We start from the raw sequence: 56,015 nt of genomic DNA on the forward strand, positions 1-56,015 counted from the left end.
CGACTACCGCACACTGCTGGAGTTCTTCTTCCAAATCCACGATCCGACAACGAAAGACCGCCAGGGCAACGACAGGGGCCCCAGCTACCGGTCGGCGATCTTCTACACCGACGACGAGCAGAAGCGCGTCGCGCTGGACACCATCGCCGACGTCGAGGCCTCCGGCCTATGGCCCGGCAAGGTCGTGACGGAGGTCAGCCCGGCGGGGGACTTCTGGGAAGCCGAGCCCGAGCACCAGGACTACCTGCAGCGCTACCCCGGTGGGTACACCTGTCACTACATTCGCCCGGGCTGGAAGTTGCCGCGCCGCGCCACCGCGGACCAAGCCAACCGCTGAACGCTCAGCGCCTGCGCACCACGATCCGTCCGCCGTCCTTCGGGGTGTAGGCGACACCGCGGCAGTGCCACCGCTCTCCCGGCGCCGAGGTGGTCTCGATCGTGAAGTGGCGCAACACCGTTCGTAGCACCACGTCCATCTCCATGTTGGCGAACGCGGCGCCCACGCACCGCCTGGCCCCACCGCCGAAGGGAATCCACGCGAACGAAGATGGCTTGGTCCCGATGTAGCGCTGCGGATCGAAGCGCTCCGGGTCGGGGAAGACGCTCGGGTTCTCGTGTATCTGCGCGATGCTGACGATCATCGAATACCCACGGGGAATGGTCCATTCGCCGAGTTGGTAAGTCGGTGGGTAGACGCGGCGAGCGGCGAAGTCGATCACGGTTCTGGCCCGCTGGACTTCCAGAATCGTCGCCTGGCGTAGCTCGCTGCCGCCGTTGTCGGCCTCCTCGACCAGGGCCGCCAGCAGATCCGGGTGGCGGGTGATCCGCTCGAACGCCCAGCCGAGCGTGGCCGCGGTGGTCTCGTGGCCCGCCGCCAGCAGGGTGAGCAGCTCGTCGCCAATGTCCTTGCGCGACATGAGCGAACCATCGTCGTAGGTGCTGCGCAGCATCAGCGCGAGGACGTCCGTGCGCTCTTCGAAGTTCGGATCCGCACGCTCGGCCGCGATCAGCTTGTCGATGACGATGTCGTATTGGCGCCGCCATTGGGCCAGTCGGCCCCACGGGCTGAACCGGCCATAGGTCCGCGCGGGCTTCGGCAGCGCGGCCAAGCGCGATCCCAGGGTGACCCACGGCGGGATGATCCGGCGCAGCTCGTCCAGTTCGGCCCCGTCGGCCCCGAACACCGCGCGCAGGATGGCGTTGAGCGTGATGCGCATCGTCGACGGCATCGTCGCGAAGGGCTCGCCCTCCGGCCAACCGGCGCTCTCGCGCAGCGTCTCCTCTTCGATGATCGCCTCGTAGTTCTTCATGCTCCTGCCGTGAAACGGCGGCGCCAGCAGCCGGCGCCTACGGCGGTGATCGTCGCGGTCGAGTGCGAATACCGAACCGCTCCCGAACATCCGGCTCAAGTTGGGCTGGATATTGCCGAGCTCGTCGGGGCTGGTGGTGAAGATTTGCTTGGCCAGGTCCGGCTCACCGACCACCACGACGCGGCCGAACATCGGGAGGTTGATCGCGAAGACGTTGCCGTAGCGGCGCGCCAGGAGTTTGATCATCCCCCGCCGCGACGTCGCGAAGAAAAGACCGCAGAGCGGCTTCGGGATCCGGGCCGCCGGAGGCAACCTGACTGCTTGGGAAACCGGTGGGGCGGTGACTAATTCGCTCAATGCGTGCTCCCAACATCTGCCCCGAGGCGGGGTGGTACCGCGGTGTACCGCAGATCTTTCCCTGTACGGTACTCTGGAGTACCAAACCTGACAAGGTGCCGTATTCACCGAAAGGGGTCGGCCGTGACATCAGCGGCTGTCGATGCCGTACGCGGCGATGCACCCGCCGAGCCGGACCCGTTTCGGATGCGCCTGCTCGACGGCCTCGCCACCTCGATCGGCGAGCGCGGCTACCGCACCACCACGGTCGCCGACATCGTTCGCCACGCGCGCACGTCCAAGCGCACGTTCTACGACCACTTCGCGGGCAAGGAACAATGCTTCCTCGAGCTGGTGCTTGCCACCATCGAAAAACTTGCCGAAAGCATCGCCGCGGCGGTCGATCCCGAGGCGGACTGGCATCAGCAGATCCGTCAGGCCGTCGAGGCCTACGTCGGATTCATCGAGTCCCGTCCGGCGATCACGTTGAGCTGGATTCGCGAACTCCCGTCGTTGGGTGCCGTTGCCCGGCCCGTCCAGCGGCGCGTGCTGCAGTTGCTGTCGGACCTGCTGATCGACCTCAGCGCCAGCCCCGGCTTCCGGCGGGCCGGCCTGCGGCCGCTGACCCCGCCGCTGGCCGTGATCCTGCTCGGTGGTCTACGCGAACTGACCGCGCTGGCCGTCGAGGACGGACGAGCGGTCCGTGAGATCGTCGAACCGGCCGTCGATGCGTCCATAGCCCTGCTCGGCCCGCGGCACTAGGCTCGGGCGATGCGCCTATCCACCCGAAACCAGCTCAAAGGGACCATCACCGAGGTCGAACTCGGCAGCGTAATGGCGATCGTGAAGGTCAAGCTCGACGGCGGAGAACAGGTCGTCACGTCCTCGGTCACCAAGGATGCCGCGACCGACCTCGGCCTCGCGGTGGGGCAGCCGGCGACCGTGTTCATCAAGTCCACCGAAGTCACTATCGGCGTCGAGTAAACCCCGAAAAGCGCTGCCGCGGTTTACGTTTCGAGGCGAAGGAACGCGCGTATCCGGTCGAGTACCAGCTCGGGTCGCTGCTCGACGATCCAGTGCCCGGCATCGTCGACCAGCTCGACCTCGAAATCGCTTATGCGCTCGGCATATCCGTCGGTCAGATCGGCGGTGATCACCGGGTCTTTGGTGCCCGTCAGCCATCGAACGGGAACGTTCACCCGCGCGTCGTCGTACTCGCCGCGCATCCAGCGCAGCATCTCCTTGGTCTGGAACGAGCGGTACCAGCGCGAGCCCGCCTCGGCGTGCCCGGGCTGTCGCATGCACTCGATGTACATGCGGATGTTGTCGTCGGGCAGCGTGAAGCCACCGCCAACCCAAGAGCCCAGCAGCCGGACGAAGCGGGAGTCGGGGTTGCTGATGATCCGCGGACCGATGACCGGCAGCGAAATGGGGATCTGATACCAGAGCCGCCAGATGTTGCGGACGGTCGACGGGCCGCGCTTCACCCAGGGCGCCAAGGTGTTCACCCCGAAAAAGCCGGTCACCTTCTCCGGATGGCGCAGCATCATGATGAACGCGACCGGCCCGCCCCAGTCGTGGGCGACGAGCTTCACCGTGGCGACGCCCAACCGGTCCAGGACGCCCGCCAGGTCGTCGGCCATCTCGCTCTTGAGGTAACTGGTGCGCGGCGCTGAACTCCAGCCCGCGCCGCGCAGATCGGGACACAGCACCCGGTAGCCGTCGGCGGCCAGCGGCCCGATCATCTCGTGCCACTCCCACCAGTTCTCCGGGAAGCCGTGGACGAGCATGACCGCCGGCCCGTCCGCGGGACCGGCATCGGCGACGTGGATGGTGACGCCGTCGCCCAGATCCACGTACCTGTGTTCCAAAGCGATAGCGCCGTCGACAGCGGGCATGGTGACCATGCTCAGAAGGTAGCGGACGCCCTATGCCAGAAAGCGCTCGACGTACGGTGCGAAGCGTGCCCGCAGATCGTCCTGGGTCAGCCCGAACATCTCGCACGACGTCTCGACGTTGCCCAGCCGGCCGCGCTGGTGGCCCGACAGGTAGCCCCCGATCGCCGCGCGCGCCTCTTCGGTGAACGGTTCACCGGCCAGCGCGTAGACGCGCTCGGCGACGCCGAGTTCGTCGGCCATGAAGTCGTCGAAACGGATGTCGATCGAGCGATCCGGACCGATGGTGTCGCGGTCGCGGATGAGCGCGCCGAGCATGTCCTCCAAACGGTCGATCCAGAAACTCGCGATCCGCTGCACCGGCACCGGGGAGCGGTGCATGCGCGCGGAGTAGGTGATCATCGCGATCATCGACAATGCGACCGGCACCGGGTCGCGATGGGTGAACACGACGATGCTGTCGGGGAAGACGCGGTTCAGCACCGGCACCTGCTCGAGATGCTGGGGCGACTTCAGCAGCCACCGCCGGCCGCCGCGCAGGAACTGCATCGCCTTGAGTTGGCGCGCGAGGTACTCGTAGTGCGGCGTCTGGTCGTGGGCCTGGTAGTAGTCGCGCCAGCGCGGCACGTCGCCGAGCGTCTCGAAGAGCATCGTCGAGAAGTCGTTGGCCAGGAGCTGGATCTCCTCGTGGACGTGGTCGGTGGTCATCTCGTGCATGAGCGCGAAATGCGGCATCACGGTGTTGAGCACGCTGATCGCGACGTCCATCCGCGCCCGCCGAGGATCCGGGTCCAGACCCGCCTCCTGCGGCAGCGGGAACGGTTCGACGCTTTCCCAATACGGCATCGTTCGGAAGGTCGGCGGCGCCGCCAGCAGATTGTGCAAGTGGGTCGTGCCGGTGCGTGGCAGACCGGCGATCACCACCGGCGCCCGCAGCTCGATGTCGTCGATCTCGGGATGCCGTCCCACGAGGTCGGTCAGCAGCAGCCGGTTCTTGAGCAATTGCAGGAGCTGCCCGTAGAAGTTGACGACCCCGGCGCCGTGCAGGCCGTCGATGTCCCGCAGCGCGCCGAGGTAGACGTCGAGCCGTTCTCTGTAGTCGTCTGGGCCGAAATCGTCCAGGCCGGTGTCGGCGCTGGCCTGCGCATGGAGCGCGTCGGCGTTCAGCGGGCAGTGCGGGGCCATCGCGGCCATCATGTCGAGGATCTGCTGCGCCTCGGTGCTGAACCGGGGCTGGGCCAGGTCGTCGAGGCGGACGTGCATCGCGGCTTCGGTCACGGCGACTTATGTTACTCTGAGTTTCGTAATGGTAGTAGACCTCGGTCGCCCCCGTGACCCACGTATCGACGCTGCGGTGCTGCGCGCAACGATTGAACTCCTCGCCGAGACCGGCTATCCCGGCCTGTTGGTGTCCGCGATCGCCGAGCGCGCCGGTACCAGCAAGCCCGCGATCTACCGGCGTTGGCCCAGCAAGGCGCATCTGGTGCACGAGGCGGTGTTCCCGATCGGGGCCGCCACCGAGATCCCGGATACCGGTTCGCTGCCCGAGGACCTGCGCGAAATGGTGCGCCGTTCGATGGCCGTCCTCACCACACCGGCCGCCCGGGCGGCCCTGCCGGGGCTGGTCGGCGAGATGGCGGCGGATCCGACCCTGCATTCGGCACTCTTGGAGCGGTTCGCCGGCATCATCGGCGGTGGTCTCGCGGAGCGGCTCGAGGCCGCCGCGGCCGCCGGCGAGGTCCGCTCCGACGTGACGGCGGCCGAACTGGCTGAGGCCATCGCCGGCATCACGCTACTGGGCTTGCTCACCCGCGGCGCCGAACTCGATGACGCCTGGGTCGAACGCACAACCACGTTGCTGCTGAAAGGAATACGTGCATGACCGAACACGAGTCGACCCTCGCGTGGCGCGAGCTGGTGACGACCATCGGCGAGCTCGACCGCTCCTTCCTGGAGGGCGACCGTGCGGTCACCGACGACCGGCACGTCGCCGACGGCTACCGCATGCTCGCCACCACGTTGGGCGTGGCGTTCGATACGTACCTGTTCCCCGAGCCCGGTCGCCCGCAGTTCGTCGCTGTCAACACCCCGTTCCGCCGCGATCGTCGGTGGGGCGGCGACAACACCGACGCCTACTACTTCCTATGTCCGGTCGATCCGAACCGTCGTTACCGCATCAGCGGCAACAAGGGTGACAGCGTGTACTTTTCGGTGACGGCGTACAACGAACCGTCGCCCGGGGCATGGTCGGACCGGGTCGTGGCGATCGTCCGCGACACCGACCTCGACGTCGACGCGCAGGGCAACTTCAGCTTCGAATTCCCCGCGACACCGGACGCGGCCGTGCTGATGACCCGCGACTACCAAGCCGACCCGCTGACGGGGCGCCCGGTTGCCTGGCAGATCGAGGCTCTCGACGAGGCGGAGCCGATACGACACGGCGATGCCGAAACCGCCGCCCGGCTGCGGGCGACGGCGGCCTGGTTGCGCACGATGTTTGCCATCGTGCCGCTGGCCGTCGGCACACGGATCGACGACGAGCACGGACTCGGACACGAGACCGCGCACGCCGCAAACGAATTCGCCGATCCGTATCAGGTGCCTGACGCCAACTTCGGCTGGTCTGCGCGCGACGCCTGCTACTCCTACGGCAGCTTCGTGCTCGACGACGACGAAGCCCTGGTCATCACGCACCAACCTCCGTCGTGCAGGTTCTGGAACCTGGTGGTGTGGAATCAGTTCATGGCGACGGTCGGCGCGTCGGATGCCCGCTGCTCCATCAACGGCCACAGCGCAGCGCTCAACAGCGACGGTTCGGTGACCATCGTCTTGTCCCACAGGATCACGGCCCACCCGAATTCACTGACCGCGCTGGGCTATCCGCGTGGCAACCTCGCCTTCCGGTGGTTCCTCGCCGACGGTGTGCCGGCGAGGCCCGAAGTGAAACTGGTGAAGGCGTCGGACGCCCCCACCGCCGTCACCTAACCCGCCGAGCGCCGCCACCTAACCCGCCGAGCGTGAAACTGTGGCGAGATTTCTGCGAAAAAGCCTCCACCAGTTCACGTTCGGCGAAGATCAAGCGGCCCCACGAACGACATCGACAGGGTCGCCGGCGGTGTCTCTCCGAGACCCCGGGATGCTCAGCTTGACGATCTTGCGGACGACGGTGCCGAACTGACGCAGCAGCGGGCCCTTGTTGTACGGGATGCCATAGCGTTCGCAGATCTCCTGCACTTCCGGCGCGATGTCGGCGTACCGGCGGGCGGGCATGTCCGGGAACAGGTGGTGCTCGATCTGGTGCGACAGGTTGCCGGACAGCAGGTGAAAGAGCTTGCCCCCGGTCAGGTTCGCCGAACCGAGCACCTGGCGGAAGTACCACTGGCCACGTGACTCGTCCTTCGTCTCCTCGATCGTGAATTCCTGTGTGCCGTCTGGGAAGTGGCCGCAGAAGATGATCATGTACGACCACACGTTGCGCATCAGGTTCGCCGTCAGATTGCCGGTGAAGACGAACGGGGCGAACGGCCCGGCCAGCAGCGGGAAGGCGACGTAGTCCTTGAGCGACTGCCGCTTCGTCTTTTTCCAGATAGCCCTTAACGTGTCGCGCTTGTCGCGCAGGCTGATCTCACCGGAGCGGATGCGCTCGGTTTCCAGCTCGTGCAGCGCGACGCCGTACTGAAACAGCACCATCAGCAGGAATGCGTAGACCGGGTTGCCCAGGAAGTACGGTTTCCACCGCTGGTCTTCGCTCATGCGCAGGATGCCGTAGCCGATGTCGCGGTCCATCCCGACGATGTTGGTGTGGGTGTGGTGCATGTAGTTGTGCGAGTGCCGCCACTGGTCGGCCGGGCATGAGGTGTCCCACTCGAACGTGCGGCCGCAGATCGTCGGGTCACGCATCCAGTCGTACTGGCCGTGCATGATGTTGTGCCCGATCTCCATGTTGTCCAAAATTTTCGCGACGCCCAGCATCGCGGTGCCCACCAGCCAGGCCGGCGGCAGAAACAACAGGGCGCGTCCACCGACCTCCAGCGCACGCTGGGCCTTGATGACGCGGCGGATGTAGTCGGCATCCTTCTCGCCGAGGTCTGCCATCACGCGTTCCTTGATGGCGTCGAGTTCGCGGCCGAACGCGTCGGCCTGTTCTGTGGTCAGGGTGATCTTGGTCCTTGTCATGACTTTTCCTCCTAGAGGGATAGGTCGACGTCGCCGACGGGGACGGACACGCAGATCTGGACGTCCTCGTCGGGGCAGGTCGAGACCGCGCCGGTGACCAGGTTGCGCACCGTGCCGGCCGTCTTGCGCCGGGTACAGGTGTGGCAGATTCCCATGCGGCAGCCGTTCTCGGGCGTCAGGCCCGCTGATTCGGCCTGTTCCAGCAGCGAGCGGCCGTCGTCGACGACATCAATGCCGCTGTCCGCGAACGTGACTCGGCCACCCGATGGGTTCGCCGACGGCTCGAAGGCCGGCGGCACGAAGCTTTCGGTGTACACGTTGTCGCAGTGCTCGCGGACCGCCTCAACCAATGCCGTTGGCCCGCAGACGAATACCGCATCCGGCGACGGCATCGCGGCGTCCAGGTGTTCGCGCCCGAACCGGCCGGTCAAATCGCCGTCGTCGGCCCGGGTGTAACCGTGCAGCACCCGCACGCCGGGCAGGCCGTTATGGGCGGCAAGTTCTTCGTGATAGCACGCCTCGGCGGCGCTGCGCGCGTAGTGGATAAACGCGATCTCCGCTCCGGGGGTGTGCGGATGACGCTCGGCGATCAGCGTCCGCAGCATCGCCATGACGGGCGTGATGCCGCTTCCGCCGGAAACGAACAGGATGCGCCGCGGTCGCTGCGCCGGCAACACGAAGTCCCCGCCGACGCCTGCCAGGCCGACCACCATGCCGCGCCGGGCGCGCTCGTACAGGTAGGTCGAGACCAGCCCACCGTCGTGGTGACCGATCGTCAGCTCCAGATACGAGCTGCCTTCGGCGTTGGCAGGCGAGTAGCAGCGGGTGTGCCGGCGGCCGTCGATGTCGACGGTGACGTTGACGTACTGACCCGCCGTGACGGTATGGGCTGACGCGAAGGCCTCGTTCGGGGCGAGGGTGAGGGTGACGCTGCGCGGAGTGGTCCTGCGGACGTCGACGACTTTGGCGCGGCCGTCTCCCGACGTCCAGGTCGGCGCCACCAGCTCGGTGTAGCGGTCGACGCCGTGGGGACCCGTGAGCAGGTCGACCAGGTCGGAACCCAGGACTCGCTTCTGGAAAGCTTTGACAAAGCGCCGACCGGAGGTCTGAGCGGTTTGAGTGAACATATGTACACTGTGCGCCCGCCCGCCCCAGCTAGTCAAGGGTTTCTACCCGTATGTGGTAGGGTTCACAATAGTGAACAGTCGTACTCCTGGCTCACGGTCGCGTAAGTCCGGCCGCGAGAGCGCACGCGAAAGCCCCTCGCGCGGCGAGCGGAAGGAGGCCACCAGGCGTGCCATCATCGCCGCGGCCCTCAAGCTCCTGCAGGACCGCAGCTTTTCCAGCCTGAGCCTGCGTGAGGTGACTCGGGAGGTCGGGATCGTGCCCGCCGCGTTCTATCGCCATTTCGAGTCGATGGAGGCGCTCGGGCTGGTGCTGATCGACGAGTCGTTTCGCACCCTGCGGGACACGCTGCGCGGGGCGCGGGCGGGCAAGCTCGACCCGACCCGTGTGATCGAGTCGTCGGTCGAGATCGTCGTCGCCAGCATCACCGAACGCCGCGAGCACTGGCGGTTCATCTACCGGGAGCGCTCGGGCGGGGTCACCGTGCTGCGCTACGCGATCCGCACCGAGTTGCGCCTGATCACCTCGGAGCTGGCCACCGACCTGGCGCGATTTCCCGGCCTGCACGAGTGGAGCACCGAGGATCTCAACGTGCTTGCGACGCTGTTCGTCAACGCGATGATCGTCATCGCCGAGGCCATCGAGGACGCCCAGAGCAGCGAGGCGCTGGAAGACGTGCGCCGGCTTGCGGTCAAACAACTGCGGTTGATCACCATCGGCATCGCCGGCTGGCGAAGCAGCCCGTGAACCGCTACCGCGGCGCCCGCCACATCGCCCACATCGTCGGGCCGCCGTCGGGAAGCACGATCTCACGGGTCACCGTGAAGCCGAAACGTTCGTAATACGGCACGTTTTCGCGTTTCGTCGATTCGAGATAAGCCGGTGCGTGTTCGGCGTCAACGCGGTCCAGGCGGGACCGCATCAGGACCTGACCGAAGCCCTGGCCGCGTACCGACGGATCGCTACCGATCACGGCCAGATACCAGTGCGGCTCTTCGGGGTGGACGCGTTTCATCAGTTCCTGCACCGCGCGCCCGCGCATCGACCGAAGACCGAACACGCGGATGAACGTCGGTTTCATCGCCCACTGCCCCCACCGCGTTTCCTGCCAGTGATTCGGCGGATCCCACAGCGCCGCCGCGCCCACGCCCGGCCCGTCGCAGGCCACCTCCACGCCGCCGAGGGCCAGATGGTGGTGCCGGGTCATCGCCGTGAACATGCGACGCAGTTGCGCGATCCGGGCCTTCTCGTCGGGGAGGAGCCAGATCATCACCGGATCGTCGTAGAACGCGCGGGCCAACGTGCGCGCCAGCGCGCCGAGATCGTCTTTACGCGCCGGGCGCGCCCGTGGACTCACACAAGTCAGGCTAGCGAGTGTCGCCGGCGGCGCGACGGGTATTCCGGCCCGATGACTGGGATCTCACGGCGGACGTTCGGCCGGATAGCCGCGGGTGCGGGCATGCTGGGATTGTCGGGCGCTTGCGGCAAACGCGGGGCGGACCGCTCCGGGCCCACCGCGCCGGTGCCGGCGGGCAAGGGCGTGGGATTCGTGCTCTCGCACGAGCAATTCCGCACCGATCGGCTGGTGGCACAAGCCCGAGCGGCCGAAGACGCGGGTTTCCGATACGTATGGGCCAGCGACCACATCCAGCCCTGGCAGGACAGCGAGGGCCATTCGATGTTCCCGTGGCTGACGCTGGCGTTGGTCGGTGCCAACACCAGCCGCGTTTCCTTCGGCACCGGCGTGACCTGCCCCACCTACCGCTATCACCCGGCGACGGTGGCGCAGGCGTTCGCCTCGCTGGCGATCCTCAACCCGGGACGGGTGTTCTTGGGCGTGGGCACCGGCGAACGGCTCAACGAGCAGGCCACCACCAACGTGTTCGGCAAATACGCCGAGCGCCACGACCGGTTGGTCGAGGCCATCGGATTGATCCGCCAGCTGTGGAGCGGCTCACGAATTTCGTTCGCCGGCCGCTATTTTCAGACGAACTCGTTGAAGCTCTACGACCTTCCCGAAACGCCGCCACCGATTTTCGTGGCGGCCGGCGGGCCCAAAAGCGCGACGCTGGCCGGCCAGTACGGCGACGGATGGATCACGCAGGCCCACGACGTGACCAACCCGAAGCTTGTCGCCGCATTCGCGGCCGGCGCGAAGGCCGCGGGCCGCGATCCCGCCGGCCTGGGTAAGCGCGCCGAAATGTTCGCCGTTGTCGGCGACAGCACGGCCGCCGCGCGCGCCGCCGCCCTGTGGCGGTTCACCGCCGGGGCCGTCGACCAGCCCAATCCCGTCGAGATCCAGCGCGCCGCCGAATCGAACCCGATCGACAAGGTGCTCGCCAACTGGACGGTCGGCACCGACCCCGACACACATATCAAGGCGGTGCAAGCGGTGCTCGACGCCGGTGCCGTCCCGTTTCTGCACTTCCCGCAGGACGACCCCGTCGGCGCGATCGAGTTCTATGGCACCAACGTGTTACCCAAGCTGCACTAGTGGTAAGCGGCGCCGGGTCGAGGTAGCTGCGCGGGCGCATCTACGATGGCTTGATCGACGAGGCCGGCGCGGAGCTGCGCTGGAGAACGGTTGGCCACGGTGTGGGACTTCGAAACAGACCCCGAATACCAGGCGAAGCTGGACTGGGTCGAGAAATTCATGGTCGACGAGCTGGAACCGCTCGATCTCGTCGCCCTTGATCCTTACGACAAACAGAACGCCGAAATGATGGCCATCCTGCGGCCGTTACAGCAGCAGGTGAAGGAGCAAGGCCTGTGGGCCGCGCATCTGGGACCCGAGCTCGGCGGTCAGGGCTTCGGCCAGGTCAAGCTGGCCCTGCTCAACGAAATCCTCGGGCGCTCCCGTTGGGCACCTTCAGTGTTCGGCTGCCAGGCACCCGACTCGGGCAACGCCGAGATCCTCGCGCTGTTCGGCACCGACGAGCAGAAGGCGCGCTATTTGCAGCCACTGCTCGATGGCGAGATCTCCTCCTGCTACTCGATGACCGAGCCGCAGGGCGGCTCCGATCCCGGGATGTTCGTGACGAGCGCAACCCGCGACGGTGACGACTGGGTGATCAACGGCGAGAAGTGGTTCTCCTCCAACGCCAAGCATGCGTCGTTCTTCATCGTCATGGCCGTCACCAAACCCGACGCCCGCACCTACGACAAGATGTCGCTGTTCATCGTTCCGGGCGAGACCCCGGGCATCGAGATCATCCGCAACGTCGGGGTCGGAGGCGAGTCGAAGCACGGTTCGCATGGCTACGTCCGTTACAACGACGTCCGGGTACCGGCCGATCATGTGCTGGGTGGCGAGGGCTCGGCCTTCATGATCGCGCAGACCCGCCTCGGCGGCGGCCGCATCCACCATGCGATGCGTACAATCGCATTGGCACGCAAGGCTTTTGACATGATGTGCGAGCGCGCGGTGTCGCGCAAGACCAGGAATGGCCATCTGTCCGACTTCCAGATGACGCAGGAGAAGATCGCCGACAGCTGGATTCAGATCGAGCAGTTCCGGCTGCTGGTGCTACGCACCGCGTGGTTGATCGACAAGCATCACGACTACCAGAAGGTGCGCCGCGACATCGCCGCGGTGAAGGTCGCCATGCCCCAGGTGCTCCACGATGTCGCGCAGCGCGCGTTGCACCTGCACGGCGCGCTCGGCGTCTCCGACGAGATGCCGTTCGTCAAGATGCTGGTGGCCGCCGAGTCCCTGGGCATCGCCGACGGTGCCACCGAATTGCACAAGATGACGGTAGCCCGCCGCACGCTGCGCGAATATCAGCCCGTGACAACGCTTTTCCCGTCGCAGCACATCCCCACCCGGCGCGCGGAGGCCCAGGCCCGGCTGGCCGAGCGCCTGGAACACTCGATCGCGGAGTTCTGACGGCGCGCGCGGCGAGATTGCCGTGAGGGTCGTGATTCGTGCGCCGACCACAGCCATGGCTGCAATCTCGGCGACGGCGCAGCTGCGTCAGGAGATGTAGCGGACGATACTTTCGGCCACGCACGCCGGCTTGGGCGATCCATCGATCTCGACGGTGGTCGACACGATCGCCTGCACAGCACCGTTGCCGAGGTCGTCGACGCTGACCAACGAGCTCTGCGCCCGCACTCGGGAGCCGACCGGTACCGGCGCGGGGAAGCGAACCTTGTTGAGGCCGTAGTTGATCGCGAGCTTGATGCCCTTGACCGTGTACATCTGGTGCTGCAGGCGCGGCAACAGCGACAAGGTCATGAAACCGTGGGCGATGGTGCCGCCGAACGGGCCGGCGGCCGCTTTCTCCGGGTCGACGTGGATCCATTGGTGATCTCCGGTCGCGTCGGCGAACAGATTGACGTCTTTCTGGGTGATGGTCACCCAGTCGCTCTGCCCGATCGTTTCGCCCGCCGCGGCGGCGAGGTCGGCGACTGACTCGAAGGTGCGCATTCGGTGTTCTCCTCTGCTCGCGGGTAAGCATAGAACTCGTGAGGCTCCTACTGATCGCCGATACCCATGTCCCGCGACGGGCTCGCGACCTGCCCGCGCGGGTGTGGGATGAGGTCGCCGACTCGGATGTGGTCGTGCACGCCGGCGACTGGGTGGTGCCCGAGCTGCTCGACGAGCTGGAAGCCAGGGCCGCCCGGCTGGTGGCATGTTGGGGCAACAACGACGGGCCCGCGTTGCGCGCGCGGTTGCCCGAACGGGCCGACGCGATGCTGGAGGGCTTGCACCTCACGGTGGTTCATGAGGCGGGCGCCGCGGCGGGACGGGAGGCGCGCATGTCGCGGCTCTATCCCGACAGCGATGTGCTGGTGTTCGGGCACAGTCACATCCCGTGGGATTCGACGACACACACGGGGTTGCGGCTGCTCAATCCCGGTTCCCCCACCGATCGGCGACGGCAACCGTTCTGCACTTACATGACCGCGAGCCTCGAGAATGGCGTGCTCACCGGCGTCGATCTCCATCGCCTCGAAAAGTAGCGGACGTCTAACTCCCGCACAGCTCGCACACATATTTAGCTCGGAAACAGAGCTATTATGGACGATATGCAGACGCGCACCGACTTGGTCACCGAGGTGTTCGGCGTGGTCGGACGACTCCGCCGGCAGCTCCGCCGATCGGCCGGTCGCGGCCTGGATTCCGGGCGGCTCACCGAGTCGCAGTCCGAGCTGTTGTGGCTCGTCGGGCGCCGACCGGGGATCTCGGTGCGCCGCGCCGCCGCGGAGCTAGGGCTGGTACCCAACACCGCCTCAACCCTGGTCTCCAAGCTGGTGGCGAACGGGTGGCTGATCCGGACGGTGGACGAGACCGACCGGCGCGCCTGCCAGCTACGGCTCGCCGGGCCCACCCAGCAGGTCATCGACGCATCACGCGCCGCGCGGCGAGCGCTGATGGCCGAGGTGCTCGGCGAGCTGGACGACGACCAAATCGAATCCCTGACAAAGGGATTGGAGGTACTGGACACGATGACCCGACTATTGCGGGAGCGAAGCTCATGAGCCTGCCGATGGCTATCGACTGCCGGCACCTGACCTACCGCTATGGCCAGTTCACCGCGGTCGACGACCTGACATTGCAAGTGCGCCCCGGCGAGACGATGGGCCTGCTGGGGCCCAACGGCGCGGGAAAGACCACCCTGGTGCGAATGTTCACCACGCTGACCCCCATCCAGCAGGGTGAATTACGCGTCTTCGGACTGGACTCCCGCCGCCAGACCACCGATATCCGAAGCAATATCGGCTATGTGCCACAACAACTTTCGATCGAGCCGGCCTTGACGGGTCGCCAGAACGTGGAGTGGTTCGCCCGGTTGTACGGCGTTTCCCGCGCCGATCGCGCCGAGCGCGTCGAGCAGGCACTGGCCGCCATGGAGTTGCTCGACGTGGCCGACCGGCTAGCGGGGACCTACTCCGGCGGCATGGTGCGCCGGCTGGAAGTGGCCCAGGCGCTGGTGAACCGCCCGTCGCTGCTGGTGCTCGATGAGCCGACGGTCGGGCTGGACCCCATCGCCCGTGACGGCGTGTGGACGCAAGTGCAGAACATGCAGGCGCGGTTCGGCATGACCGTATTGCTCACCACCCATTACATGGAAGAGGCCGACGCGTTGTGCGATCGCGTCGCGCTGATGCATCGCGGCGTGTTGCGCGCGGTGGGTACACCCGCCGACTTGAAGGCCCAGGTGTCCAAGGTGTCGCCCGGTGCGACGCTCGAGGATGTGTTCCGGCACTACGCCGCCTCCGATCTCACGCAGGCGCCGTCCGATTTCCGCGAAATCCGGTCCAGCAGAAGGGTTGCCAGCCGTGCCAGTTGACCATGCCTATACGGCCCCGGCGGTCGTAATTCGCGCGCCGCGCGGATGGCAACGAGTGTGCGCGACAGCGGGCCGCATCGGGGCATTCGCCATCGTGGAAATGCAGAAGCTGCAGCACGACCGGACGGAACTTCTCACCCGCATGATCCAACCGGCGCTGTGGCTGCTGATCTTCGGTACCACGTTCAGCAAGTTGCACGTCATCAACACCGGGTCGGTGTCCTATCTGGCCTTCCTGGCGCCCGGCATCATCGCTCAGTCGGCGCTGTTCATCTCGATCTTCTACGGCATCCAGATCATCTGGGACCGCGACGCCGGCGTGCTCGCCAAACTCATGGTGACACCGTCGCCCGCGTCGGCGCTCATCACCGGAAAGGCCTTCGCGGCCGGGGTGCGATCGGTCGCACAGGTTGTCGGCGTACTTGCGCTGGCGTATGTGATGGGTATCGGGCTGACCATGAATCCGCTGCGGGTGCTGGCGGCGATGGCGACCGTCATGCTCGGTGCCGCGTTCTTCGCCTGCCTGTCGATGACGCTGGCCGGGCTGGTTCGCAGTCGCGATCGGCTGATGGGCATCGGGCAGGCCATCACGATGCCGCTGTTCTTCGCCTCCAATGCGTTGTACCCGGTCGACGTGATGCCCGGGTGGTTGCGCGCGCTGAGCGTGGTCAACCCGTTGAGCTACGAGGTCGACGCCCTGCGGGCCTTTTTGATCGGCACACCACTGCACCCGTTGGACATCGTCGTGTTGGCGGTGGCTGCGGTCATCGGAATTGCGACGGCCTCGACACTGTCGCGGCGCCTCGTCGCCTAGCGGAATGCGATAGCGCAGTTGCCATCTCATGTGAAGGCGGCGGGGTTCTTCCGATAGCCAATTGTGATCGGACCGTGACGATTTCGGGCCGACGCCCAATCGTTGCCTAACCGCGACTTCAAACTCCGGCCGTGACAGCCGATTTGCGCGCTGTCCCTGTGTTTCACTCCCCGAGAACGGATTCGACCGCTGCTCGCGGCAGATGAAGGATGGGTAGGAGCTATGAAGTTCGTTGAGAAGTTGCGTGGCGCAGCGGCAACCATGCCGCGCCGGATGGCTGTTGCGGCCATCGGGGCCGCCCTGTTGAGCGGTCTGGTCGGTGCCGTCGGCGGCTCGGCGATCGCGGGGGCATTCTCCAAGCCGGGTCTTCCAGTGGAATATCTGCAGGTGCCGTCGCCGTCGATGGGCCGCAACATCAAGGTTCAGTTCCAGGGCGGCGGGCCGCACGCGGTCTACCTGCTCGACGGGTTGCGGGCCCAGGACGACTACAACGGCTGGGACATCAACACGCCGGCCTTCGAGGAGTTCTACCAGTCCGGACTGTCGGTGATCATGCCCGTCGGTGGCCAGTCGAGCTTCTACAGCAACTGGTACCAGCCGTCGCAGGGCAACGGTCAGAACTACACCTACAAGTGGGAGACGTTCCTGACCCAGGAGATGCCCACCTGGCTGCAGGCGAACAAGCAGGTTTCGCCGTTCGGCAACGCGGTGGTGGGTCTGTCGATGTCGGGCGGCTCTTCGCTGATCCTGGCCGCGTACTACCCGCAGCAGTTCCCGTACGCCGCGTCGCTGTCGGGCTTCGTCAACCCGTCCGAGGGCTGGTGGCCGACGCTGATCGGGTTGGCGATGACCGACTCGGGCGGTTACAACGCCAACAGCATGTGGGGTCCGTCCTCCGACCCGGCGTGGAAGCGCAACGACCCGATGGTCCAGATTCCGCGGCTGGTCGCCAACAACACCCGGATCTGGATGTACTGCGGCAACGGCACACCCAGCGACCTCGGCGGCGACAACATGCCGGCGAAGTTCCTGGAAGGCCTGACACTGCGCACCAACGAAACCTTCCAGAACAACTACGTGGCCGCGGGTGGACGCAACGGCGTGTTCAACTTCCCGGCCAACGGGACGCACTCGTGGCCCTACTGGAACGCCCAGTTGGTTGCGATGAAGCCCGACATCATTCAGGTGCTCAACAGCGGCAACAACTCCGCCTAAGAGCCGCCTGACCCCCTAGTCAGCATCGGCAGCAGCGCCCCGGTCAGCGCTGCTGCCGATGCTTTTTCACTGCCCCGACTCGTCCAGCAGAGCCCGGCGATCCTGGTGGAAGTAGGTGTATCCGGTGGTCAACGCGCACACGACCGAGGCGACCACCAGCATCAAGGTGCCGTTGACGATCAGGCTGATAGCACCGCCCACCGTCGCGCCGGCGACGAAGCTGGCGAACAGCAGGAAGTAGCCGAGCCAGTCCGATGCGCTTCCGCCGGCGATGTGGCGTTCGATGCCCTGGCCCATCTTGACCAGCGTGCCGGTCACATAACTCAGGGGAACCGACACCTCGCCATCCTTGACGAACGACGTGTTCAAAGCCCCAATGCCGAAGACCACCAGCATGATTGGCGCGAAATCGAGAGGATTGTCTTTCCACCCCTCATTGATGACGTCGACCACCGTGGCGGCCACCAGACTGCAGGTCGTCAGCACGGTCGGGCCGTGCGGATGCGCCACCCAGAAATGCCGCCTGCACACCGACGCGACCACCACGCCCGCCACGAAGCACAGCATCAGCACCGCGGCGGTGATCGACAAGACCACGTCGTGGCGGAAGTACCCCAGCACGGCGCGTTGGGCGTTCCCAGTCATGAACGTCACGAAATAGCCGGCGGAATGGGTAAAGGCCGTCGCCCCCAGCACGCCGGCCAGCCCGGCCAGCACCCACGACAACCGCGCCTCACTGTCGAAAATCTCACTCGCCACACGGACATGCTTGCAGACCGCGGGCGGCGGGGCGGACGCTACGCAGCCGTGAGCCGCGCGATGGACCGCAGCGGGATCGGCAGCCAGCCGGGTCGATGCCGCGCCTCATAGCCGGCCTCGTAGACCGCCTTGTCGAGTTCGTAGGCGGCCAGCAGCAAGGCCGAATCCCGCGGGTCGATGCCCGACGCGGCGGCGTAGCCGTCGCAGAACGCGGTGCGGTTGCGCTCGACCCATTCGCGGGCTCGGGCGGCCAGTTGCTTGTCCGTGTTTTTAGGGCCCTGGTCCACGAGCGGGCCGTAGGCCGCGTACTCGAACGAGCGCAAGACCCCGGCGACGTCGCGCAGTGGGGAATCGGGTGCCCGCCGCTCGTCCAGCGGCTGACCGGGCTCACCCTCGAAGTCGATCAGCAGCCAGCTCTCCGGGGTACGCAGCACCTGTCCCAGATGCAGGTCGCCGTGTATCCGCTGCACGGTGATCGCCTCGTCGGCGAGCTTGCCGAATCGCTCTTCGATCGTCGGGGCGTACTCCCGCAGTTCCGGGACGAGCGCCACAGTCGATGACAGCCGCGCCAAGACGTTGTCCAGCGGGAAATTCACCTGCGCCGTCCCAAGACACTCCGCCAGGGTGGCGTGCACGGACGCGACGGCTTCGCCGAGCCGGTTGGACTCGCCGGCGAAATCGCCGCCGACTTCATAGGCATACAGATCGGCCTCCGCGAACAGGTCGCGCACGCTGGCGGTGGCCATCGCCCACCCCTCGGCCGCATTGGACGCGAACTCGGTGACCATGCCCAGTGGGCACGTCTGGTCACCGAACACATCCGGCGCGTCGATCTCGTAGGTGCCCAGCAGCCGGGCCACGTGCGGGTTGCCGGCCCGGCCCAGTACCCGGTTCAGTTCGATGTCGGGGTTGATGCCGCCGCTGACCCGACGGAAAACCTTGAAGATCGCGTCCCGGTCGAAGATCACGCTGGTGTTGCTCTGCTCGGCATCCGAGACGTGGGGCATCGCCTGCAGCGGGAGTTCGACGTCGGGTTCCTTGACGAACCTGAGCTCGGCGCCCGACGAGGCGCGCGCGGCCGACGAGTCGACCAGCGACAGCAGAAATTGCGGCGCGTCGGCGTCGTAGAGGGCGTCGATTCCGGTGCGGTCGTCGGCGGCGCCGATCGTGGCGACCGTGCTGTATTCGGACAGCGGCGCAAAGTCCCACCCCACGATCACCTGGTAACGCTCCGAGGAACCGTCGGCGTAGCGGGCGTCGACCAGCACCAGATCGAGGTCCTCCCGCAGCGGGACAACCAACCCGGCCTCGGCGGAGACCAGCTCGCGGTTGCGGCCGGCGTACCAACGCTGCTGTGGCAGCCACTCAGACCAAGGCAGCTTGGCTGGCAGACTCATGCGTTCTCCTCGGAAGGGGACAGCTGGAACCAGTAGAAACCGTGTCCCGGCAGTGTGAGCAGATAGGGCAAGTGGCCGATGCGCGGGAACTCCACCTGCCCGGTCAGTTCGATGGGCGTGTGGCCGCTCCAGTGCTGCAGGCTCAGCTCGATGGGCTGCGGAAACCGCGACAGGTTGTTGACGCACAGCACGGTGTCGCCGTCGTCTCCCGCTTGGCGCACGAACGCCAGGACCGACGGGTTCGACCCGCCCAGTTCCTCGAATGTGCCGATCGCGAAGGCGGCGTGGCGGCGGCGGACAGCCAGCATCGTGCGGGTGAAGTTGAGCAGCGAGGTCGACGTGTCGCGTTGGGCCTCCACGTTGACGGCCTGATAGCCATAGACCGAGTCCTGGCTCGGCGGCAGGTAGAGCCGACCGGGGTTGGCGGTGGAGAAGCCCGCGTTGCGGTCCGGTGTCCACTGCATCGGGGTGCGCACCCCGTCGCGATCCCCCAGCCAGATCACGTCGCCCATGCCGATCTCGTCGCCGTAGTAGAGGACGGGCGAGCCGGGTAGCGAGAGCAGCAACGCGGTGAACAGCTCGATCTGGTTGCGGTCGTTGTCCAGCAGGGGGGCGAGCCGGCGACGAATTCCGACGTTCGCCTTCATGCGCGGATCCTTGGCGTACTCGGAGTACATGTAGTCGCGTTCTTCGTCGGTCACCATTTCGAGCGTCAGCTCGTCGTGGTTGCGCAGGAAAATCCCCCACTGGGCCAGGTCCGGGATCTCTGGCGTCTGCGCCAGGATCTCCGAGATCGGAAAACGGGATTCGCGGCGGACGGCCATGAAGATGCGCGGCATCAGCGGGAAATGAAATGCCATGTGGCATTCGTCGCCGCCGGTGCTGGGGTCGCCGAAATACTCCACGACATCGGCCGGCCATTGGTTGGCCTCGGCCAGCAGCACCCGGCCGGGAAACTCGTCGTCGACGACCTTGCGGACGCGCTTGAGGAACGCGTGCGTCTCGGGCAGGTTCTCGCAATTGGTGCCCTCGCGCTCGAACAGATAGGGCACGGCGTCCAGCCGAAACCCGTCGATACCGAGGTCGAGCCAGAAGCGGATGACGTCGATCATCGCTTCCTGCACGGCGGGGTTGTCGTAGTTGAGGTCTGGCTGGTGGGAGAAGAACCGGTGCCAGTAGAACTGGCGGCGGACCGGGTCGAACGTCCAGTTCGACTCTTCGGTGTCGACGAAGATGATCCGGGCGTCCGTGTACTTCTCGCTGGTGTCGCTCCAGACGTAGTAGTCGCCGTACGGCCCGTCGGGATCGCGGCGCGACTCCTGAAACCAGGGGTGCGACTCCGAGGTGTGGTTCATCACCAGGTCGGTGATGACGCGGATGCCGCGTTGGTGGGCGGCGTCGAGCAGCGCGACGAAATCGTCGACGGTGCCGAACTCGGGTAGCACCTTGTAGAAGTCGCGGATGTCATAGCCGCCGTCGCGCAGTGGCGAGTCGTAGAACGGCGGCAGCCAGATGCAGTCGATGCCGAGCCATTGCAGATAGTCCAGGCGGTCGATCAGCCCACGAAGATCGCCGCAGCCGTCGGCGCTGGCGTCGAAGAACGCCCGGACCAACACCTCGTAGAACACCGCATGTTTGAACCAGGTCGGATCGGCGGGCAGTACGGCGGCGTCGCCGAAATCGTCGGCGCTCGGGTGCTCGACGACGCCCCCTTCCACGTGACTGCCCCCGGCGGGATGGTGTTCGACAGCGTCTCTTGCGTCGTTCATCAATTCCACGATGCCACGTGTACCCGAGGCCGGAGTTTTGGAATCACGCGGGGAAACTTCCCTGGCGGCAAGCGAATTAGCGTGCCGCCGGGCGGTATCCGCGCGGGAGTCAGGCCGGAGGTCCCTCCGCCAGCGTCACGTTCGCGGTGCGGTCACCGCCGTTTCCACGCAGGTGCACCACGATCGTGTCCCCCGGGTGATGGGGAACGAGCACTTCCGTCATCGCGGTGGCACCGGTGATCGGGGTGCCGTCGACACCGGTGATGACGTCGCCCGGTGCGATCCCGGCTGCCGCCGCGGGCCCACCGTTGACCACGCGTTCGACCCGTGCGCCGTTGCCACCGTTGTCCATCACGCCCAAGCCGAGGAATGCCGTCGGGCCGACGTGCACCGTGTTCGAGCCGGCGCCCGATCGGATCTGCCCGGCTACCGCCATCGCGGTACCGATCGGAATGGCGAAGCCCTGTCCCTTGGACATCTTGTAGCTGTCGGTGGCCGCGGTGTTCATGCCGATCACCTGACCGCTGTTGTTGACCATCGGACCGCCGGAGTCGCCCGGCCGGATCGGGGCGTCGGCCTGGATCAGGCCTCCCAGCGTCTCGTCGGCGCCGGTCAACGTGTCGGTCGCCGAGACCGTCTGGTTGAGCGCGATCACCTTGCCGCTCACCGCGCTGGGCGTCCCGCCCTGGCCGCCGGCGTTGCCGAGCGCCACGACAGGATCTCCGACGGCGACCCCGCCACCGATCGCGGCGCTGGGCAGCCCACCCCCGCCGCGCAGCTGCAGGACCGCGACATCGGCGCTTCGGCTATAGCCGACCACGTCGACGCCGTAGGTTTGGCCGTTGCCCACCGCGAACGCGCTGATGTCGGTGGCGCCCGAGATCACGTGGTTGTTGGTCAGCACGACACCGCCCGGATCGATGACGATGCCGGTTCCGGCGCCGACCGCGTTGTTGTAGCCGAACTTCGTGCTGATGTCGACCACCTGCGGCCCGACCTGGCCGACTATCGCCGAGGGGTCGAGCGGTATCAGGGGCCGGTCGGCGTACCGGTCGAGCGCGATGGACGGCCCGGACGGGGCGGCGGTCGCCGGCACCGTCGTCAGGCCCAGGCTCAGTCCGGCCACAGCCAGCACGCTGACCAGCCCTGTCCACCAGACTGGGCGGCGGTGCCCTTTGCTCATCCCCGTACCTCCTGCGTCGCGGTAAGAACCAGAATCGGCCCAGGCTCCGGGTCTGGGCGGCACTAATTACTCCGTACAACCGTAGTGCAGGTTGCTATGCAGAGCATTGGCAACTCCGGGATCTTCGCCGATCTCCGAGCGCGTTCAGCCTGGTCGTGCCGGAGAAATGGGATGCGCGAGATGGCGGCTGACATCGCCGATCATGTCGATCATGGTCAGGTCGCGGAAGGAGAACCGCCAACGCCCGTCGACGCGTTCGAAGCGGTCGTGGTAGCGGCCGGCGACGATCGTCTGCAGCGGGGACTCGTCGGTCTGTTGCAGCACCGTGTAGTAGCTGCGGCAACTCGCGGTACCGGCCTCCTCGTCGACCTCGATGATCGGATTGGTGGTCACGTGCTTGGTTCGGGGCGTCCCATCGGCGTACAGGACGATCAGTGACTTCCAGATCCTCAGCAGCTGGGCCGCATCGACGGTCTCCTCGGCTGCGACCCGGATGCGGGCGTGCCCGAACAGCTCGGCCGCCCCGGCCAGGTCGCCACTGTCGATGCATTCGGCGTACCGATACAGGAGGTTGGTGATCTGGGTCTCCGCCCGCATGCGGCTAACCTAGCCCAGCTCCTGAGCTGACTTCTAAGCTGACGTCGTGGGCGAATTCGACCCTTTGGTCAGATTCACACAGTCCCCGGTAGCCCGGCTGGCCACGGTCGCGCCCGACGGCAGACCTCACCTGGTGCCGGTGGTGTTCGCCCTCGACGATGACCCCGCTGGCGACCATGGCGTCGTCTATACGGCGGTCGACGCGAAACCTAAAACGACGCAACGGCTGCGCCGATTGGCCAACATCGAAAGCAATCCACAGGTCAGCCTGCTCGTCGACCACTACGCCGACGACTGGACGCGGCTGTGGTGGGTCCGCGCCGACGGTGTGGCCGCGATTCATTCCGACGGCCCGGTGATGCGCACGGGGTATCGGCTGCTGCGCGCGAAATACCCTCAGTACCAATCCGTTCCGCTGAACGGTGTGGTCATTGCGGTCACCGTGCGCCGCTGGGCAAGCTGGCACGCCTGAGCGGGCGGCGTCGGCACGACCTGCCGGTCCTGCGCGATTCGCGCCGCCAACCCGATTGTGACCGGCAGGTGGCCTTGTGTTGGGCGGCAGTTGGGGGAAAAGTTGCTTACGCGATAGCGACCCTGTGCCGAGCGAAGCGAGCCAGCGGAACTGGAGGAACGTCATGGCGGAGAAGGCGAACGCTTCCCAGGGGGCGGGAGCCGCTCCCACCGCGAACAGTCCACGCGATGTGCGCAACGTGGTGCTGGTGGGGCCGTCGGGCGGCGGCAAGACCACGCTGGTCGAGGCTCTGCTGGTGGCCTCCGGGGTGTTGACCCGAGCGGGCTCGGTGGTGGACGGCACGACGGTGTGCGACTACGACGACGCGGAGATCCGCCAGCAGCGGTCGGTGGGCGTCGCGGTGGCGTCGCTGTCGCACGACGGCATCAAGGTCAACCTGGTGGACACACCCGGGTATGCCGATTTCGTGGGTGAGCTGCGGGCCGGGCTGCGGGCCGCGGATTGCGCACTTTTCGTGATCGCGGCGAACGAGGGCGTCGACGAGCCGACCAAGTCCCTCTGGCAGGAGTGCGACCAGGTCGGCATGCCCCGCGCGGTGGTGATCACCAAGCTCGACCACGCCCGGGCGAACTACCAGGAGGCACTGGCCGCGGCGCAAAATGCGTTCGGGGACAAGGTGTTACCGCTCTACCTGCCGACCGGACTGCCCAGCTGCAGCGGTCTGATCGGGTTGTTGTCGCAGACGTATTACAAGTACGAGAACGGCAAGCGGACCACGCAATCGCCGGACGAAGCGGACGCCGACCGGATCGAGGAGGCACGCGGCACCCTGATCGAGGGAATCATCGAGGAATCCGAGGACGAGTCCCTGATGGAGCGCTATCTCGGCGGCGAGACGATCGACGAGTCGGTCCTGATCGAGGACCTGGAGCGGGCGGTTGCCCGCGGTTCGTTCTTCCCGGTCATCCCGGTCTGCAGCGGCACCGGCGTCGGCACCCTGGAATTGCTGGAGATCGCCACCCGCGGATTCCCGTCTCCGATGGAACACCCGCTACCGGAGGTCTTTACGCCGCAGGGCGCCCCGCACGCCCAGCTGGCCTGCGACGCCGATGCGCCCCTGCTGGCCGAGGTGGTGAAGACGACGTCGGACCCCTACGTCGGCCGGGTCAGCCTGGTCCGGGTGTTCTCCGGGACCATCAGGCCCGACGCGACGGTTCACGTGTCGGGCCATTTTGCGTCGTTCTTCGGCGGCGCCAACGGGAACGGGCATTCGCACCCCGACCATGACGAGGACGAACGCATCGGTGTTCTGTCCTTCCCGCTCGGCAAGCAGCAGCGCAACGCGCCCGCGGTCGTGGCGGGCGACATCTGCGCGATCGGCAAGCTGAGCCGCGCCGAAACCGGCGACACGCTCTCGGACAAATCCGAACCCCTGGTGCTGAGGCCCTGGACCATGCCCGAGCCGCTGCTGCCGGTCGCGATCCAGGCGCACGCCAAAACCGACGAGGACAAACTGTCGGTGGGGCTGGGACGGTTGGCCGCCGAAGATCCGGCGCTGCGCATCGAACAGAACCAGGAAACACACCAGATCGTGCTCTGGTGCATGGGTGAAGCGCACGCCGGCGTTGTCCTCGACGCGCTGTCCAACCGATACGGCGTGACGGTGGATACCGTGGAACTCCGGGTGCCGCTGCGAGAAACCTTCAGCGGCAAGGCAAAAGGCCACGGCCGTCACATCAAGCAATCCGGCGGACACGGCCAGTACGCGGTGTGCGACATCGAGGTGGAGCCGCTGCCGGAAGGCTCCGGGTTCGAGTTCGTCGACAAGGTGGTCGGCGGCGCGGTGCCGCGCAACTTCATCCCGAGCGTGGAGAAGGGCGTCCGCGCGCAGATGGAAAAGGGTGTGCACGCGGGTTATCCGGTGGTCGACATCCGCGTCACGCTGTTCGACGGCAAGGCCCACAGCGTGGATTCCTCGGACTTCGCGTTCCAGGCGGCGGGTGCGCTGGCGCTGCGGGAGGCGGCCGCCGCGACGAAGGTGACCCTGCTCGAACCGATCGACGAGATCTCGGTGCTGGTGCCCGACGACTTCGTCGGTGCGGTGCTGGGTGACCTGTCGAGTCGTCGCGGCCGCGTGCTGGGTACCGAGACCGCCGGCCACGAACGCACCGTGGTGCGGGCCGAGGTACCCCAGGTCGAGTTGACGCGGTACGCGATCGACCTGCGCTCACTGGCCCACGGGGCCGCGTCGTTCACACGGTCGTTCGCCCGCTACGAGCCCATGCCCGAGTCGGCGGCCGCCAGGGTGAAGACGTCGGCCTGATCTTCATGTCGACGATCAACGGCCTTCCCGCGCACATCCTGTTCAACCATTTCGTCGTCGTGCTGGCTCCGCTGGCGGCGATCCTGGCGATCCTCTGCGCGCTGTGGCCCGCCGCGCGGGGCCGGCTGATCTGGCTGGTTCTTGTGCTGGCCGTGGTGACCCTCGTCCTGACGCCCATCACGACCAACTCGGGTGCGTGGTTGCGCGACAAGCTCGGTCCGTCTCCCGCGATCAAGAACCATCAGGAACTCGGCGAAACGCTCGTCTACCTGGTAGGGGCGCTGGTGGCCACCGTAATCGTGCTGGCCGCTGTGCACATCCGCCAGGCGCGCGGCCGCGCCGTGAACCTCGGCGTGCGCACCGTCGTGGGACTGCTGGTAATCGGTGCCGCGGTGGCAACGCTGGTGCAGGGCTACCGGGTCGGCGAATCGGGTGCGCGGGCCGCCTGGGGAACCGTCGCGGCGGCTCACGCCTTCGGGCCGAACTGTTCGGCTACCGCCCGGCGGTCGAGCGAGCCCTTCGCGGTATGCGGCAGTTCGCTCGCCTCCTGAAATTCCACGGGAATCTCGAAGGGCGCCAACCGATCCCGGCAGAAGTCGGCTAACCCCTGCGGCGTCGGCGAAGCCGACTCCCGGGGCACGATCACCGCGGCCACCTTCTCCCCGTACAACTTGTCCGGAACGCCGAACACAGCCACCTCCATGACCTCGGGATGACTCGCCAGCACGCCCTCGACGCGCTCCGGGGAGATCTTCTCACCGCCCCGGTTGATGAGTTCCTTGATCCGGCCGCGAATGATCAAATCGCCTGCCGCCGAAACCGATCCGAGATCGCCGGTACGCAGCCATCCGTCGGTGAAGTTGGCGGCGGTGATGGCCGGGTCGCCGAGGTAGCCGCGCACCACCGTGGGACCGCGCAGCCACACCTCCCCCACGGCCTCGCGATCGCCGGACCCGTTGATCCGGATCTCGGGCCCGGTCGACCTACCGACGAGACCCGTTGTCGCCGCCGGGTTTTCGATGTCGTCGATGCCCGTGGTGGCCACCTGGTGGGTGGCCTCGGTCATGCCGAAAGCGCACACCACGGGCGCCGAGAACTCCGCTTGCAGCGCCTGCGCCGTTTCCGGGGTGAGCGGGGCGCTGCAGCTGCGGATGAAGCGCAACGCGGCGCGCCGACTTCCCGACCGATCGGTCGCGGCGCGCTCCAAGAGGATCTGGTGAATCGTCGGGACCGCCGTGTACCACGTGGCCTGGACGGCGTCGATGTCGTCCCAGAACGTATGGGCCGAGAACCGCCCGCGGGCAGGCAGCAGCACCGTGCCCCCCGATGCCAGGGTCGACAGCAGGGCGGCCAGCAGCCCGTGGCCGTGGTAGAGCGGCATCACCGCGACGGTCGCGTCCTGCGGGCCGAGCCGGTAGCCGGCGATGATGGCCCGCACCGACGCGGCGATGTTGCCGCGGGTCCAGGGGACCATCTTCGGCGCGCCGGTGGTGCCGCCCGTGAACATGATCATCGCGTCGTCGTCCCGGAGCCCCTCGGGCTTGGGCACGTCGCGGTTCGGCGATGCGGCGGCGTCGAGGGTCACGGCAACGGTGTCGTCGTGTGTGGTCACCGCGATCGGCCACCACCGCAACTCAGGGTCGTCCATGTCGCCCTGACCGTCGGGGTCGTCGACGAGGACGACAGCGGCGCCTGCGGCCGCGCATCGGGCGCGCTGCTCAGCGACGGGCAACGCCGGGTCCAGCGGGACGGCGACCAGGTCCGCCCGCGAGGCGGCCAACAAGCCGACAACGAATTCGGTGTTGCTGGCAGCGCGCAGCGCGATCCGGTCGCCTCGCGTGATGCCGGCGTCCTGCAGCCGCGTGGCCAGGTCATCGACCAGTCGTGTCAGGTCGCGGTAGCTGATCGGTATCCGGTCGGCGGTGACGACCAGCGCGGGAGCCTCGGGCCGCCGGGACGCGGCGACCTCGACCAGGTCGGCGATGCGCGGGCTCGCGGATTCATCGGACATATTGGCACCATGCCCATTCGGCACCCGTTCGTCCAATACCGATCCGCTGACAATCGATAATCGGGAGCTATCGAATGGGCCGGCAAGGTCGATAAGCGGCGTGAATCGCTGCATAGCGGCTTGGTCTTGGACACCGGAAGGGCTTCCGGACCACAGTGGTGACAACGCATTCGCGAGGCAGAGGAGCCGCCAGCATGAGTACCGTTTCGGGATCTCCCGGCGCAGGGCCGCAGTCGACGAGCTTGACCGACGGCTTCCACCTTGTGGTGGACGCGCTCAAGGCCAACGACATCGACACCATCTATGGAATAGTCGGCATCCCGATCACCGACCTCGCCCGCACCGCCCAGGCGTCGGGCATCCGCTACATCGGCTTTCGGCAGGAGGCCTCGGCGGGCAACGCGGCCGCCGCCGCCGGGTTTCTCACCCGGCGCCCCGGTGTCTGCCTCACGACGTCGGGGCCCGGCTTCCTCAACGGCCTGCCTGCGCTGGCCAATGCCACGACGAATTGTTTTCCCATGATCCAGATCTCGGGGTCGAGCAATCGCGCGGCGGTGGATTTGCAGCGCGGTGACTACCAGGACCTCGACCAACTCAATGCCGCAAGGCCTTTCGCGAAGGCGGCGTACCGAATCGGCCGTATCGAGGACATTGGCCGCGGCGTCGCGCGCGCGATGCGAACCGCGATCTCCGGCCGCCCGGGCGGGGTCTACCTCGACATTCCCGGCGAGATTCTGGGCCAGGCCATGGACAGTTCCGCCGCGGCGGACACGATCTGGCGCGTCGTCGACCCCGCGCCGCGCCAGCTGCCGGCGCCGGAGGCGGTCGATCGTGCCCTCGACGTGCTCGCGCGGGCGCAGCGACCGCTGATCGTCCTCGGTAAGGGCGCGGCGTATGCGCAGGCGGACAGCGTCATTCGGGAATTCGTGGAAGCCACCGGAATCCCGTTCCTGCCGATGTCGATGGCCAAGGGACTGCTGCCGGACTCCCACCCGCAGTCCGCCGCGGCCGCGCGCTCGCTGGCAATCGCGCGCGCGGACGCGGTCTTGCTGGTCGGGGCGCGGCTCAACTGGCTTCTCGGCCACGGAGACTCGCCGCAATGGTCCGCCGATGCCGCGTTCATCCAAGTCGACATCGCGGCATCGGAGTTCGACAGCAACCAGCCGATCGCGGCTCCGCTGGCCGGCGACATCGGGTCGGTGATGGCGGCGCTGCGGGACGGCCTGGGCGCCCATCGGGTCGCCGTGCCCCCGGAATGGACCGGCGAGCTAGCCGATCGCAAAGAGCGCAACGACGAGAAGATGCGCGAGCGACTGGCCGAAGACCCGCACCCGATGCGGTTCTACAACGCGCTCGGCGCGATTCGCTCTGTGCTGCAGGAAAACCCGGACGTCTATGTGGTCAACGAGGGAGCCAACGCGCTCGACCTGGCCCGCAACGTGATCGACATGCAGCTGCCGCGACACCGGCTCGACACCGGAACGTGGGGCGTGATGGGTATCGGCATGGGCTACGCCATCGCAGCCGCGGTCGAAACCGGCAAGCCCGTCGTTGCGATCGAGGGCGACAGCGCCTTTGGCTTCTCCGGGATGGAAGTCGAGACTATCTGCCGGTATCGCCTGCCGGTGACGGTCGTCATCCTCAACAACGGCGGCGTGTACCGCGGCGACGAAGCGCCGAAGGGAAATGACCCGGCGCCGACCGTGCTGCATGCCGGCGCCCGCCACGAGTTGATCGCAGAAGCGTTCGGCGGCAAGGGATACCACGTCACCACGCCGCGGGAGCTGCGGTCGGCGCTGACCGAGGCGCTCGCCTCGAATGGCCCCGCGATCATCGACTGCGGACTCGACCCGGCAGCGGGGGTGGAGAGCGGTCATCTCGCGAGCCTCAATCCGACCAGCGCGGCGGTCAGCGCCGGCGCGTGATTCCGAGCAGCTGCGTGTCGAAAAACTCGTCGAGCGCCAGTTGTTGCGCGGACGCGACGAGCGCGCGGGCGACGGGTGATCCCGGCCCGGTGGAGTTGGTGGCCAAGGCGATCTCGGCCTTCAGCACCGGATCGACCATTTCGACCGCGCGGATCTCCGCCGCCAGCGGCGACGTCCACAACCACGTGTGCGGGACGATGCACGCCCAATTGCCACTGGCGACTTGAGCGAATAACGATGCGACGGAGTCGGTCTCGACTTGCGGCGTGACCGTGAGGCCGTGGCCGGCGAAGGCTTCGTCGATGATCTGGCGGTCCCGCATGTCCGGGGTGAGCAAGGCAAGCGGCAGCTGGGCGGCGTCCGGCCACGTCAGTGTCGATGCGCCGGAGGGCAACATCTCCGCCGACGACAGCAGCACGTAGCGCTCCTGGTAGAGCGGCACCAGGTCAACGTCGTGAGCGTCTTCGGGCGCGGCATGCACGATGGCGGCGTCCAGCTCGAATTCGCGCAGCCGCCGGTACAGCTCCGCGGCGGCCAGCCGGGAATTGATCTGCACCTTCGCCAACGGATGCGCCGAACAGAACGCCGAGAGCACCAGCGACGCCGTCGTCGAGGCGGTGGGAACCGTACCCAGCCGAAGCGTGCCGGTGATACCGGACCGCACGGCATCCACCTCGGCTTTGAAGGCATCGTGCTCGGCGAGAATCCGCTTGGCCCACACGACCAATCGCTCACCTTCGGGCGTGAGGCCCTCGAAGCTGTGCCCGCGGTTGATCAGGGTCACGTTCAGTTCGCGTTCCAGCTTGGCGATCGCGGCGGACAGCGCGGGTTGCGACACATAGCATTTCTCTGCGGCCCGGGCGAAGTGGCGTTCCTGGGCGACCGCAACAAAGTACTCCAGCTGACGGAAGAGCACGGGCACCTCCTCGGCCTTCCCCGCACCGCTATCGCTGAGGCTAACGCCTCGCTCAAAAGGCAGCCAACGGCGATCTCGGCCAGATTTCGCACCCTTGCCGCCGATGGCATGGCATAGATCGACGTTCGGTCGCAGGTCAGGACGTTGCGTCCAGCGAAAGCCAGTGTGCTGACCCCTCTTTCGTGGGCATGTCTCGGGGTGCGGGCGCGCCGCCGTGCGTGGCCTCGGAGGGGTGCACCCGATCGTTTGCCGGAGGTCCGCAGCCCGGTGATCGGATCGAACTCAACGGGTAATCGGGTCGTTATCGCCACGTATCTGGCGGCGATGTGTATGTTTGCTAAAACCCGTAAAGGGTAGACAGTCAGTACAATAACGTTGTGTTGATCGCACCATCTCGAAGGGCGGACGCCATGCGTCGTATGGTTCGTTATCTATTCGTTATGGTAGCGATCGCCGGCATGGGCCTGCTGGGCAGCGCCGCCCGCGGCGTGGCCGCCGTCCCGCTGCCCCAACCGATTCCCACAGTCGCGACCGTTTTGCCGGCCGATGGCGCCGTGGTGGGCGTGGCGCACCCGGTAGTGGTGACGTTCACTGCGCCCGTCACCGATCGCGTTGGCGCTGAGCGGACCATCCACGTCAGCTCGCCGAGCAACGTGCCGGGACACTTCGAGTGGGTCGACAACAATGTCGTGCAGTGGGTTCCGAACCGCTATTGGCCCGCCCACAGCCACGTCTCGGTGGGTGTGCAGGCCCTGACGACCGGTTTTGACACCGGTGACGCGCTACTCGGTGTTGCCAGCGTGTCCGAGCACACGTTCACCGTCAGCCGAAACGGCGAGGTGCTTCGCACGATGCCGGCATCCATGGGGAAGCCCAGCCGCCCGACACCGATCGGCAATTTCACCGCGCTGTCCAAGGAGCGCACCGTGCGGATGGACTCGCGGACCATCGGTATCCCGCTGAGTTCGCCCGAGGGATACAACATCATCGCGTCGTACGCGGTCCGCATCACGAACAGCGGCGTCTACGTGCACTCGGCCCCCTGGTCGGTTGACTCGCAAGGCCATGCGAACGTCAGTCACGGATGCATCAACCTGAGCCCGGACAACGCCGCGTGGTACTTCAACCAGGTGAACGTCGGCGATCCCGTCCAGGTCATCGCCTAGCTGCCCCAACATCGCTGCGGGTGAAGACATTCCGCGCGACCGCGGCGTCTAGCCACCTACCTCAGCTGGGCGGCAACCCGCTCTTGATCGCCGCGTCTTGCTTGCGGCCGATGTCTGTCGCCATGCCCGGATCGATGGGATCGTTGGGCGCACTGTCGAATTCCAGGTTGACCAGCGCCTTGCCCTCGCTGAACAACAGCACCGTCACCGCCTGGGAGTTGTCCGGCGATGTCCCGGAGATCATTGCCCCGTTGGATCCCACGTCGACCGGCTGCCACGTGCCGCTGACTTTGCCGGCGTAGTTCGCCTTGGTGTTCTCGATGCCGGCCGCCGCGGTCTGGGGATCGGCGACGATCAAGATGGTGTCCCCGATTCGGCGGCTGTTGTCGGCGTTGGCGAACAACTGCGCAACCCCGGGCGCATTGTTGGGGTTCAGCACGGGTGGTTGGGGTGTGGTGAGGTCCGGGCCGATGTCGCTCGGCTTGATCAGCAGCCCACTGTAATCCGTGGTCTGTCCGGGCGACGGGCCGGTCACGGCGGTCGACGCGGTGGACGACGCGCTGGCGCTCGACGTGGCCGAGGACGACGTCGCCGGGGTCTTGTTGTTGCCGCAGCCTGCGATCGCGGCGCCTACCGCAAGGGCGGCGACGCTCAAGCCGGCGACGGTTGTCCGAGCAAGCTCCATGGACATTCCTTCCCTGCCAATCCGCTGACGGCACAACACCAGCGCATACGAACATACGCGCAAATTTCTCCGGCGGGCACGCAGAATCCGCGGCCTATGCTGGCGTGGGCAAGCGTTTGGGCGAAGGAGAACGAGATGACGGCTGCGACGGCGCGCGCCGTACGGTTCGACCGTTACGGGGGCCGTGACGAGTTGTATGTGGCGGACATCGACATGCCGGAGCCGGGGCCGGGCGAGGTGGTGGTGGAAGTTCGCGCGGCCGGCATCAACCCCGGCGAGGCCGGTATCCGGGTCGGGGCGATGCACGACATGTTCCCCGCCACGTTTCCGTCCGGCGAGGGCAGCGACCTCGCCGGCGTCGTGACCGCTGTAGCGCCGGGAGTCACCGAGTTCGAGGTCGGCGACGAGGTGCTGGGTTTCAGTTTCCGGCGATCCAGCCACGCCACCCACACCGCGGTTCCCGTCAATCAACTTATCCGCAAACCTCCCGAATTGAGTTGGGAGGTCGCGGGTTCGCTCTACGTCGTGGGTGTGACGGCGTATGCCGCCGTCCGGGCCGTCGCGCCCCAACCGGGCGAGACTGTGGCCGTATCGGCGGCGGCGGGCGGGGTCGGCAGCCTTGTCGTGCAACTGCTGGTCCTGCGCCAGGCGCGGGTGTTGGGCATCGCGGGGCCCGGCAACGCCGACTGGCTGCGCGCGCACGGCGTCGTCCCGGTCGCCTACGGGGAAGGCCTGGCCGACCGGCTGCGAGAGGCCGCCCCGAACGGAATCGATGCGTTCATCGACTTGTTCGGTCCGGACTACGTCCAGCTCGCAGTCGATCTCGGCGTGGCGCCCGAGCGGATCGATACCATCATCTCGTTTCAGAAGGCGGGCGAAGTCGGCGCCAAGACCGAGGGCAGCCAGGAGGCGTCGACCCCGGAAGTGCTCGCCGAAATCGCCCACCTGGTCGCCACCGGTGCCCTTGAATTCGATATCGCCGCAACCTACCCGCTGGACCGGGTCGCCGACGCCTTCGAGGAGCTCGAACAGCGGCACACGCACGGCAAAATCGTTCTGCTGCCCAACGATTCGCGGTAGTTGCGCGACACCGGTCGGACGATGGAACGAATCACCGCCGGTCGTCGACCGGGGGGTGGCCGCCCAACGAGGCGGTGACCACCGCGATCGGCATCCGTGACACGTACAGGTTGGCCCGCTCCTGGGGAGTCAGGGCGCTGCGGGCGCGCAACTTGTCAGCCAGCAGCCGAGCCGACCGCAGGAACGCCCGTCCGTGCCCACGGGTCCGGCCGGTAACACGGTGCGTAACAACGAAAGCCATGATCTTTCTCCTTCTGGAGGCCCGATCGGCTCATGGCATTCGGGCATGCACGCCACTTCAGGCGGACAAAGCAATGCCGGAACCGGGTCGGGGCAAGGGGTATATCGGATAGGGACTATCGCCGGGACTCATCTCGCCCTCACCTCCTCACGGCCGGGACACACGCGGGTGTCATCACCTCGGTAACGGAAGAGGAAATGACCGGCGTAACAACGCCGGTCGCACCCCTCTCGTCGGAGCTTTGGCACTGCACGGCGTATCCGGAACATCTCCGGAAGCCACTTGGGCTCAACCCTTGGGTCCGGGAAGAGCTGTCCTGACCCGGGGCGTCTCTCGACGTTCGGGGTCAGTGGCCTGTATCCGTGCAGACGCCTCACCTACCGAGGTGCTTGCCCGTCAATGCTGACATGGGGCTCGCTCCTCGTCAAACTCGGCGCGCGGTCACGGCCTACCCTCGTGGGCATGGCCACAACTTTGCAGGACCCTCGGGTCGCGACCGTTCTCGACCGGATGTACAACGAAGCGAAAAACCAGATGTCGCTCTTGCGTGAGCGGCGCGATCAGTTCGCCCGGCCGATGACCACCGCGGAACGCGCCGAGGCGATGAGCGAGTTCTACATCCCGGTGACCCCCGAAGCCGGCCGCCTGCTGTACGCGTTGGTGCGCGCGACGCGTCCGACCACGGTGGTCGAATTCGGGATGTCGTTCGGCATCTCGGCCATTCATCTGGCGGCCGCGGTGCGCGACAACGGCATCGGCCGAGTGGTCACCACCGAGCTCAGCGAGACCAAGATCGCCGCCGCAAAAAAGACTTTCGCCGAGACCGGTCTGGACGAGGTCATCACCGTTCTCGAAGGCGATGCCCTCACCACGTTGCAGGACCTGGACGGGCCTGTCGAGTTCGTCCTGCTCGACGGTTGGAAAGATCTGTATCTGCCGGTGATCGAGCTGCTCGAACCGCGCCTGCCCACGGGTGCGTTGATCGTCGCCGACAACACCAGCGCGGCGGATACCGGTCCCTACCTCGAGCTCGTGCGCAATCCCGACAACGGCTACACCAGCTTCAATTTCCAGGTCCGCGAAAGTGACAGCATGGAAATCAGCTGCTGCACAAACGATTAACGCCTACCTCAGCGATTCCTCGAGCCACGGCGTCAGCCACTTCACGCCTTCCGGGGTGAGGTGCACGCCGTCGCTGCGCACCTTGATTCCGTCGACCTTGGCGCTGTAAACACCGTCCGGACACAGCTTCTTGTTCAGGTCGAGGATCTGCACGCCCTTGTGGTGGCTAACCGTGTTGCGCAGCATGGTGTTCCACTGCTTGACCCGGTCCGGCTGGTCCTCCGGGTACAGGCGGCCATCCGGCTTTTCGCCGCCGCGGCTGTAGGGCACGGTCGCCACCACCACGCGAACCCCCGGCACGCTCACGATGTTCAGCGCCCGCTCGAGCTCACCGTTGAGGTACGCGTCGAAGGTCGGATCGCCGATGTGGGTCCACTGCCCCTCGTTCACCCGGTCGACGGTCTCCCAGCGGCCGATGATGAGCAGGGCGACGTCCGGCTGGTCCTGGCCGACCTGCGTCGACCAGCGCGTCGGCCAGGTGTCGCATTCCGCTCTTTGCTCCAGCGTTTGGCCGATATACCGGTACGGCGTGCCGCGCACCAGGCTGCAACCGATGACGGTGTGGTCGAGGAAAGCGAATCCGGGCGTCGGCGGTAGATAGTGCATCCAGGTCCAGCCGATCGAATCGCCGAACACCGAAACGGTGAACGGGCGGTTGGGATCTCGAGGCCGCGGGCGAACCACGCCGGGCGGCGACGGCGACACCGCCGCGACGGAGGAAACCCCCGGCGGCAAACCGGTCTCCCGTAGCGCGGGCCCGGTTCCCACCGGAACCAGAAACAAGGTGATCGCGGCGGCGCTCGCCACGGTGGCAGCCGCCAGCGGCAACAGCGGTACCCGCTCCGGTCGCCAGCGCCGGATCGGTTGCTCGATCAGCCACCACGATGCGGCGGCCACGGCCACCGTGGCGGCGCACCGGGCGGCGAACAGCGGCAGTCCGGTCCAGCCGGTTCGTTCCCCGTTGAGTGCCAAGAAGATTGGCCAGTGCCACAGATAGACGCCGTAGGAAATGGTGCCGAGCCACACCAGTGGTGGCGTGGCCAGGATGCGGGCGATGACGCCGCGCTGTTCCATCGCCACCGGCGCGACCACCAACACGGCCGCGATCGCGACCGCGATCAGCAGACCGTGGCGAAACTCACCGACATTGCCCGTCGCGTAGTGTGTGGCGGCCGCCAGAACGGCCACCCCGACAAACGGCAGGGCGCGCGCGGTGCGACGCCCCCACCGAGTCCGGATCATGCACCAGCCGCGGTTCAGCGACGGCCAATCCCGAACCAGCAGAGCCGCCGCCGCGGAGCCGACCAGCAACGCCTGCGCGCGGGTGTCGGTGCCGAAATAGATTCGGTCGCGGGTGCTGTCGGAGACGAACACGATGGCCGCCGCGGCCGAAGCCAGCGCCCCCAACGTCGCGATCACGAACACGGCGAAGCGGACCCCGCCCACGGTCGCCCGCATGAAGTAACGCCTGGCCCGCGCCGCCAACAGCAGCGTGACCGCGATTAGCAGCACCGGCCAGACGAAGTAGTACTGCTCCTCCACGCCGAGCGACCAGGTGTGCTGCAGCGGTGAGGGCGGGGCGCCCTGCGTGAAGTAGTCGGTCTTCTGGGCCACGAACCGCCAATTCGCGATCCACAGGAACGCCGCGACCGCGTCGTCCCGCAGTCCGTTCAGGGCCTGGTAGGGAAGGAGTTCGCGGGCCGCCCCCACGGTGATCACCATCAACACCAGCGCGGGCAACAGCCGGCGGGCACGGCGAATCCAGAAGCCGGTCAGCTCGATACGGCCGCTGCTCCTGAGCTCGTCGAGTAGCAGCGAGGTGATCAGGAAGCCGCTGAGGACGAAGAAGATGTCGACGCCGATGAACCCGCCGCTCACGCCGGGGATGCCGCCGTGCCCGACGAGCACCAGCGCGACCGCTATCGCGCGAAGCCCGTCCAGCGCGGGAATGCCGCTGCGCCGTTCCGGTTGGTCCCAGATCGCCAGCCGACCGACACGTCGCACGGGAGCGACCCACCGGGGCCGCCGAGCAGAAGGCGCCGGTGCGGGATGCCTCCCGCCCGGATCAGTGTCCGCTGTTAACGCGCCCTGGCCCATGCCGATGCGTCGCTGCCCCTCCTCTTGATCGCAGCCAGCCTAGTGGCGTCGCGGGCGGATTCAGGAGATAGACACGCGAAGACACGCAACGGTTTCCGGTTGCGGCGGCCCCTTTTTCGGGCTATGCCGGCGCGCCCGGATTCGCGTCTGCGGGCGCCAGTCCGAGTTCTTCGAGTACCTCCGCGGTGTCCGCGCCTAACTCCGGAGCGGGCCCGGCGACGCGGCCCGGTGTCCGGGAAAACCAGGTCGGTACACCGGGGAATCGCACCGGGCCGTGGACCGTGTCCAGCGTCTCGAAAAAACCGACGGCGTTGAGGTGGTCGTCGTCGAACAAGGTCGCCGGGCTGGACAGCGCCGCGGCGGGGATCTGAAGGTCGCGAAAGAGGTCGAGCCATTCCTGGGTCGTTCGCTGCACCAGCGTTTCGGCCAGTAGCGCGTACACGGTGTCGATCTGGCGCGCGCGCCGCTCGAGCGTGCCGTAGAGATCGCTGGCCCACGGTGGCCGCACGGCTTCCATGAACGCGGCCCAGTGCTTGTCGTTGTAGATCAGCGCCGCGATGTACCCGTCGCTGGTGCGGTACGGCCGCCGGTTGGGGGCGACCGTGCGGGGATAGACCGCCGGGCCCAGCGGCGGGTCGAACATGGCGCCGTTGGCGTGTTCGACGAGCATGAACGAGGCCATCGTCTCGAACATGCCGACCTCGACCTCTTGCCCCTCCCCGGTGCGCTCGCGGTGGAACAACGCCATCATGGTGGCGTAGAGTGCGGTGAGCCCGGCGACTTTGTCGGCCAATATGGTTCCCACGTAATTGGGTTCGCCGGTCAGCTGTTCCTGCACGTAGGGCAGCCCGCACGCGGCCTGGATCGTGTCGTCGTAGGCCGGCAAATCTCCCTTCGGCCCACGCCGGCCGTACCCGTAGCAGTTCGTGTACACGATGGCGGGATTGATCGCGGCCACTTCGTCGTAGCTGAAGCCGAGCCGGGCGACCGCCTTGGACCGCATCGAGTGGATGAACACGTCGGCCTGTTCGATGAGCGCCCGCAGGGCGGTCTTGCCGGAGTCGGACTGCAGGTCGAGGGTGACACCGCGCTTGCCGCGGTTGACGTTGACGAAGACGCCGCCCATGCCCCGCACCGGACCGACCGAGATGTAGCGCGTGTCGTCTCCCTGCGGCGGTTCGACCTTGATCACGTCGGCGCCCATGTCTGCCATGATCTGGGTGCAGTAGGGACCCATCACCATCGCCGTGAGGTCGACGACACGCACACCGGCCAGCGGTCCGGCCCCGTGGTCAGCCATGGCTGGCGCCTTCCCGGGTCGCCCGCGTGGCGGTGTCGAAGCTGTAGCGGATGTGGTCGGTATGACCATCGGGTACAACGGGAAAGACCAGCGGCGCAGCGAGATAACGGATGGCGTCGATCTGCTGGGCCACGTCCTCGATCGACCACGAGGGACGGTGCACGCCGGGGGTCTCCGCGACAACCGCTTTGGCCACCCGGCCCGCAATGGCGATCAGCATCTCACCGGTCACCGGGCAGGTTTCGTGCGCCAGCAGGCCCACCACCGGCGCCACCAACTCCGCGCCCATCGGTGGGTATGCCGAAATATCCAGGCCCTCAGCCATTCTGGTGACCGCCGACGGGACGATGACATTGCAGAGCACGCCGTCGGCGGCGCCTTCGAGTGCGACGACATTGGACAGCCCAATCAGGCCCGCCTTGGCGGCGGCGTAGTTCGCGACCGCGTGATTGCCGTACAGGCCGCCGATCGACGAGGTCAAGACGACACGGCCGTAGTGCGCGGCGCACATGACGGGGAATGCCGGCCGCACCACGTGGAAGGCCCCGCGCAGATGAACGTCGATGACCGCATCGAAATCCTCGTAGCTCATCTCCTTCAGCGAGGCGCGCCGCACGTTGCCGGCGTTGTGGACGAGGATGTCGATCCGCCCGTAGTTCGCGAGCGCGGCTTGGATGATGGCTTGGCCACCTTCGGGCGTCGCCACTGAGTCAACGGATGCCACCGCGTCGCCGCCCGCCGCCGTGATCTCGGCGACCACCTGCCGCGCGGGACCCTCGTCGGTGCCGGATCCGGTCAGAGCGCCGCCGGTGTCGTTGACGACGACCTTGGCACCCCTGGACGCCAACAGCAGCGCGTACTCGCGCCCCAGTCCCCTGCCGCCGCCCGTCACGACGGCCACCCGATCGTCGAACCTGAGTTCAGCCATCACGATCCCAACGCGAGGCCATCCAGCTCACCGGTGGCGCGCCACGCGGCCAACAGGTCGCCGAAGGCGTAAAAGCCGGGCCCGTAGGGCTCACCCAGATGGGACCGGATCCCTTCGCCCTTCGCGGTTCCCATGCCACCGCCTTCGTTGTTGTAGTAGCCCGGTGTGCATTCCAGGTCGAACTGGCTGTTGTCGATCGCGGTGTCCCGGATGGTTTTGCACCATTCATCCTGCGCCTCTTGGGTGGGTTCGACCGTAGCCGCGCCGCGGGCCAACGCTTCGGAGATGATGTAGGCGATGTGCTCGCCCTGCAGTTCATAGTTGGCTGCGATGTTCGCCGAGATACCGACCTGGGTGAACCCGGTGAAGAACTGGTTGGGAAATTCGCGGCTGGTCATCCCGTGAAATGTCTTGTAGCCGTTGCGCCAGTGGTCGAAAAGCGACAACCCGCCTCGGCCGGCGATGGTGTCGATGGAGTAGCGGCGGCTGATCTCCGTCGTGATCTCGAACCCGCTGGCGTAGATGATGCAGTCGACTTCGTACTCGACGCCGTTGGCGACCAGACCCTTTTCCGTCGCCCGCTCCACGCCTTTCGTCGACGACACGTCGACCAGTGTCACGTTGGGACGGTTGAAGGTCGGAAGGTAGTCGTCGTTGGTGCATGGTCGCTTGCACAGGAACCGGTAGTAGGGCTTGAGCGCCTCGGCCGTGCCGGGGTCGTCGACGATGCTCTCGACCCTGCGCCGCAGGCGCTCCATGACTTTGTAGTCCTCTTCTTCACGGATGGCCATGAACTGCTCGGGCGTCATCGACGCCGGGTCTTCGAGTGTGAGAACCCGCGCGGCGGTATTGCGGCCGAGCTCGGTCCAGAAGTCGCACACGTAGTCGGGTTGGCCCAGCGCCATTCCCTCGAACGTCCAGGCGTGGAAGTTGCGCTGCCGCTCCTTCTGCCAGCCCGGCCGCAGCGTTTTCACCCACTCGGGATCGGTCGGCGTGTTGTTGCGCGCGCCCACCGACGACGGCGTGCGCTGAAACACGTAGAGCTGTTTGGCATCCCGGCCCAGGAACGGCACGATTTGGACGGCGGTCGCCCCGGTGCCCACCACCGCGACGCGTTTGTCGGCGAGCTTATGCAGCCCGCCGTTGCTATCCCCGCCGGTGTACTCGTAGTCCCAGCGTGACGAGTGAAAGCTGTGCCCCTTGAAGTCGTTGATGCCCGGAATGCCGGGCAGCTTGGGCCGGTGAAAGGGGCCCGACGCCATGACCACGAATCGGGCCCGGATGTCGTCGTCGCGATTGGTGCTGACCCGCCAGCGCTTGATCTCCTCGTCCCAGTGCAGGGCCCGGACCTGGGTGGAGAAGATCGCGGAGTCGTAGAGGCCGAAATGCTTTCCGATGCGCCGGCAATGCTCGTGGATCTCGGTGCCGTCGGCGAACTTCTTGCTCGGCATGTAGTTGAGCTCTTCCAGTAGCGGTATGTAGCAGTACGATTCGTTGTCGCACTGCAGTCCGGGGAACCGGTTCCAGTACCAGACGCCACCGAAGTCGCCGCCCAACTCGATGATCCGGACGTCGTCGACGCCGGCCTTCTTCAGATACGCGGCACACAGCAGGCCCCCGAATCCGCCGCCGAGCACGGCGACGTCGATGTCCTCCGAGATCGCGTCGCGGACCAGCGGCGGCGAGTGTGGGTCGGTTTCGTAAAACCCCGCAAAGTCGTCGACGAGTTCGATGTACTGCTTGGAACCCTCTGGGCGCAGCCGCTTTTCGCGCTCCTGACGGTACTTTTCGCGCAACGCCGGGAGGTCGATGTCGTCCGGCGTCGGCGTGGGTGGGCAATCCGGATTCGTCATGCCAGCGCGTTCTCCGGGAGCGCGGCGGGGTGCAGCGGGGCCTCCATTTTCTGGACGGCCGGCAGCACCTCTTTGGCGAAGAGTTCGGTGCTCGCCATCGCCTCCGCGTAGGGCATGGTGCCGAACTGCGGAACGATCGTCAGCTCGCAGAACGAGCAGGCCCGCTGAGCGGCCTGGATCCGGTTGAAGATTTCCTCCGGCGTGCCGATCAGCAGATTGGAGGCGTGGTAGCCCGGCGTCTTGGACGGGCCTTTGGCTGCGCCGGCCTCGGGGCCCGTGACCGACGAGGCGAGGACCGCGGTGGCGCTGGCCTCCCGGGCCGCATAGGCTTCATAGCCCTTGACGCCCTTGAAGTTCGACGCGTCGGCGAATCCGTAATGCACGGTGACGTCGCGGTTGGCGGTCCAGATCCATTCTTCGGACTTGCCCGGATCGTCGGTCGTGCAATACATGAACATCACATTTTTCGGCTGGCACGGCCCCAAGCCTTCTTCCTTGCGGAACGTGTTCACCTTCTGCACTTCTCGTCCGGCGTCCTCGATCGGCTTGTTGCCCACGAACAGTGGCACCATGCCGCGTCGCGCCAGGATCTCCAGCGACTCCGCGGTGGACGACGAGCTGTAGATGCGCGAAAAGAGGTCGTCGCTTTGGGGTTCGGGCCGAAGCGACATTTCCGGCACGGTGAAGATCTCCCCCTCGTAGGAGAACCGCTCCCCGGACAGGGCCAGCTGCAGAATGTCTAGCGTCTCGTTGAACCGTTGCCGGCTTTCCTCACGGGGCACGCCGACGGCGTCGAACTCGCCCTTGGAGACCCCGCGACCGATTCCGATCGTCGTGTACCGGCCGTTGGACAGGATGTCGAGGTAGGCGATTTGGTGCGCCAGCCGCACCGGGTGCCACCAGGGCGCGACGACGACGAAGGTGCCGAGGCTGACGCGTTCGGTGCGCCCGGCGAAATAGCTCAGGGCCTGAATCGGGTTGGGCGTCATGCCATATGGGGTCCCGCAGTGCTCCGGCATCCAGATGCCGTCGAAGCCGAGCGGTTCGGCGAGGTCGGCAATCGCGAGCGTGCCCTGCACGCACTCCCAGTCGGGGGTCGCGGGCGGGTCGGCGAAATTCCCGGCCAGGACGCGGTCCCAGTCGTGGGAGTTGTGCGATCCGAACCCAAGGTTGACTTTCACCGATCCATCTCTCTTTCCGGTTGGGGGGCGAGTTCGCGGGGCGCACCGGTGCCCATGTACTCGGCGAGGTTGCGGTGCAGGTTCGCGGTGCTGCGCTCCATGTAGGGGTTGGGCTTGGGGCCTCGGAAGCCGAGCGATTTCATGCCCTGCTGGACCGCGGCCATGTTGGAGAAGTCCTGGGGCAGGACGCTGCGCCAGTTCGGGTCGTCGGGTGGCGCGTATACCCATTCGGTCTGCGGCTCTTCGCCTTTCGGATACAGCTCATAGCACGAGGCTTCGAAGATGCATTGGTCCGGGTCGTAGCCGTGAGGGCGGGCGCTGTAGCACAGCGCGGTCGTCAGGCCCTGCCCGATCTGGAAGTTCGGGAAGATCTGCCACGCGGTGCCGCTGCGGGCAAGGTGCTCGGGGTCGATGGTGGGCCAGACCACGCCGCGCGCGGCATCGTCGCGCCGCGCCGAGGACAGCCAGTGCTCGAGCACCGTGCCGGGGGGTGCGTCCTCCGGCAGCTCGTCGACCAGCCGGCGGGCCGCCTCCACCAATGTTCTGGTGGTCGTGGCGTTGGTTTCCTCCAAGGTGTAGATCTGCATCTCGGCGGTCGAGACGCGCGGGTCCGCGCCGGTGCCGAGCCGGATCTTCGATTTGGTCTCTTCCAGCTCCGCTGGCGCGTCGTAGCCGATGTTGCTGTGCTTTCCCTGCGCCTTGGCCCAGCCGCGAAAGTTGCCGAATTTGTTGAACTGTGGATGTGTGGTCGCGACGTGGTAGGTCTCGTTGAAGGCCTCCATCGCGACCTTCCAGTTGCATTCGAAATGCAGCCACTTGCGCCATTTGCAGCGCATGTCCTGCAATCCGAACGGATCCAGCATGGTGGCGGCCGGCTCGAGATAATCGCGCAGCGGCTCGCACCCGGGATCCATGTTGATCCAGATCCACCCACCCCAGGTATCGACTTTGACCTTTGCCAAGTGCGTGTTCTCGGGCGTCAGCGCCCCTTGCCAGTCCTGCTGTTCGGGGATGTGGATGCAGGTGCCGTCCCGGTCGTAGGTCCAGCCGTGAAATCCGCACACGAACGACTTCTTTTGGCCGCAAGCGCTTTTCGCCCCCGGCGGGACATCCACCAGGCGGCGGCCACGGTGCATGCACACGTTGTGATGTGCCGCCAGGGTGTCGGGCCCGGTACGCACGACGACGATGGAGTCGTCGAGGATGTCGTAGGTCAGGTAGCTGCCCACCTTGGGCAGATCCTCGACCCGCCCGACTTGCTGCCACACCTTTCGCCACAACTTGTCGCGCTCGGCACGCACGTATTGCTCGGACACATACGCTTCCACCGGGATCGTGACCGGCCCGGTCAGCTCGTCGGCCGTGGCCGCGCCGTTATCGGTCATCGCTTTTCCTTTCTCCCTAGTCCCAGCGTGTGATCGCCGCGCGGAAGTTTTCGTCCTTGAGGAACACAGAGGTGTTGTCGGCGGCCAGGTGCCCCCATTTGAGGTTCAGGCCGCCGTCGACCAGCAGCGTCTGCCCGGTGATGTAGCTGGACAGGTCCGACAGCAGGAAAAGGACCGCGCCGGCCACCTCCTCCGGGCGGCCGCGGCGTCCCATCGCAATGGCGCGACGGTCACGTTCGGGGTCGGCGTCCACATACGTGGTCGACGCCGGCGTCTCGGTGACCCCGGGCGCCACAGCGTTGACCCGGATCGCGGCGCCGTTCTCGCCGGCCGCCAGCTCCAGCGCCATGGTGCGGGTGACCGCGACGATCGCGGCTTTGGCTGTGCCGTAAGCGATATGGAAGGGCGCGGTGTTCATCCCGCTGATCGACGAGATCGAGACGATCGAGCCCGGGCTCTTGCGCCGCTTCAGTTCCGCGGCGACGGCCTGGCTCATGAAGAACATGGTCTCCAGGTTGCGGGCGAACAACTCACGCCAGTCGGCGCGCGTCACCCGGGTCGACGGCATCCACGTCGACGGATCGGCGCCACCCGCGACGTTCACCAACCCGTGGAATTCGCCGTCGGTGCGCCCCACCGCCGCCAGCGCGGCACTCACGCCGTCGTCGGTGGAGGCGTCGGCGGCGACCGGCACCACTGGGAGTCCCTCGGCTTGTAGGGGGCCGACGTGCCGGTCGAGGTTGTCCTGATCGCGGCTCACCGCGACGACGGTCGCCCCCGCCTGGGCGACCATGCGCGTGACGGTGGTACCGATGCCGCCGCCCGCTGCGCCGACGACCAGGACGATGCGCCCCTCAAGGCCTAACAGATCGTGTCCCATGCAGGATTAGATAATTGTCCGGACAAGATAATGACGTGCACTCATTAGAGAGCATGATTCTCTTATGACGGCCAGCCCGTCAAGGCCCGGATATGGTTCCAGGCTGGGTATTGTCTGGACTATTGGCCGATTGCTAAGGTGCGAGCGGTGATAGCCGGAACCGGATTGTCGCAGGACGCGAGCCGCTACTCGGCCGCGCGTCCACCCAGCCTCGCCGAGGGCTGGACCCTGGAGCGGCTCACGCCGCCCAGCCGGCTGTTCGGGGCCAACGGCCTGCGCACCGGGCCGGACGGCCGTGTCTACATCGCACAGGTGACCGGCAGCCAGATCAGTGCGCTCGACCCGGCGACCGGCCGGTTGGACACCGTCAGCGCCAAGGGCGGCGACATCGTTGCGCCCGACGATGTGGCCTTCGACCCGAACGGCAACCTCTACGCCACCGAAGTGATGGACGGCCGGGTGAGCATGCGCGACGCCGCCGGGCGCACCCGGGTGCTGCGCGACGACGTCCCGTCGGCCAACGGCATCACATTTCACCGCGGCCGGCTGTTCATCGGTGAGTGCCGCGAGGGCGGGCGGCTGCTCGAACTCGACCTCACCGGCGGCGCGCCGCGGGTGCTCCTGGAAAACGCGCCGCTGCCCAACGCCATGGAGGTCGGACCCGACGGCTTGTTGTACTTCCCGTTGATGGGGGCCAACGAGATCTGGCGCGTCGACCCCGAAGGCGGTGTCCCCGAACGGGTTGCGGGTGACCTCGGCGTCCCCGACGCGGTGAAGTTCGATTCCAGCGGCCGCATCGTGTCCACCCAGGTGCAAAGCGGCGAGGTGCTGCGCATCGACCCCCGCAGCGGCGAGCGCACCGTGCTGGCAGCGCTGAACCCCGGGCTGGACAACCTCACTTTCGTGGGCGAGCGGTTGTTCGTCTCCAACTTCACCGGGGAGATCACCGAAATCCTCGGTGGCGGAGAGTCTCGCCCGGTGCTGCCGGGTGGGTTGAACTGGCCGCTGGATCTGGCGGTTGGCGCGGACGGCAACCTCTACGTCGCCGACGGCACGTATTTCTACGTCATGGGTGCCGACGGCGACGATCGCGAGCGCGGCGCAGCCGGGCGAAGCGGGTCGTCGCCCATCAGGCCCGGCTCGCTGCGGACGGCCGGAATGTTGTTCAGCCCCGGATACCCCGGCTTCGTGCGCGGCGTCGCCGCGACGGGAGCCGGCGAGTTCGTCGTCACCACCTCCAACGGCCAGGTTTCGCGGTATCGCCCGGCCCGCAACGAAAGTGATGTGCTCGCAGAGGGTTTCGATCAGCTCTACGGCGTGGCGGTCGCCCCCGACGGTACCGTCGTGGCCGCCGAGCTCGGTGCCGGGCGCGTGGTGTCGATCCGGGCCGGCCGCGTCGAGGTGATCGCCGCCGGGCTGAGCGAGCCGGTGGGCGTGGCCATCGCCCCCGACGGGGCGTGCCTGGTCTGCGAAGCGGGAGCGGGGCGGGTCGTCAAGCTGGACGGCACCGGCACCCTTCTGGACGGCTTGCGGCGGCCGCAAGGCATCCTCGTGCGCGACGGTCAGGTCTACGTCGTCGACGCCGGCGCCAAGGAGCTGATCGCGTTCGACCCGGCGACCGGGGCGCGGCGCACCATCGCGTCGGGCTTGCCGGTAGGGGCGCCGCCGGGTGTGATCCCCAAGCCGCTGCTCGGGTTGCCGCCCTTTTCCGGGCCGCAGGGTCCCTTCGCCGGCATCGCCGCGGGGCCCGACGGCACGTTGTACGTTTCGGCGGACGCCGAAGGCAGCGTGCTCGCGCTGCGAGACGCGGGAGGCTGAGGTGCCGGACGCCAAAGTCGTCGATCACCGCTACCTTCAGGTCGCTCGAACACTGCGCAAAGAAATCGTGGACGGTGTGTATCCGGTCGGGTCGCAATTGCCCACCGAGCACGAGCTGTGCGAACGGTTTGCGGTCAGCCGCTACACCATTCGCGAGGCGCTGCGGCGACTGCGCGAGGACAACCTGGTGTCGTCGCGGCCGCGAACCGGCACCCTCGTCGTGCCGCGACCGTCGTCGGATTCCTACGTTCAGCACGTCATGTCGATCAACGACCTGCTGGCCTTTGCGACCGGTACGCACTTCGCGATCGAATCCGTCGCCATGGTCACGATCGACGACGAGCTGGCGCCGCGAACCGGGCTGACCGCCGGGGAGCAGTGGCTGACCGTTCGCGGTTACCGGCGGACGGACGGCGCCGAACCGGCCGGGTCTTCGGAGCCCGCGCTGTGCCGCGCCGAGTACTACATCAACCGCGCGTTCGCCGCGGTAGGCAGGCTGTTGCAGCGCCACGACGGCCCCATCTTCCCGCTGATCGAGGACCTGTTCGGCCTGAGTATCGTCGAGGTTCATCAGGAAATCGCGGCAGTCCTCATCCCCTCCGCACTGGCGGGTGGCCTCGACGTCGAGCCCGGAACCCCGGCGCTGCAGGTGCGTCGCACCTACACGACCTCCGACGGACAGGTCGCCCAGGTCACCATCAACACCCACCCGGCGTCCCGCTTCCGTCACTCGATGACGATGCGGCGCATGAAAGGCTAGCTGGCATCACCGCCACGCATCACGACCGAAAACTCATCGGCGACCGCTGGGTTCGATGGGACGAGGCGCGCGCCGCCGACGCCTACGCGCGCGGCTGGTGGGTTCGTGCCACGCTGGCCGACGCGCTGCGCGATGCCGCGGAGCGGACACCGGAGCGAGTGGCATTGGTCGATGGCCACCGAAGGTTGGACTGCCGCAGCCTCTGTGAGCAGGCGACGACGCTGTCGCAGGCGTTGCACGCCCGCATCCCCCCGGGCAGTGTCGTGTCGTTCATGCTGCCCAACTGGCATGAGGCTGCGGTGGTTTATCTGGCCGCGACGCTGGCGGGAATGGTCGCGAATCCGATCCTGCCGTCGATGCGGGACCGCGAGCTGCGTTTCATCCTCGAAGACGCCGACAGCCGCATGCTCTTCGCGCCATCGAATTTCGGGCGTCACGACTACCGCGCGATGCTGCGCAGGGTGACGTCCCAGATGGAATCGCCGCCGGAGGTCGTGGTGGTGCGCGGGGATCCCGGTGACGACCAAGTCCCGTTCGAGTCCTTGGTCACCGGACAGACCGTCGCGAGGAACCTGCCCACGCCGAACCCCGACGCGGTGCGCATGATCCTCTATACCTCCGGAACCACCGGTCGTCCGAAAGGTGTGCTGCACACCCATAATTCGATTCATGCCCTGATCCGCCAGATCGGCGAGCACTGGCTCGTCGAGCCGGGCGACGGCTTCCTGGTGGCATCTCCGATCGCCCATATCGGGGGTTCCATCTACGCGTTCGAATGCCCGCTGCTGCTGGGCACCACCGCCGTGCTGATGGATCGCTGGAACGGCGACGAGGCGGTCCGGCTCATGCAAACCGAGCGGTGCACGCACATGGCCGGTGCGACGCCCTTTCTGGAGCAGCTGCTCGCCGCTGCGCAGCTTGCGGGCACTCACCTGCCCGACTTGAAGCTGTTCGTCTGCGGGGGCGCTTCCGCATCGCCGTCGCTGATCCGAAGGGCCGCAGCGTATTTCGATTCGGCGGTGGTCACCCGGGTGTACGGCTCGACCGAAGTGCCAGTCACCACGGTCGGGGCCCCGCGGCACCGCGGGCACGCCGCGGACACCGACGGTCGCGTCGGATTCGCCGACGTCAAACTCTCCGCCGGTGAGATCCGTGTGCGCGGGCCGCAGATGCTGGTGGGTTACCAGCACCCCGAAGACGAAGCCGAATCGTTCGACACGGAGGGATACTTCCGCACCGGGGACCTTGCGCGCTGGGTCGACGGCGAGTACCTCGTCGTCACCGGCAGGGCCAAAGACATCATCATCCGCAACGGCGAGAACATCTCGCCCAAGGAGGTCGAGGACGTCCTGACCACCCATCCCGGCATCGCCGAGGTCGCCGTCGTCGGCCTTCCAGACGACCGCACCGGAGAGCGGGCGTGCGCCGTCGTGGTGCCGGCGTCCACACCGGGCCCGGCCCCCGGACTGGACCCCGGATTAAACGTCGCCGGCTTGGCTGTCTTTCTCCAGGAGGAGGGCGTGGCGCGGTTCAAAGCGCCTGAACAAGTGGTTATTTGGGATGTCCTGCCGAAAAACGACGCGGGCAAAATTTTGAAGCACCAGATCAAGGCGGCACTGATGAAAGCGGACCAGTGACATGCAGGTAGCGATCGTCACCGGGGCGAGCGGTGGACTCGGCTTCGGTTGCGCAACGAAACTCGCCGGAATGGGCATGGCGGTGCTGGCGACGGGCCGAAACGAGGACAAGCTCACCGAGTTGGCGCGCGGCCTGGCCAGGATCACCGACGACCCCGATCGGGTCGCCACCCACGCCGCCGACCTCACCGAGGATGACGCGCCCCGACGCCTCGCGGACCTCGCCGTTGCGCGCTGGGGGCACATCGACTTCCTGATCAATATCGCCGGAATCGGCAGTCCCAAACCGGTCCACGAGACCGACGACGAAACATTGGACCGTTTCCTCGGTCTAATGCTGCGCGCGCCGTTTCGCCTCATTCGCGAAGTACTGCCGCACATGCGGCCCGGTTCGGCGATCATCAACATCACCTCGACCTTCGCCGTCGTGGGAGGCCTTCGAGGCGGCGCGTACTCGGCGGCCAAGGGCGGGCTCACCGCACTGACCACACACATCGCCTGCCAATACGGAGCTCAGGGAATCCGGTGCAACGCAGTGGCTCCCGGCGTCATTCAGACGCCGATGACCGAGCATCGCCTGCAGGACGAGCGGTTCCGGCGGATCAACACCGAGCTGACTCCGCATCAGCGGTTGGGGACCGTCGAGGACGTCGCGAGCACCGTGGCGTTCCTGTGTTCTCCCGGCGGCACTTTCATCAACGGCCAGACGATCGTCGTCGACGGCGGCTGGAGCTCCACCAGGTACCTCTCGGAACTCGCCCTCACCTCGGAGTGGAAACCCCGCTGATCAAGGGGATTCGAAGTGGCGACGGATGCCCGCCAGCATCTCGATGTGCGCCTTGACCGCTTCGCGGATGGTCACCGGGGCCAGCACACGGGGTGCGCTGATCCGGATCCGCTCGGTGACCCGGGTGCCTCCGGCGGCGGGCTCGAAGCTCACCGTTCCGCGCAGGCGCACGCCGGGGGCCTGGTCGGCCTCGGTCAGCACGTCACCGGTCGCGGGCACTTGTAGTGACGCCCGATAGGTGATTCGGATATTCAACGGCCCCAGCGGAATTCGGTCGACCACACGGTAGCTCTGGCGGTAACCCGCCGGGGTCTCGGTGCGGGACAGCGTTTCCACCGACACGATCAGCGGATGCACCAGCTTGATGTTGTCCAGGTCGACGTAGAAATCGCGAACCTCATCGGGCGGTGCGGGCACGTCTTCCGTCAGCGTTCGCTCGGCCTGGGCGGTCCACCAGCTCATGGCAGACAACCTAGCCCGCCGCGGCGGCCGGGCTACCGTGGACGACATGGGCAACGCGACTGAAGACCAAGCGGTCGAGCGATACCTGGAGTGTCTCGCCGCGCACGACTGGGACGGACTGGCCGACACCATTGCCGACGAAGGGTTGACCCGGGAGGGGCCCTTCTGCGATCAAGTCGACGGGAAGGCGCACTACGTCGCCTACCTACGAAAGGTGTGCACCAACCTCGAAGGCCATCGGCTGCAGGTTCAGCGGGTCTCCCATGTGGACCACCAACTGTCGTTCGCCGAGCTGACCGAGACGTTCGAGATCGACGGCGTCGCCACGACGTGGCCGGAATGCATCCTGTTCGAGCAGGGAGACGACGGTTTGATCGTTCGCGTCAGCGTGTTCTTCAAGCAGCCCGGGGGCGACACGCGTTGATGGCGGGCCGGTGAACTATTCCCTCATCCGCTCAATTGACCTAACGTGTCATGGATGGAGGCAGACGGAACACCGGAGTCGGTGGCGGTCGAGAAATTGCACTCGGGCGACCCGATCACCGATTGTGGTCAGCGGTACATAGTTCTCGAATCGAAAGCCGTCGGCGACAGCTGCGTCGTTCTCGAACTCGAATCCAGAGTGGACCACCAGTTACAGGTCATCGAGAAGTCGTTCCCGGCCGGATACCAGGTTGGCAGGGCCAACCACCGAATTCTGTAGACCAAGCGTCCGACAATGCGCGAGTAGCCGGTCGACGGCTACCGCGCATTCGTGTTTTCGGGCGGGCTCAGGCGCCGTCTCAAACGAGGTAGTAGTAACGCTGTAGATCCCCGTTGCCGGCATTCGCGGGCAGTTGCTCGCCCGGTTCGCGGATACCGAGCTGGGCATGGGCGTAGCGGACGGCCTTGAGCGTCGCCGAGAATTCCTCGTCCTCTTCGGGAAAGACATGCTCGACCGGGAACCAGCTTTCGAGGCCGACATTCGTCAGCACGGTCCACATGTCGGGCTGCACACCGGCGAGCAGAACGGTTACGCCCAGCGCGGTTTCGTCGCGCAGGAAATGCTCGATCCGCTCGACGACGACGGCGTCGGGATGGCGCACCCGCTTTAGCCTCAGCACGACGAACTTGATGCGATCCTGCCTGACCCGGTCGCGCAGCGCATCGAGATAGCGGTCGAGTTCCGGTGCGGCGCCGAAGAATAGCTCGCCCTCGAGGTCGTAGATGATCGTCGACGGATCCACCGGATCACCGGACACCCGCTCCCGTACTACGCGGTCGGGGGTGACGATCAACTCCTTGGCCTTCAGCTTCGCCGCGCGCGGCACGAACAACAGGATCGACAAGGCGACGCCGAGCAGCACGGCGGTGTCCAAATCGATCAGCACACCGGTGAGCGCGGTGACGATCACCAGGCCCGCGTCGTAGCGCGACGCCTTCAAGATGTAGAACAGCCGCCTGTAGTCGATGAGCCGCGCGGCGGTGATGAGCAGGAGACCGGCCAGCGCGGCCTTCGGCATGTAATGCAGCAGCGGCGCGAACAGCAGCACGGCCCCGGCGACGGCGGCCGAGGCGATGAATCCGGAGAACCGCGACGCCGCGCCGGCCTGGAAGTTGATCGGCGAGCGCGACATCGAGCCCGAGCCCGGCACGGATTGGAAAAAGCCGCCGGTCAGGTTGGCCAGGCCTTCGGCGAGGATCTGCCGGTTGTAGTCGATCTTCTGCCCGCTCTGGTGCGCGATGGCCTTGGCGATCGACAGCGCCTCGATGAGGCCGATGAAGGCGATGGCGAACGCGCCTTCGGACAGCTGGCTCAACAGCCCGAGTTGCACGTCCGGGATGTGCGGGGAGGGCAGGCTCTGCGGAATTTTCGCGGTGAGGGTCACCCCCGTGTTACCGCCGCGGTCGGGGGTCGACCACCCGGCGACATAGGCGATCACGGCCGCGATGACCAGGACCGCCAGCAAGTCGAGCTGCGGAAGTCCGTAGCGCTTGACCAGCCGGCGCAGGATGACCGCCAGGGCCACGGTTGCGACGGTGAGGACCAGCGCGCGGTAGTTGACGGCGTCGCCGTGCAACAGGGTGAGGTAGGTGCGTTTCAGCACCGGTATCCGCCCGCTGCCCTTGTCCCGCACGCCGAGCGCATTACCCAGCTGGCCCAGCGCGATCAGCAGCGCGGCGGCCACCAGGAACCCGATGATCACCGATTCCGAGATGTATCGGGTCAGGTCGCCGAGCTTGAATACCGCAATGAGGATCTGGAATGCGCCGACGAGGACGCCCAGCACGAACAGCGCCTCGAAAAGGACGGTGCGATTCTCGGGGTCGAGAAACGCCAGGGAACTGAAGATGAGCAGCGATATCGCGCTCGTCGGTCCGTTGATGAGATGGGAGGACGACCCGAAGATCGCGGCGACAAGGGTCACAACGATCGCGGAGTAGACGCCGAATTTGGGGTCGACTCCGGCGACCAGCGCATAGGTGATGCTCTGTGGCAGCGAAACGGCAGCGACGGTGAGGCCGGCGACGGCGTCGCGGCGCGCCTTCGTCGCGTCGTAGTTCAGGTTCTTCACAATCCCCGAAATGCTCACGGCTGCTTGACCTTTCGCCGCGGGTGCGCCGACACGGCCCTGGCCTGCGCGGGTGATGAAAGCGTGTCGTAGATGCCGTTGTCGCCGAAGAACCTCTCCCGGGCATCGTTCCAGTCTTTGGCGATCGCGGTGATGGGGAAGAGGTTGATGTCGGGCAACTGGCCGGCGTGCCGGGCCAGGATTTCGGGTTTCAGCGGCCGGTATCCCAGTTGGGCGATGATTTCCTGTGCCGAATCGGTGTAGAGGTATTCCAGGTACGCCTTGGCGTAGGACGCGATCTTCTTGTCGGGGACGTTCGCGTCGACCCAGGCGACGGCCGGTTCGGCACGGATGCTGATCGGCGGGTAGACGATCTCGAGTTCGTCCTTGTTCTCGGAGACCTCCCGCAGAGCTTCGTTCTCCCAGGTCAGGTGGACGTCGCCGATTCTCTCGACGGCAAAGCTGATGGCGGCGCTGCGAGCGCCGGGGTCGGCGACGGCGACGTGGCCCATCAGCGCCTTGACGAAGGCGAAGGCCTGCGTCTCGGTGCCGCCGCGGGTGGTCACCGAACCCCACGCGGAGAGCACGCTCAATTTGCCGTTGCCCGAGGTGCGCGGGTTGGGCGACACGACCGCGACGCCATCCTTGATCAGATCCGGCCAGTCGTGGATTGCTTTCGGATTGCCCTTGTGGACGACGAACACGATGGTCGATGTGTAGGGCACCGAATTGTTGGGCAGGCGGGTCCGCCAGTCGGCGGCGATCAATCCGCGCTTGCGCAGCGCATCGACATCGCTCACCAGCGCCAGCGATACGACGCTCGCCTTCTGCTTGCCGTCGATGACATCGCTGACCTGCCGCCCCGAACCGCCGTGCGATTGCTTGATGTCCAGGGTGACGCCGGTCTGCCGGCGGAACTGCTCGACGAAGGCTTTGTCGAGCGTTGCGTAGAGCTCCCGCGTCGGGTCATAGGACACATTGAGGATCTGATTCGGCGGCGCGTGGCCGTGCAGGTTCTTCGCCGTGATCAGGCCGGCCGCCAGGACGATCGCAACGATGCCGACGATATTGAGCCACGGAACGGGCAACCGAAATGCGCGCCGGCGCGCCGGCGCCTGCGGGGGCTGTGTCATCGCCGCCTCCATATCGCGGTCTCGCAGAAGTCGCCAATCACCACTGACTAACTGCTTCCGCAATCTGCACGAGGCAGACTCTCGAAGCTTGGATGGTAGCGACCGGCGCCGCGGAACACAGCGGTGCGAATCAGCGTGATCGCAAGTGTCAAGCCCCTATTCGGGTCACGCGCGCGGGGGACGTTGATCGTTGGGATCGTTGGGGTCCGGCTCGCCGAACCATCGCGACGGCTGGTGCTGTCCGTAGGCGTCGTGCCAGTCCCACCACTCGTAGGGCGCGCTCTGCGGGTAGCCCTCCGGCGAATCCTCCCAGTTTTCTTGGCGCCCAAGGGCTGTCATGTCGAGGAAGCTCCAGGTGTTGCCCAGCGCCTCGTCGCCGCGGTTGTTGATGAAATAGGTGCGGAACACGCGCTCGCCGTCGTGAATGAAGGCGTTGGTGCCGTGCCATTCGTCGACGCCGAAGTCGGCGTCGAAGCTGTCGGTGATGGTGTACCACGGCATCTTCCAGCCCATCCGCTCCTTGAGGCGCTCGATGTCGGGTTGGGGTGCGCGCGAGACGAACACGAGCGTGGTGTCACGGGCGTTGAGGTGGGCGAGGTGCCCAATGTGGTCGGCGATCATCGAGCAGCCCCGGCAGCCGTGGTCGGGCCAGCCCTCGATGTCGAGCCCGTAGAAGGCGCGATAGACGATCAGCTGGCGCCGGCCCTCGAACAGGCCGAGCAGGTCGACCGTGCCCCCGGGCCCCTCGAACGCGTATGGCTTGTCGACGGGAGTCCACGGCATCCGCCGGCGCATGGCCGCGAGCGCGTCCCGGGCCCGGGTCACCTCCTTCTCTTTGACCAGCAGTCGCTGATGGGCCGCCGCCCACTCCTCGGCCGACACGATCGGGGGTGTGTTCATCGTCATGAGGTTGTCCGCCTTTCGGTTGAGTGGCTCACGCCAGCGATGACAGGCCAGCGGAGGTGAGTAGGTAGGCGTCGCCGTTCCGGATGGCGCCGACGGCGATCTCCAGAACCGACCGGCCGGCTTGGTCCGCGGTGAGCGCGGGGCCGGCGGCCTGCACGAACGTGTCGACGTCGACGCCTTGGCGCTCGGCGTAGGCCGCGACGGCCTTGGCGCCCAGATCGGTGGCCGGCGTCAATCGCGGCAGCACGGACACGAAGCTGATCCCCAGCCCGGCCCGTTGCGACTCGGCGGCTGCGTAGCTGGTGATGAACCGGACTGTCGACTTCGCGCCCGCGTAGCCACCGGACAGCGGTGACCCGTTGAGCGCGGCGCCGCTGGACATCACGATCACCGAGCTGCCCGGAGCAAGGGGGCGCCGCAGCGCATGCCGGGTCCAATGAAATGCCTGAGCCACGTCCACGTTCCAGTTTTCACTGAAGGTCTCCCAGGTCTGATCCTGCAACGGGCCCATCCGCGGAGCCGCCCCGGCACACAGCACCAGTGTGCGCGGCCCATATTCGTCGATGAGCCGGCCAGCCGTGGCCGGATCGGCGGCGTCGGCGGCCACGGGGGTGAAGGTGTCGCCCAGCTGGCCGCGGACCTCGTCCAGCAGCGCGCGGTTGCGCGCGACGCCGACGACGTCGGCGCCGGCGGCGGACAAGGCGGTGGCGATGCCGCGGCCGAATCCGCGGCTGGCCCCCGTCACGATCGCCGTCGTGCCGGCCAGGTTGGTGATTGTGTTGGTCATGATCGTGCTCGCTTTCGGTGTTGACGTTCTCAGTAATTCAGATACGTTCGGTCGCCGCGATTAATCGGTGACGTCTGCGAGCAGCGCCGCGTACTGGCGTTCGAGCGCCTTCGCGGCGCCGGTATTCCAGCTCCCGGCCACGGACTTCGACATGGCGTCGGGGAAGATGTCCTCTTCGCCGTTCGCGACTCCGTCGAAGATGGCCCGCGCGACCGATTCTGGGGAGCTTTTCGGTATCTCGAGGCCCTGCGTCATTTCGGTGTCGACGGGCCCGGTCAGGACGGCGTGAACGCTGACGCCTCGTCCGGCCAACAGGGCGCGCAGCGATTGCGTGAGGTTGAACGCGGCCGCCTTCGAGATCGAGTACGCGGGAATCAGCGGCAAGGGGGCGATGGCGTTCACCGACAGATTGTTGACGATGGCTCCGCCGGAACGAGTCAGCATCGGCAGGAAGGCCTGGATCATCGCGTAGGTGCCAAAGAGGTTGACGGCGAGATGGCGTTCGAGCGCGACACGCTCGCTCAAGTCGTCGTAGAGCGCCAGGCCGGCATTGTTCACGAGGATGTCGAGCGATTCGACTTCGTCGGCCGCGTCCTGGATATGCGCCGCGTTGGTGACGTCCAGGGTCAGGGGCGTGACGCGATGATCCCGGTGGGTCAATTGCGCTCGGGTACCGACGTATACGCGCTTGGCGCCTCTGCTCAACGCTTCTTCGACCAAGGCGCGCCCGATGCCG

General features: G+C 66.7%; 55 protein-coding genes and 1 riboswitch (2 of these 56 running past the window's edge). Of the genes, 26 read left to right on the top strand and 29 right to left on the bottom strand.

Annotation, left to right across the window (positions count from 1 at the left end; translation table 11 throughout):
* Positions 1-337: the 3' portion of a peptide-methionine (S)-S-oxide reductase MsrA gene (msrA, locus tag A5744_RS12220; RefSeq protein WP_076061299.1), read on the top strand. It extends 200 nt beyond the left edge of the window; only the last 337 of its 537 coding nucleotides appear in the window; the start codon falls outside the window, past its left edge; the stop codon is at positions 335-337.
* A gap of 4 nt (positions 338-341) precedes the next feature.
* Here the strand turns inward: msrA and A5744_RS12225 are convergent, their stop codons facing one another.
* Complete coding sequence (locus A5744_RS12225; RefSeq protein ID WP_076061301.1) at positions 342-1,667, bottom strand: cytochrome P450; 1,326 nt, start codon at positions 1,665-1,667, stop codon at positions 342-344.
* Positions 1,668-1,853: 186 nt separating this feature from the next.
* Between A5744_RS12225 and A5744_RS12230 the strand changes: the two genes are divergently transcribed.
* Both A5744_RS12230 and A5744_RS12235 read left to right on the top strand, forming a co-directional pair.
* Complete coding sequence (locus A5744_RS12230) at positions 1,854-2,408, top strand: TetR/AcrR family transcriptional regulator (RefSeq protein WP_076061405.1); 555 nt, start codon at positions 1,854-1,856, stop codon at positions 2,406-2,408.
* A 9-nt stretch (positions 2,409-2,417) separates the two neighbouring features.
* Positions 2,418-2,630 (top strand): TOBE domain-containing protein, encoded by a 213-nt coding sequence (locus A5744_RS12235; RefSeq protein WP_076061303.1) that lies wholly within the window; start codon positions 2,418-2,420, stop codon positions 2,628-2,630.
* A 23-nt stretch (positions 2,631-2,653) separates the two neighbouring features.
* Here A5744_RS12235 and A5744_RS12240 read toward each other — a convergent pair whose 3' ends face one another.
* Complete coding sequence (locus tag A5744_RS12240) at positions 2,654-3,553, bottom strand: alpha/beta hydrolase (protein WP_076061305.1); 900 nt, start codon at positions 3,551-3,553, stop codon at positions 2,654-2,656.
* A 21-nt stretch (positions 3,554-3,574) separates the two neighbouring features.
* A complete protein-coding gene (locus A5744_RS12245; RefSeq protein ID WP_170874480.1) occupies positions 3,575-4,804 on the bottom strand; it encodes a sulfotransferase in 1,230 nt (409 codons plus the stop codon).
* A gap of 43 nt (positions 4,805-4,847) precedes the next feature.
* On the opposite strand from A5744_RS12245, the gene A5744_RS12250 reads away from it, so the two are divergent.
* Together A5744_RS12250 and A5744_RS12255 are read left to right on the top strand one after the other, a co-directional pair.
* Positions 4,848-5,423, top strand: coding sequence for a TetR/AcrR family transcriptional regulator (locus A5744_RS12250; RefSeq protein WP_076061309.1), 576 nt, complete (start codon positions 4,848-4,850; stop codon positions 5,421-5,423).
* The gene (locus A5744_RS12255; protein ID WP_076061311.1) at positions 5,420-6,526 is read left to right on the top strand and encodes a DUF1214 domain-containing protein; all 1,107 of its coding nucleotides are present in this window, start codon (positions 5,420-5,422) and stop codon (positions 6,524-6,526) included. The genes A5744_RS12250 and A5744_RS12255 overlap by 4 nt, the downstream gene beginning before the upstream one ends.
* A 90-nt stretch (positions 6,527-6,616) precedes the next feature.
* On the opposite strand, the gene A5744_RS12260 is transcribed toward A5744_RS12255, so the two are convergent.
* Both A5744_RS12260 and A5744_RS12265 read right to left on the bottom strand, forming a co-directional pair.
* The gene (locus A5744_RS12260; protein WP_076061313.1) at positions 6,617-7,717 is read right to left on the bottom strand and encodes an acyl-CoA desaturase; all 1,101 of its coding nucleotides are present in this window, start codon (positions 7,715-7,717) and stop codon (positions 6,617-6,619) included.
* An 11-nt stretch (positions 7,718-7,728) separates the two neighbouring features.
* Positions 7,729-8,844, bottom strand: a complete 1,116-nt coding sequence (locus A5744_RS12265) for an iron-sulfur cluster-binding domain-containing protein (protein WP_076061315.1) — start codon at positions 8,842-8,844, stop codon at positions 7,729-7,731.
* 70 nt (positions 8,845-8,914) lie between these two features.
* Here A5744_RS12265 and A5744_RS12270 point away from each other — a divergent pair, with 70 nt between their 5' ends.
* Complete coding sequence (locus A5744_RS12270) at positions 8,915-9,589, top strand: TetR family transcriptional regulator (protein ID WP_076061317.1); 675 nt, start codon at positions 8,915-8,917, stop codon at positions 9,587-9,589.
* Positions 9,590-9,593: 4 nt separating this feature from the next.
* On the opposite strand, the gene A5744_RS12275 is transcribed toward A5744_RS12270, so the two are convergent.
* On the bottom strand, positions 9,594-10,199 hold the full coding sequence (locus tag A5744_RS12275) for a GNAT family N-acetyltransferase (RefSeq protein WP_076061319.1): 606 nt from the start codon (positions 10,197-10,199) through the stop codon (positions 9,594-9,596).
* A 51-nt stretch (positions 10,200-10,250) separates the two neighbouring features.
* Here A5744_RS12275 and A5744_RS12280 point away from each other — a divergent pair, with 51 nt between their 5' ends.
* Positions 10,251-11,336, top strand: a complete 1,086-nt coding sequence (locus A5744_RS12280; protein ID WP_076061321.1) for a F420-dependent hydroxymycolic acid dehydrogenase — start codon at positions 10,251-10,253, stop codon at positions 11,334-11,336.
* A 99-nt stretch (positions 11,337-11,435) separates the two neighbouring features.
* A complete protein-coding gene (locus A5744_RS12285; RefSeq protein ID WP_076061407.1) occupies positions 11,436-12,728 on the top strand; it encodes an acyl-CoA dehydrogenase family protein in 1,293 nt (430 codons plus the stop codon).
* 87 nt (positions 12,729-12,815) lie between these two features.
* Here A5744_RS12285 and A5744_RS12290 read toward each other — a convergent pair whose 3' ends face one another.
* Positions 12,816-13,271 carry a MaoC family dehydratase gene (locus A5744_RS12290; RefSeq protein ID WP_076061323.1) on the bottom strand — a complete coding sequence of 152 codons (456 nt, stop codon included), beginning with the start codon at positions 13,269-13,271 and terminating at the stop codon, positions 12,816-12,818.
* Positions 13,272-13,309: 38 nt separating this feature from the next.
* Here A5744_RS12290 and A5744_RS12295 point away from each other — a divergent pair, with 38 nt between their 5' ends.
* The 5 genes from A5744_RS12295 to ag85C all read left to right on the top strand — a co-directional run bounded on the left by A5744_RS12295 (position 13,310) and on the right by ag85C (position 17,167).
* On the top strand, positions 13,310-13,807 hold the full coding sequence (locus A5744_RS12295) for a metallophosphoesterase (protein WP_076061325.1): 498 nt from the start codon (positions 13,310-13,312) through the stop codon (positions 13,805-13,807).
* A 57-nt stretch (positions 13,808-13,864) separates the two neighbouring features.
* Entirely contained in the window at positions 13,865-14,326 is a 462-nt protein-coding gene (locus A5744_RS12300; RefSeq protein ID WP_076061327.1) for a MarR family transcriptional regulator, read from the top strand.
* Complete coding sequence (locus A5744_RS12305; protein ID WP_076061329.1) at positions 14,323-15,138, top strand: ATP-binding cassette domain-containing protein; 816 nt, start codon at positions 14,323-14,325, stop codon at positions 15,136-15,138. The genes A5744_RS12300 and A5744_RS12305 overlap by 4 nt, the downstream gene beginning before the upstream one ends.
* Positions 15,128-15,952 carry an ABC transporter permease gene (locus tag A5744_RS12310; protein ID WP_076061331.1) on the top strand — a complete coding sequence of 275 codons (825 nt, stop codon included), beginning with the start codon at positions 15,128-15,130 and terminating at the stop codon, positions 15,950-15,952. The genes A5744_RS12305 and A5744_RS12310 overlap by 11 nt, the downstream gene beginning before the upstream one ends.
* A gap of 222 nt (positions 15,953-16,174) precedes the next feature.
* Complete coding sequence (ag85C, locus tag A5744_RS12315) at positions 16,175-17,167, top strand: diacylglycerol acyltransferase/mycolyltransferase Ag85C (RefSeq protein ID WP_076061333.1); 993 nt, start codon at positions 16,175-16,177, stop codon at positions 17,165-17,167.
* A gap of 66 nt (positions 17,168-17,233) precedes the next feature.
* On the opposite strand, the gene A5744_RS12320 is transcribed toward ag85C, so the two are convergent.
* From A5744_RS12320 to A5744_RS12340, 5 genes are all read right to left on the bottom strand, one after another.
* The gene (locus A5744_RS12320) at positions 17,234-17,926 is read right to left on the bottom strand and encodes a YoaK family protein (RefSeq protein WP_076061335.1); all 693 of its coding nucleotides are present in this window, start codon (positions 17,924-17,926) and stop codon (positions 17,234-17,236) included.
* A gap of 38 nt (positions 17,927-17,964) precedes the next feature.
* Positions 17,965-19,323 carry a maltokinase gene (locus A5744_RS12325; RefSeq protein ID WP_076061337.1) on the bottom strand — a complete coding sequence of 453 codons (1,359 nt, stop codon included), beginning with the start codon at positions 19,321-19,323 and terminating at the stop codon, positions 17,965-17,967.
* A complete protein-coding gene (gene treS, locus A5744_RS12330) occupies positions 19,320-21,092 on the bottom strand; it encodes a maltose alpha-D-glucosyltransferase (protein WP_076061408.1) in 1,773 nt (590 codons plus the stop codon). The genes A5744_RS12325 and treS overlap by 4 nt, the downstream gene beginning before the upstream one ends.
* 109 nt (positions 21,093-21,201) lie before the next feature.
* Entirely contained in the window at positions 21,202-22,275 is a 1,074-nt protein-coding gene (locus tag A5744_RS12335) for a S1C family serine protease (RefSeq protein WP_076061339.1), read from the bottom strand.
* A gap of 144 nt (positions 22,276-22,419) precedes the next feature.
* Positions 22,420-22,872, bottom strand: coding sequence for a nuclear transport factor 2 family protein (locus A5744_RS12340; protein WP_076061340.1), 453 nt, complete (start codon positions 22,870-22,872; stop codon positions 22,420-22,422).
* Positions 22,873-22,918: 46 nt separating this feature from the next.
* On the opposite strand from A5744_RS12340, the gene A5744_RS12345 reads away from it, so the two are divergent.
* The 3 genes from A5744_RS12345 (at position 22,919) to A5744_RS12355 (ending at position 26,218) form a co-directional block, all read left to right on the top strand.
* Entirely contained in the window at positions 22,919-23,344 is a 426-nt protein-coding gene (locus A5744_RS12345) for a TIGR03668 family PPOX class F420-dependent oxidoreductase (RefSeq protein ID WP_076061342.1), read from the top strand.
* Positions 23,345-23,507: 163 nt separating this feature from the next.
* Positions 23,508-25,667: an elongation factor G-like protein EF-G2 gene (locus A5744_RS12350; protein ID WP_076061344.1), complete on the top strand. Its 2,160-nt coding sequence runs from the start codon at positions 23,508-23,510 to the stop codon at positions 25,665-25,667.
* A 5-nt stretch (positions 25,668-25,672) separates the two neighbouring features.
* Positions 25,673-26,218 carry a DUF2231 domain-containing protein gene (locus A5744_RS12355; protein WP_076061346.1) on the top strand — a complete coding sequence of 182 codons (546 nt, stop codon included), beginning with the start codon at positions 25,673-25,675 and terminating at the stop codon, positions 26,216-26,218.
* Here the strand turns inward: A5744_RS12355 and A5744_RS12360 are convergent.
* Positions 26,134-27,678 carry a FadD7 family fatty acid--CoA ligase gene (locus A5744_RS12360; RefSeq protein WP_076061348.1) on the bottom strand — a complete coding sequence of 515 codons (1,545 nt, stop codon included), beginning with the start codon at positions 27,676-27,678 and terminating at the stop codon, positions 26,134-26,136. The two genes, A5744_RS12355 and A5744_RS12360, sit on opposite strands and share 85 nt — an antisense overlap.
* A gap of 194 nt (positions 27,679-27,872) precedes the next feature.
* On the opposite strand from A5744_RS12360, the gene oxc reads away from it, so the two are divergent.
* Complete coding sequence (gene oxc, locus A5744_RS12365; RefSeq protein ID WP_076061350.1) at positions 27,873-29,603, top strand: oxalyl-CoA decarboxylase; 1,731 nt, start codon at positions 27,873-27,875, stop codon at positions 29,601-29,603.
* Here the strand turns inward: oxc and A5744_RS12370 are convergent.
* Positions 29,587-30,519: a LysR family transcriptional regulator gene (locus tag A5744_RS12370; RefSeq protein ID WP_076061410.1), complete on the bottom strand. Its 933-nt coding sequence runs from the start codon at positions 30,517-30,519 to the stop codon at positions 29,587-29,589. The genes oxc and A5744_RS12370 overlap by 17 nt on opposite strands.
* Before the next feature lie 410 nt (positions 30,520-30,929).
* Between A5744_RS12370 and A5744_RS12375 the strand changes: the two genes are divergently transcribed.
* On the top strand, positions 30,930-31,685 hold the full coding sequence (locus tag A5744_RS12375; protein WP_076061352.1) for a L,D-transpeptidase: 756 nt from the start codon (positions 30,930-30,932) through the stop codon (positions 31,683-31,685).
* A gap of 61 nt (positions 31,686-31,746) precedes the next feature.
* On the opposite strand, the gene A5744_RS12380 is transcribed toward A5744_RS12375, so the two are convergent.
* On the bottom strand, positions 31,747-32,370 hold the full coding sequence (locus tag A5744_RS12380; protein ID WP_076061354.1) for a hypothetical protein: 624 nt from the start codon (positions 32,368-32,370) through the stop codon (positions 31,747-31,749).
* A gap of 135 nt (positions 32,371-32,505) precedes the next feature.
* On the opposite strand from A5744_RS12380, the gene A5744_RS12385 reads away from it, so the two are divergent.
* Complete coding sequence (locus A5744_RS12385) at positions 32,506-33,450, top strand: NADP-dependent oxidoreductase (protein ID WP_076061411.1); 945 nt, start codon at positions 32,506-32,508, stop codon at positions 33,448-33,450.
* A gap of 31 nt (positions 33,451-33,481) precedes the next feature.
* On the opposite strand, the gene A5744_RS12390 is transcribed toward A5744_RS12385, so the two are convergent.
* Positions 33,482-33,691 (bottom strand): hypothetical protein, encoded by a 210-nt coding sequence (locus A5744_RS12390; protein WP_076061356.1) that lies wholly within the window; start codon positions 33,689-33,691, stop codon positions 33,482-33,484.
* Positions 33,692-33,909: 218 nt separating this feature from the next.
* A riboswitch (M-box (ykoK) riboswitch) is annotated at positions 33,910-34,083 on the bottom strand.
* A 70-nt stretch (positions 34,084-34,153) separates the two neighbouring features.
* Here A5744_RS12390 and A5744_RS12395 point away from each other — a divergent pair.
* Positions 34,154-34,813: a class I SAM-dependent methyltransferase gene (locus tag A5744_RS12395; protein ID WP_076061358.1), complete on the top strand. Its 660-nt coding sequence runs from the start codon at positions 34,154-34,156 to the stop codon at positions 34,811-34,813.
* A gap of 3 nt (positions 34,814-34,816) precedes the next feature.
* On the opposite strand, the gene A5744_RS12400 is transcribed toward A5744_RS12395, so the two are convergent.
* The 7 genes from A5744_RS12400 to A5744_RS12430 all read right to left on the bottom strand — a co-directional run bounded on the left by A5744_RS12400 (position 34,817) and on the right by A5744_RS12430 (position 44,437).
* Positions 34,817-36,817 (bottom strand): acyltransferase family protein, encoded by a 2,001-nt coding sequence (locus A5744_RS12400; protein WP_076061360.1) that lies wholly within the window; start codon positions 36,815-36,817, stop codon positions 34,817-34,819.
* A gap of 214 nt (positions 36,818-37,031) precedes the next feature.
* Positions 37,032-38,210 carry a CoA transferase gene (locus A5744_RS12405; protein WP_076061362.1) on the bottom strand — a complete coding sequence of 393 codons (1,179 nt, stop codon included), beginning with the start codon at positions 38,208-38,210 and terminating at the stop codon, positions 37,032-37,034.
* Positions 38,203-39,138, bottom strand: a complete 936-nt coding sequence (locus A5744_RS12410; RefSeq protein WP_076061364.1) for an SDR family NAD(P)-dependent oxidoreductase — start codon at positions 39,136-39,138, stop codon at positions 38,203-38,205. Before A5744_RS12410 ends, A5744_RS12405 begins: the two co-directional genes overlap by 8 nt.
* Entirely contained in the window at positions 39,138-40,991 is a 1,854-nt protein-coding gene (locus A5744_RS12415; RefSeq protein ID WP_076061366.1) for an NAD(P)/FAD-dependent oxidoreductase, read from the bottom strand. The genes A5744_RS12410 and A5744_RS12415 overlap by 1 nt, the downstream gene beginning before the upstream one ends.
* Positions 40,988-42,172, bottom strand: a complete 1,185-nt coding sequence (locus A5744_RS12420; RefSeq protein ID WP_076061368.1) for an LLM class flavin-dependent oxidoreductase — start codon at positions 42,170-42,172, stop codon at positions 40,988-40,990. Before A5744_RS12420 ends, A5744_RS12415 begins: the two co-directional genes overlap by 4 nt.
* A complete protein-coding gene (locus tag A5744_RS12425) occupies positions 42,169-43,557 on the bottom strand; it encodes an aromatic ring-hydroxylating dioxygenase subunit alpha (protein ID WP_076061370.1) in 1,389 nt (462 codons plus the stop codon). Before A5744_RS12425 ends, A5744_RS12420 begins: the two co-directional genes overlap by 4 nt.
* A 16-nt stretch (positions 43,558-43,573) precedes the next feature.
* Positions 43,574-44,437, bottom strand: coding sequence for an SDR family oxidoreductase (locus A5744_RS12430; RefSeq protein WP_076061372.1), 864 nt, complete (start codon positions 44,435-44,437; stop codon positions 43,574-43,576).
* A gap of 150 nt (positions 44,438-44,587) precedes the next feature.
* On the opposite strand from A5744_RS12430, the gene A5744_RS12435 reads away from it, so the two are divergent.
* Genes A5744_RS12435 through A5744_RS12450 form a run of 4 tightly spaced genes read left to right on the top strand, consistent with a single transcriptional unit; the run spans position 44,588 to position 49,439 of the window.
* Positions 44,588-46,255, top strand: a complete 1,668-nt coding sequence (locus tag A5744_RS12435) for an SMP-30/gluconolactonase/LRE family protein (RefSeq protein WP_076061413.1) — start codon at positions 44,588-44,590, stop codon at positions 46,253-46,255.
* A gap of 1 nt (position 46,256) precedes the next feature.
* Positions 46,257-47,015: a GntR family transcriptional regulator gene (locus A5744_RS12440; RefSeq protein WP_076061374.1), complete on the top strand. Its 759-nt coding sequence runs from the start codon at positions 46,257-46,259 to the stop codon at positions 47,013-47,015.
* A 35-nt stretch (positions 47,016-47,050) separates the two neighbouring features.
* Positions 47,051-48,652 (top strand): AMP-binding protein, encoded by a 1,602-nt coding sequence (locus A5744_RS12445; RefSeq protein ID WP_076061415.1) that lies wholly within the window; start codon positions 47,051-47,053, stop codon positions 48,650-48,652.
* Position 48,653: 1 nt separating this feature from the next.
* A complete protein-coding gene (locus A5744_RS12450) occupies positions 48,654-49,439 on the top strand; it encodes an SDR family oxidoreductase (protein ID WP_076061376.1) in 786 nt (261 codons plus the stop codon).
* Here A5744_RS12450 and A5744_RS12455 read toward each other — a convergent pair whose 3' ends face one another.
* Entirely contained in the window at positions 49,440-49,901 is a 462-nt protein-coding gene (locus tag A5744_RS12455) for an SRPBCC family protein (RefSeq protein ID WP_076061378.1), read from the bottom strand.
* Between the two features lie 46 nt (positions 49,902-49,947).
* On the opposite strand from A5744_RS12455, the gene A5744_RS12460 reads away from it, so the two are divergent.
* Positions 49,948-50,325: a nuclear transport factor 2 family protein gene (locus tag A5744_RS12460; protein ID WP_076061416.1), complete on the top strand. Its 378-nt coding sequence runs from the start codon at positions 49,948-49,950 to the stop codon at positions 50,323-50,325.
* Positions 50,326-50,379: 54 nt separating this feature from the next.
* The gene (locus tag A5744_RS12465; RefSeq protein ID WP_076061380.1) at positions 50,380-50,604 is read left to right on the top strand and encodes a hypothetical protein; all 225 of its coding nucleotides are present in this window, start codon (positions 50,380-50,382) and stop codon (positions 50,602-50,604) included.
* 79 nt (positions 50,605-50,683) lie between these two features.
* On the opposite strand, the gene A5744_RS12470 is transcribed toward A5744_RS12465, so the two are convergent.
* From A5744_RS12470 to A5744_RS12490, 5 genes are all read right to left on the bottom strand, one after another.
* Complete coding sequence (locus A5744_RS12470; RefSeq protein ID WP_076061382.1) at positions 50,684-52,474, bottom strand: SulP family inorganic anion transporter; 1,791 nt, start codon at positions 52,472-52,474, stop codon at positions 50,684-50,686.
* Positions 52,471-53,586, bottom strand: a complete 1,116-nt coding sequence (locus A5744_RS12475) for a sulfate ABC transporter substrate-binding protein (protein WP_076061418.1) — start codon at positions 53,584-53,586, stop codon at positions 52,471-52,473. Before A5744_RS12475 ends, A5744_RS12470 begins: the two co-directional genes overlap by 4 nt.
* A gap of 165 nt (positions 53,587-53,751) precedes the next feature.
* Positions 53,752-54,486: a DUF899 domain-containing protein gene (locus A5744_RS12480; protein WP_076061419.1), complete on the bottom strand. Its 735-nt coding sequence runs from the start codon at positions 54,484-54,486 to the stop codon at positions 53,752-53,754.
* Between the two features lie 34 nt (positions 54,487-54,520).
* Positions 54,521-55,279 (bottom strand): SDR family oxidoreductase, encoded by a 759-nt coding sequence (locus tag A5744_RS12485; protein WP_076061384.1) that lies wholly within the window; start codon positions 55,277-55,279, stop codon positions 54,521-54,523.
* Between the two features lie 60 nt (positions 55,280-55,339).
* A protein-coding gene (locus A5744_RS12490; protein WP_083679285.1) for an SDR family NAD(P)-dependent oxidoreductase crosses the window boundary here: on the bottom strand, positions 55,340-56,015 show its 3' portion. The gene runs 47 nt beyond the window's last position; the window shows 676 of its 723 coding nt (coding positions 48-723); the start codon falls outside the window, past its right edge; it ends in the stop codon at positions 55,340-55,342.

Origin of the sequence: Mycobacterium sp. IS-1264 (genome assembly GCF_001954195.1) — a bacterium.
GTDB lineage: Bacteria > Actinomycetota > Actinomycetes > Mycobacteriales > Mycobacteriaceae > Mycobacterium.

Bases quoted from the DNA above. Each gene is read 5' to 3' on its own strand.
- treS (WP_076061408.1), bottom strand. From the start codon at position 21,092: ATGAACGACGCAAGAGACGCTGTCGAACACCATCCCGCCGGGGGCAGT.
- A5744_RS12245 (WP_170874480.1), bottom strand. From the start codon at position 4,804: ATGCACGTCCGCCTCGACGACCTGGCCCAGCCCCGGTTCAGCACCGAG.
- A5744_RS12290 (WP_076061323.1), bottom strand. From the start codon at position 13,271: ATGCGCACCTTCGAGTCAGTCGCCGACCTCGCCGCCGCGGCGGGCGAA.
- A5744_RS12430 (WP_076061372.1), bottom strand. From the start codon at position 44,437: ATGGGACACGATCTGTTAGGCCTTGAGGGGCGCATCGTCCTGGTCGTC.
- A5744_RS12265 (WP_076061315.1), bottom strand. From the start codon at position 8,844: ATGTTCACTCAAACCGCTCAGACCTCCGGTCGGCGCTTTGTCAAAGCT.
- oxc (WP_076061350.1), top strand. From the start codon at position 27,873: ATGAGTACCGTTTCGGGATCTCCCGGCGCAGGGCCGCAGTCGACGAGC.
- A5744_RS12380 (WP_076061354.1), bottom strand. From the start codon at position 32,370: ATGGAGCTTGCTCGGACAACCGTCGCCGGCTTGAGCGTCGCCGCCCTT.
- A5744_RS12335 (WP_076061339.1), bottom strand. From the start codon at position 22,275: ATGAGCAAAGGGCACCGCCGCCCAGTCTGGTGGACAGGGCTGGTCAGC.
- A5744_RS12475 (WP_076061418.1), bottom strand. From the start codon at position 53,586: ATGACACAGCCCCCGCAGGCGCCGGCGCGCCGGCGCGCATTTCGGTTG.
- A5744_RS12485 (WP_076061384.1), bottom strand. From the start codon at position 55,279: ATGACCAACACAATCACCAACCTGGCCGGCACGACGGCGATCGTGACG.
- A5744_RS12415 (WP_076061366.1), bottom strand. From the start codon at position 40,991: ATGACGAATCCGGATTGCCCACCCACGCCGACGCCGGACGACATCGAC.
- A5744_RS12230 (WP_076061405.1), top strand. From the start codon at position 1,854: ATGCGCCTGCTCGACGGCCTCGCCACCTCGATCGGCGAGCGCGGCTAC.
- A5744_RS12355 (WP_076061346.1), top strand. From the start codon at position 25,673: ATGTCGACGATCAACGGCCTTCCCGCGCACATCCTGTTCAACCATTTC.
- A5744_RS12280 (WP_076061321.1), top strand. From the start codon at position 10,251: ATGACTGGGATCTCACGGCGGACGTTCGGCCGGATAGCCGCGGGTGCG.
- ag85C (WP_076061333.1), top strand. From the start codon at position 16,175: ATGAAGTTCGTTGAGAAGTTGCGTGGCGCAGCGGCAACCATGCCGCGC.
- A5744_RS12300 (WP_076061327.1), top strand. From the start codon at position 13,865: ATGGACGATATGCAGACGCGCACCGACTTGGTCACCGAGGTGTTCGGC.
- A5744_RS12395 (WP_076061358.1), top strand. From the start codon at position 34,154: ATGGCCACAACTTTGCAGGACCCTCGGGTCGCGACCGTTCTCGACCGG.
- A5744_RS12375 (WP_076061352.1), top strand. From the start codon at position 30,930: ATGCGTCGTATGGTTCGTTATCTATTCGTTATGGTAGCGATCGCCGGC.
- A5744_RS12455 (WP_076061378.1), bottom strand. From the start codon at position 49,901: ATGAGCTGGTGGACCGCCCAGGCCGAGCGAACGCTGACGGAAGACGTG.
- A5744_RS12240 (WP_076061305.1), bottom strand. From the start codon at position 3,553: ATGGTCACCATGCCCGCTGTCGACGGCGCTATCGCTTTGGAACACAGG.
- A5744_RS12260 (WP_076061313.1), bottom strand. From the start codon at position 7,717: ATGACAAGGACCAAGATCACCCTGACCACAGAACAGGCCGACGCGTTC.
- A5744_RS12410 (WP_076061364.1), bottom strand. From the start codon at position 39,138: ATGGCTGAACTCAGGTTCGACGATCGGGTGGCCGTCGTGACGGGCGGC.
- A5744_RS12450 (WP_076061376.1), top strand. From the start codon at position 48,654: ATGCAGGTAGCGATCGTCACCGGGGCGAGCGGTGGACTCGGCTTCGGT.
- A5744_RS12360 (WP_076061348.1), bottom strand. From the start codon at position 27,678: ATGTCCGATGAATCCGCGAGCCCGCGCATCGCCGACCTGGTCGAGGTC.
- A5744_RS12425 (WP_076061370.1), bottom strand. From the start codon at position 43,557: ATGACCGATAACGGCGCGGCCACGGCCGACGAGCTGACCGGGCCGGTC.
- A5744_RS12480 (WP_076061419.1), bottom strand. From the start codon at position 54,486: ATGAACACACCCCCGATCGTGTCGGCCGAGGAGTGGGCGGCGGCCCAT.
- A5744_RS12405 (WP_076061362.1), bottom strand. From the start codon at position 38,210: ATGGCTGACCACGGGGCCGGACCGCTGGCCGGTGTGCGTGTCGTCGAC.
- A5744_RS12340 (WP_076061340.1), bottom strand. From the start codon at position 22,872: ATGCGGGCGGAGACCCAGATCACCAACCTCCTGTATCGGTACGCCGAA.
- A5744_RS12255 (WP_076061311.1), top strand. From the start codon at position 5,420: ATGACCGAACACGAGTCGACCCTCGCGTGGCGCGAGCTGGTGACGACC.
- A5744_RS12235 (WP_076061303.1), top strand. From the start codon at position 2,418: ATGCGCCTATCCACCCGAAACCAGCTCAAAGGGACCATCACCGAGGTC.
- A5744_RS12390 (WP_076061356.1), bottom strand. From the start codon at position 33,691: ATGGCTTTCGTTGTTACGCACCGTGTTACCGGCCGGACCCGTGGGCAC.
- A5744_RS12350 (WP_076061344.1), top strand. From the start codon at position 23,508: ATGGCGGAGAAGGCGAACGCTTCCCAGGGGGCGGGAGCCGCTCCCACC.
- A5744_RS12385 (WP_076061411.1), top strand. From the start codon at position 32,506: ATGACGGCTGCGACGGCGCGCGCCGTACGGTTCGACCGTTACGGGGGC.
- A5744_RS12325 (WP_076061337.1), bottom strand. From the start codon at position 19,323: ATGAGTCTGCCAGCCAAGCTGCCTTGGTCTGAGTGGCTGCCACAGCAG.
- A5744_RS12305 (WP_076061329.1), top strand. From the start codon at position 14,323: ATGAGCCTGCCGATGGCTATCGACTGCCGGCACCTGACCTACCGCTAT.
- A5744_RS12250 (WP_076061309.1), top strand. From the start codon at position 4,848: ATGGTAGTAGACCTCGGTCGCCCCCGTGACCCACGTATCGACGCTGCG.
- A5744_RS12460 (WP_076061416.1), top strand. From the start codon at position 49,948: ATGGGCAACGCGACTGAAGACCAAGCGGTCGAGCGATACCTGGAGTGT.
- A5744_RS12465 (WP_076061380.1), top strand. From the start codon at position 50,380: ATGGAGGCAGACGGAACACCGGAGTCGGTGGCGGTCGAGAAATTGCAC.